Annotated in this window: 35 protein-coding genes; 5 read left to right on the top strand and 30 right to left on the bottom strand. The window is 37.5% G+C overall.

Features of this window, described 5'->3' with window-relative positions; translation table 11 throughout:
- Positions 1 to 199: 199 nt before the first annotated feature.
- The 15 genes from ACODST_RS24360 to ACODST_RS24290 all read right to left on the bottom strand — a co-directional run bounded on the left by ACODST_RS24360 (position 200) and on the right by ACODST_RS24290 (position 29,167).
- A complete protein-coding gene (locus ACODST_RS24360; RefSeq protein WP_488934697.1) occupies positions 200 to 1,249 on the bottom strand; it encodes a sialidase family protein in 1,050 nt (349 codons plus the stop codon).
- Between the two features lie 85 nt (positions 1,250 to 1,334).
- Positions 1,335 to 2,933, bottom strand: a complete 1,599-nt coding sequence (locus ACODST_RS24355) for a SusD/RagB family nutrient-binding outer membrane lipoprotein (RefSeq protein WP_488934696.1) — start codon at positions 2,931 to 2,933, stop codon at positions 1,335 to 1,337.
- 19 nt (positions 2,934 to 2,952) lie between these two features.
- Positions 2,953 to 6,039: a SusC/RagA family TonB-linked outer membrane protein gene (locus ACODST_RS24350; RefSeq protein ID WP_488934695.1), complete on the bottom strand. Its 3,087-nt coding sequence runs from the start codon at positions 6,037 to 6,039 to the stop codon at positions 2,953 to 2,955.
- Positions 6,040 to 6,302: 263 nt separating this feature from the next.
- On the bottom strand, positions 6,303 to 8,963 hold the full coding sequence (locus ACODST_RS24345; RefSeq protein WP_488934694.1) for a glycoside hydrolase family 3 protein: 2,661 nt from the start codon (positions 8,961 to 8,963) through the stop codon (positions 6,303 to 6,305).
- A 12-nt stretch (positions 8,964 to 8,975) separates the two neighbouring features.
- A complete protein-coding gene (locus ACODST_RS24340) occupies positions 8,976 to 11,216 on the bottom strand; it encodes a GH92 family glycosyl hydrolase (RefSeq protein ID WP_488934693.1) in 2,241 nt (746 codons plus the stop codon).
- Between the two features lie 11 nt (positions 11,217 to 11,227).
- Positions 11,228 to 12,712: an alpha-L-fucosidase gene (locus ACODST_RS24335; RefSeq protein ID WP_488934692.1), complete on the bottom strand. Its 1,485-nt coding sequence runs from the start codon at positions 12,710 to 12,712 to the stop codon at positions 11,228 to 11,230.
- 36 nt (positions 12,713 to 12,748) lie between these two features.
- Complete coding sequence (locus ACODST_RS24330) at positions 12,749 to 14,599, bottom strand: glycoside hydrolase family 35 protein (protein ID WP_488934691.1); 1,851 nt, start codon at positions 14,597 to 14,599, stop codon at positions 12,749 to 12,751.
- A 139-nt stretch (positions 14,600 to 14,738) separates the two neighbouring features.
- Positions 14,739 to 17,057, bottom strand: a complete 2,319-nt coding sequence (locus ACODST_RS24325; protein ID WP_488934690.1) for a glycoside hydrolase family 20 protein — start codon at positions 17,055 to 17,057, stop codon at positions 14,739 to 14,741.
- Positions 17,058 to 17,062: 5 nt separating this feature from the next.
- Entirely contained in the window at positions 17,063 to 20,203 is a 3,141-nt protein-coding gene (gene lacZ / locus ACODST_RS24320) for a beta-galactosidase, LacZ type (RefSeq protein WP_488934689.1), read from the bottom strand.
- Positions 20,204 to 20,341: 138 nt separating this feature from the next.
- Entirely contained in the window at positions 20,342 to 21,367 is a 1,026-nt protein-coding gene (locus ACODST_RS24315) for an isoaspartyl peptidase/L-asparaginase family protein (protein ID WP_488934688.1), read from the bottom strand.
- Between the two features lie 91 nt (positions 21,368 to 21,458).
- The gene (locus ACODST_RS24310) at positions 21,459 to 22,538 is read right to left on the bottom strand and encodes a putative glycoside hydrolase (RefSeq protein WP_488934687.1); all 1,080 of its coding nucleotides are present in this window, start codon (positions 22,536 to 22,538) and stop codon (positions 21,459 to 21,461) included.
- 6 nt (positions 22,539 to 22,544) lie between these two features.
- Entirely contained in the window at positions 22,545 to 23,615 is a 1,071-nt protein-coding gene (locus tag ACODST_RS24305; RefSeq protein ID WP_488934686.1) for a carbohydrate-binding family 9-like protein, read from the bottom strand.
- Positions 23,616 to 23,622: 7 nt separating this feature from the next.
- A complete protein-coding gene (locus tag ACODST_RS24300) occupies positions 23,623 to 24,588 on the bottom strand; it encodes a glycoside hydrolase family 130 protein (protein ID WP_488934685.1) in 966 nt (321 codons plus the stop codon).
- Positions 24,589 to 25,004: 416 nt separating this feature from the next.
- Positions 25,005 to 26,882 (bottom strand): sodium:solute symporter family protein, encoded by a 1,878-nt coding sequence (locus ACODST_RS24295; protein WP_488934684.1) that lies wholly within the window; start codon positions 26,880 to 26,882, stop codon positions 25,005 to 25,007.
- Positions 26,883 to 26,923: 41 nt separating this feature from the next.
- Entirely contained in the window at positions 26,924 to 29,167 is a 2,244-nt protein-coding gene (locus ACODST_RS24290) for a GH92 family glycosyl hydrolase (protein WP_488934683.1), read from the bottom strand.
- 121 nt (positions 29,168 to 29,288) lie between these two features.
- On the opposite strand from ACODST_RS24290, the gene ACODST_RS24285 reads away from it, so the two are divergent.
- Both ACODST_RS24285 and ACODST_RS24280 read left to right on the top strand, forming a co-directional pair.
- On the top strand, positions 29,289 to 30,347 hold the full coding sequence (locus ACODST_RS24285; protein ID WP_488934682.1) for a sensor histidine kinase: 1,059 nt from the start codon (positions 29,289 to 29,291) through the stop codon (positions 30,345 to 30,347).
- Between the two features lie 66 nt (positions 30,348 to 30,413).
- Positions 30,414 to 31,127, top strand: a complete 714-nt coding sequence (locus tag ACODST_RS24280; protein ID WP_488934681.1) for a LytR/AlgR family response regulator transcription factor — start codon at positions 30,414 to 30,416, stop codon at positions 31,125 to 31,127.
- Between the two features lie 300 nt (positions 31,128 to 31,427).
- Here ACODST_RS24280 and nagB read toward each other — a convergent pair whose 3' ends face one another.
- The 10 genes from nagB to ACODST_RS24230 form a co-directional block, all read right to left on the bottom strand.
- Positions 31,428 to 33,341: a glucosamine-6-phosphate deaminase gene (gene nagB, locus ACODST_RS24275; protein WP_488934680.1), complete on the bottom strand. Its 1,914-nt coding sequence runs from the start codon at positions 33,339 to 33,341 to the stop codon at positions 31,428 to 31,430.
- Between the two features lie 140 nt (positions 33,342 to 33,481).
- Entirely contained in the window at positions 33,482 to 35,581 is a 2,100-nt protein-coding gene (locus ACODST_RS24270) for an alpha-L-fucosidase (RefSeq protein ID WP_488934679.1), read from the bottom strand.
- A 199-nt stretch (positions 35,582 to 35,780) separates the two neighbouring features.
- On the bottom strand, positions 35,781 to 36,758 hold the full coding sequence (locus ACODST_RS24265) for a glycoside hydrolase family 43 protein (protein WP_488934678.1): 978 nt from the start codon (positions 36,756 to 36,758) through the stop codon (positions 35,781 to 35,783).
- Positions 36,759 to 36,837: 79 nt separating this feature from the next.
- Complete coding sequence (locus ACODST_RS24260; protein ID WP_488934677.1) at positions 36,838 to 38,016, bottom strand: aldose epimerase family protein; 1,179 nt, start codon at positions 38,014 to 38,016, stop codon at positions 36,838 to 36,840.
- A gap of 24 nt (positions 38,017 to 38,040) precedes the next feature.
- Entirely contained in the window at positions 38,041 to 39,063 is a 1,023-nt protein-coding gene (locus tag ACODST_RS24255) for a glycoside hydrolase family 43 protein (RefSeq protein ID WP_488934676.1), read from the bottom strand.
- Positions 39,064 to 39,199: 136 nt separating this feature from the next.
- Complete coding sequence (locus tag ACODST_RS24250) at positions 39,200 to 41,014, bottom strand: glycoside hydrolase family 2 protein (RefSeq protein ID WP_488934675.1); 1,815 nt, start codon at positions 41,012 to 41,014, stop codon at positions 39,200 to 39,202.
- 275 nt (positions 41,015 to 41,289) lie between these two features.
- Entirely contained in the window at positions 41,290 to 42,327 is a 1,038-nt protein-coding gene (locus tag ACODST_RS24245) for a glycoside hydrolase family 43 protein (RefSeq protein WP_488934674.1), read from the bottom strand.
- A 355-nt stretch (positions 42,328 to 42,682) separates the two neighbouring features.
- Entirely contained in the window at positions 42,683 to 43,858 is a 1,176-nt protein-coding gene (locus tag ACODST_RS24240) for a glycoside hydrolase 5 family protein (protein WP_488934673.1), read from the bottom strand.
- 83 nt (positions 43,859 to 43,941) lie between these two features.
- Positions 43,942 to 45,468 carry a RagB/SusD family nutrient uptake outer membrane protein gene (locus ACODST_RS24235; protein WP_488934672.1) on the bottom strand — a complete coding sequence of 509 codons (1,527 nt, stop codon included), beginning with the start codon at positions 45,466 to 45,468 and terminating at the stop codon, positions 43,942 to 43,944.
- Between the two features lie 18 nt (positions 45,469 to 45,486).
- Entirely contained in the window at positions 45,487 to 48,495 is a 3,009-nt protein-coding gene (locus ACODST_RS24230; RefSeq protein WP_488934671.1) for a SusC/RagA family TonB-linked outer membrane protein, read from the bottom strand.
- Between the two features lie 390 nt (positions 48,496 to 48,885).
- Between ACODST_RS24230 and ACODST_RS24225 the strand changes: the two genes are divergently transcribed.
- On the top strand, positions 48,886 to 52,836 hold the full coding sequence (locus tag ACODST_RS24225) for a hybrid sensor histidine kinase/response regulator transcription factor (protein WP_488934670.1): 3,951 nt from the start codon (positions 48,886 to 48,888) through the stop codon (positions 52,834 to 52,836).
- A gap of 155 nt (positions 52,837 to 52,991) precedes the next feature.
- Complete coding sequence (locus ACODST_RS24220) at positions 52,992 to 53,636, top strand: hypothetical protein (protein WP_488934669.1); 645 nt, start codon at positions 52,992 to 52,994, stop codon at positions 53,634 to 53,636.
- Positions 53,637 to 53,828: 192 nt separating this feature from the next.
- Here ACODST_RS24220 and ACODST_RS24215 read toward each other — a convergent pair whose 3' ends face one another.
- On the bottom strand, positions 53,829 to 54,299 hold the full coding sequence (locus ACODST_RS24215; protein WP_488934668.1) for a helix-turn-helix transcriptional regulator: 471 nt from the start codon (positions 54,297 to 54,299) through the stop codon (positions 53,829 to 53,831).
- Between the two features lie 5 nt (positions 54,300 to 54,304).
- Positions 54,305 to 54,823, bottom strand: coding sequence for a hypothetical protein (locus ACODST_RS24210; protein WP_488934667.1), 519 nt, complete (start codon positions 54,821 to 54,823; stop codon positions 54,305 to 54,307).
- A 181-nt stretch (positions 54,824 to 55,004) separates the two neighbouring features.
- Here ACODST_RS24210 and ACODST_RS24205 point away from each other — a divergent pair, with 181 nt between their 5' ends.
- Positions 55,005 to 55,754 (top strand): type 1 glutamine amidotransferase, encoded by a 750-nt coding sequence (locus tag ACODST_RS24205; protein WP_488934666.1) that lies wholly within the window; start codon positions 55,005 to 55,007, stop codon positions 55,752 to 55,754.
- Here the strand turns inward: ACODST_RS24205 and ACODST_RS24200 are convergent.
- The 3 genes from ACODST_RS24200 to ACODST_RS24190 all read right to left on the bottom strand — a co-directional run bounded on the left by ACODST_RS24200 (position 55,729) and on the right by ACODST_RS24190 (position 56,974).
- Positions 55,729 to 56,334: a hypothetical protein gene (locus ACODST_RS24200; protein ID WP_488934665.1), complete on the bottom strand. Its 606-nt coding sequence runs from the start codon at positions 56,332 to 56,334 to the stop codon at positions 55,729 to 55,731. The two genes, ACODST_RS24205 and ACODST_RS24200, sit on opposite strands and share 26 nt — an antisense overlap.
- Before the next feature lie 5 nt (positions 56,335 to 56,339).
- A complete protein-coding gene (locus tag ACODST_RS24195) occupies positions 56,340 to 56,540 on the bottom strand; it encodes a hypothetical protein (protein ID WP_488934664.1) in 201 nt (66 codons plus the stop codon).
- A gap of 134 nt (positions 56,541 to 56,674) precedes the next feature.
- Positions 56,675 to 56,974 (bottom strand): hypothetical protein, encoded by a 300-nt coding sequence (locus tag ACODST_RS24190; RefSeq protein WP_488934663.1) that lies wholly within the window; start codon positions 56,972 to 56,974, stop codon positions 56,675 to 56,677.
- Positions 56,975 to 57,268: the final 294 nt, after the last annotated feature.

Raw genomic sequence — 57,268 nt, 5'->3', positions numbered from 1 at the left:
ATCAAAAAAACAAAAACCAGACAAAGCTGAGGTCCTGTAAAAATTTCATATTAATCGTATTCCTGTATTCTAAAATGAGACACGGATTTTACGGATTCGCTTCGCGAAAACGCTGATGAACGCAGATTTATCAAAAATTAAAATCCGTTATAATCCGTGTCTTCGCATAGCGAATCTGTTATATCCGTGTTCGATACTCTTATTTTAATTCAAAGGTTGTATGCTTAATAAACTTTCGGTTATAGGTATACAAGATATGAACTTTTTTATCGGCAGTCTGAATAATGGCCGGATAACTGAATTCGCCTTCTTTCTGATTTTCAAGATCAAACAGCCTGATCCAGTTTACCCCGTCTTTGGAATATTCGACATCGAGAACATTTCTGCCGTTAAACCAGTCTTTTCCCATTTTCAGCGGGTTGTTTACCAATAAAAAGGAATTAGGCGATAAGGTCACCGCATCGACCCCGGAATTGGAGTTTACCACTTTACTACGATCAGTTTTCTGCCAGGTTTTTCCACCGTCTTCAGACCAGGACGAAATGAGTTTGTTATGACGGCTTCTGGATAAAATCTGAATCTCTTGATCAGAATGTACTAAAAATGTAGGCTGGATAATATCAAAATTTTTCTTATCGTTGATGTCGGCAATCGTCCAGCTGTCGGTATTTTCATTATAGGTTTCTATAAAAACCCTCCATTTATTATCGTCGATACTTTCGGTGCTGCTGCCGCATAAAATAATGCCCGGAGCAGTTTCAATGGGTTTGTTCCGGATAGGGCCTAAAATTCCTTTTGGCAGGTATTTAGATTCGCTCCAGGTATTTCCGTTATCTTTGGAAACCATCATAGCGCCAAACCATTCTCTTGGATTTTTACCCACTTTATAAAACAAATATAAATTCTGTTTTTTGCTTTTAAATAAAACAGGATTCCAGCAAGGCAGGGTATCGCCTTCTTTAATTAAAGGTTTGATTAATTCTTTTGGTGCAGACCATTTTTGGTTTTTATAGGAGGAAACATAAATCCCTACATCTTTTGCCCCTTCATACTTTCCGCCAAACCAGGCGGCCATAATGTTGTCCGGTTCCAGTTCGACTAATGTTGAAGCATGACTGGCAGCCGTAACCGGATTTTCGGCAATATAATTTTGTGTAATGTTTACCGCCTGTACTTCATTTTTTACTGATTTACAGGAAAAGAAAACAGAAACCAGCAAAATAGCCGAAACATATTTTTTTAAATTCATAATCTGATTTTTATATAAAAGAAAAGGAGAGTTACCTCTCCTTTTTCTCATTTATAAGTAACGAATCTCGTTTTCTTTACTTGTATTATTTAGTATCCCACCAAAGTTTTGTTCCTCCGGTATCAGGACCGCCTAATTTTGAAATACCATCTACAACTGCATCTCTGTTTGAAGAATACTCGTTTGTAGTATAGATAATTCTCTTCATTAAAGTTTTTCCAACTCCGGCGTCATTATTATCCGTGTTAAGCGGCGGATAAATCACTTTTGCATCACTTCTTCTTAAGTCAGCCCATGCTTCCCATGATTCCGGGAAAATAGCTAAATACTTTTGTACTGCAATTTGTGTACGCTGACTAGCCACTGTTGTAGACCAGGCTACTGGTAACTTAACCGGGATATCCTGTAAATCTAAAGTTGGATAAACTGTTAAGATGTTTGGCAGAGTAGGAAGAGTTGTTCCTGCAATATAAGCGTTAACTTCTGCTGCATCTGTGATTCCCCATTGTGCCAAAGATAATCTGATACCAGTTTCATACAAAGTCTGAGCAGTTCCTCCCATGTTCCATCCATTCAAAGCTCCTTCAGCTCTGCTTAAATAGTTTTCAGAAGCCATAAAGATTTCGATGTTTTTAGTTTCGCTAAGGTTGTTAGCAGCACCATTTCCTAAAACATCATTGTTAAAAGCAGAGAATTTAGTTGTTCCAAACTGATCTTCTAAACCTCCAACAGGGTTACCTCTGTATACTTTAGTTGCTGCTTCTGCATCAAGAGGGGCAAACCATTTTTCTAAACGAGGATCTTTATATCCAACTAAAATACTTTCCATAGAAGCGGTCATTACATAACCCCAGCTGTTTACGATCATATTTAAGTTGTTTGGCGTAATATTGCTCGCTTTGAAAAAAGCACTCTGATCATTAGTCTGCATTACTCCTGCCGCTACAGCTGCTTCTGCCTGAGTTTTTGCTTTTGCTGGTTCTTTATCAGAAATTCTTAAAGCCAGACGTAATCTCATACTGTTTCCAAAAATTCTCCATTTGTCTACACTTCCTGAGTATACTCTGTCATTTGGCTGCAAAGAAGCTACAGAAGTTACCGAAGTAGATTTTAAAGTAGCATTTGCTTCATCTAATAATTTGAAGAAATCTTCGTAGATAGATTCAACACTGTCATAAGCCACTTTTTCCTGACCGTTACCTGCTTCAGTGTAAGGAATTGGTCCGTAAGCATCAACCATTTGGTTGTACATGAACACTTTCCAGATTTTAAGAACTGCCAAAGCTTCGGCATTCCCTTCAGAAGCTTTAATCGCATTGTTTAAAGCCGGAACCGCAACGGTGTAAAACCTTGTCCATCCACGTCCTTCATAACCGTTTACGAAAGCATTTCTTTCTGTACCATAACCACAATTTAAATAGTGGATAAAAGTAGAAGATAAAATTCCGGTAGCAATACCCCAGGTTCCCTGATCATCAACTCCAGGTGATGAATAAGAACCGTTATGAATACCTGCATAAAGTGCCGACGCAAATGAAGGCCCTGCCAGAGTAGCATCTAACTGATCCTCTGTCAATGAATTAGGATCTTTGTTTATATCATTGAAGTCACTGGTGCAGCTTGATAAAATCGAAACCGCCATTAACGCAACTCCTAATGTTTTTATTTTAAAACTATATTTCATGATGTCTCTCTTTATTTAATTAAAATCCAAATTTAACATTTACCCCGTAATCTCTCGTTGAAGGAATGTTGAAAGATTCTATACCCTGAAGGTTTCCTGTACCTGCTCCTGCTTCCGGATCAAAGTATTTCGCTTTGTTCACGAAGAAGAATAAATTTCTTCCCACTAATGAGAAATCGATACTTGAAAATCCTGAACTGCCTAATAAACGTTTTGGTAATGAATAACCAAATACAAGCTCTCTTAATCTGATGTTTGTAGCATCATAGATAAATGGTTCTGCAATAGGAGTTCTTTGTCCGATAGCTGTCCAGTATTGTTCAGCTGTAATACTTGTTGTATTTGGAGAGTAAGTTCCGTTTCCGTTAGAAACCACACCATCAACAACAATTCCGCCTTCTCTTCCTGCTAAAGTAATGTCGCTAACCCCTAAACCAGCTTGTCTTGCCTGAGTGTATGAAATTACTTCACCACCAATTCTAAAGTCAACTAAGAAGCTTAAAGAGAAATCTTTGTATTTAAAGCTGTTTCTGAAACCACCTGTCCAGTCCGGGTTAAAGTTTCCGGCACGAACGTCAAAACCGTTTGTTGCTAAAGGAATACCTGCACTGCTTACAATGATGTTTCCGTTTGGATCTCTCTGGAATCCTTTGATATATAAATCTCCGTATTCTCCGCCTACTACTACTTTACTTCTTACTAAACGTCCTTCACCTAATACTAATTCTTCTCTTCCTCCATAAATAGATTTTACTTTAGATTTATAAGAAGCATAGTTCGCTGTAATATCCCAGCTAAAATTCTCTGTCTGGATAGGAGTTGCTGTAAGGGTAAGCTCGATACCTTTATTTTCAATATCTCCACCGTTTACGATAGCTCTTGAATAAGAAGAAGCTTCAGGAGTATTGATATAGAAAATCTGATTGTCAGTTAAAGTATTAAAGTATGTAAAATCTAAACCTAAACGGTTATTAAAGAATCTTACGTCAGCACCAAACTCTGTAGAAGAAGAAATCTCCGGTTTTAAGTTTGGATTTGCTTTTGTGCTTTGTCCGTATAACATACCGCCGTTTCCACCGATATATGAAAATCTCTGCTGAGTCTGATAAGGATCTGTATCGTTACCAACCTGTGCGTAAGAAGCTCTTACTTTAGCAAAACTGATTACCTCTGGTAATGTTACCATATCTGAAACCACTGCAGAAAGACCAAAAGACGGGTAGAAATAATCTGTTGGTAATGTAGAAGACCAGTCATTTCTAGCTGTTACATCTAAGAATAAGTAGTTTCTGAAACCAAGTTGTCCGAATGCATAAATAGAGTTAATTCTTTTTTCTGAAGCTGTAGAAGTAGACTGAACTGTCTGTACATTAGATAATGCAAAGTAGTTTCTTTTACTTAAAACACCGCCTGAATTTAAAGCTGAACTATTTTGCTGCAATACGTTTGCACCACCATTAAGTCCAACAGAGAAATCTCCAAATTTTTCGCTGTAAGAAAGCAATACGTCAGCATTAAATTCGCTTACTGTTTCATAAGATTCACTGTATGATCCCATGTTGCTGTTAAATGCATTGGTAGCATATCTGTTTCTTACGTTTTTATTAGTCATTTGGTCTAAACCAGCTCTACCTTGTAAGCTTAATGTTTTTGTAAACTCATATTTAAGGGAAGCTAAACCAATAAATCTGTTTCTTTTATCTGTACGGGCATCGTCTCTTAAAGCTGACCAGAATGGGTTTCCTCCAGGAGAACCTGTTTCGTCAAGGAAATAGTTTACCTGTCTTTGTCCTGCAGCATCAATATATTCGAAGTTTTTGTAATCGTTATAAGCGATACTACGAGGTAATAAATAAGCAGATGTACCAATAGACTCCTCACCTGTTCTTAATAAGTTATCGATATCCTGAACGATGTAGTTTGTTTTAACATCTAAAGATAATTTGTCAGAGATTTTACTGGTCAATCTTAAATTAAGATTGTGTCTGTCCATTGCGTTACCGCCAACAATACCTTCAGCACGTGTGTTAGTGTAAGAGAAATAACCCTGTGCTTTTTCGTTACCAGCTGTAACACTTAAAGTGTTTGCTAAGTTGTAACCTGTTTTGTAAAAATCAATTACGTTGTTTGGCTGTGGAGAATAACTTTGAGTAGCCGGTCCTGCATAATTAGGATTACGAACTAACTGCCAGTTTGAAACCTGTCTTCCGTCTAATCTTCCTCCCCAGCTTGAGCTTGAATTGGCTACATAATTTCCGTTTGTTCCCTGACCATACTCGTTTTGTAAGTTCATAAGGTTATAAGCAGAAGATGCCATGAAGTTTGAAGACAACGAAACAGATGTTTTTCCTGCTTTACCTGATTTTGTTGTAATTACGATAACACCATTCGAAGCTCTTGATCCGTAAAGAGCTGCTGCAGATGGTCCTTTAAGAACTGTCATCGAAGCAATATCTTCAGGGTTAATGTTTGAAATACCGTCTGGCTGTGTTGTACCTCCTGTGTCGATGTCCGGGTTAGTTGTCGTTGTACCATTACTAATTGGCACACCATCTACTACATATAATGGCTGGTTGTTCCCGTTAAGCGAACGGTTACCTCTTAAAGTAATTCTTGAAGATGAACCAACCCCGTTTGAAGTAGTAGAGAAGTTAAGACCTGCAACTTTTCCTGAAAGTGAGTTGGCAACGTTTAATGATCTTGCTTCTGAAAGTTCATCTACAGAAACGTTCTGAGCTGAATACGTAATGGCTTTTTTCTCTCTTTTAATACCAAGAGCAGTTACTACTACCTCTCCTAATTGTTGTGTAGCTGCCCCTAAAGCTGCATTAATAGTAGTCTGGGTTCCTACGGTTACTTCTTTTGAAGCTGAACCAACATAAGAGAAAACCAAAACTGCTGATTGATTTGGAACTGTAATCGTGTACTTACCATCAAAATCTGATGATGTACTTGTTTTTGTTCCTTTAACAATAACGTTTGCCCCCGGGATCGGAATTCCGCTTTGAGCATCTGTTATCGTTCCTTTTACTGTAGTTTGTGCCTGCATACTTTGGAATCCAAATAAGCAGATCACTAACAGTAATTTTAGTACGTCCTTGATCATATTTAGTTGTTTTTTGAGTTAATAACATGTTAAACTTAAGAATACATTTTGTTAACAGAATATAATTTCGACAAATGACAATTTTGAAAAGGTGTTCGTCATACATTTATCTTTTTAGGGTACGAAAACGTTTTAAATTGTAATCTTAATCCTCTTTATTTACTGGGCTCGCATTGAATAAATCGAAGCGTTTTACCGTTTCTTTAACAGCATTCTTTTTTAATCATGTTAATCGCTAAAAATAATGTTTGATTTTACCGAAATTAGTTCAGAACCTTAAAATTTGTTTTCAGTAAATCGGTCGAATTTCCGCCTACCATTACTTCAAAATCTCCCGGCTCCACTACACGCTTCATTTCTCTGTTCCAGATAGATAACTCATCCGGTGTAAGTGTAAATTCAACATTTTTAACTTCTCCCTTTTTGATGTTTAACCTTTTAAATCCTTTCAAGGTTTTTTCAGGAGTTGTAGTACTGCTGTATACATCATTAATATATAATTGTACCACTTCGTCTCCATCTCTGTCTCCTACGTTTTTAACATCAACCGAAACTTTTAGCTCACCATTCGGTTTTATCGACGAAGAGCTGATTTTAAGGTTTGAATAGGCAAATTTCGTATAGCTTAATCCGTAACCAAATGAATATAATGGATGCTCGCTTTCTGCAACATATTTATGGATTGCAGATGGCTTTTGGTTATAATATATAGGTAACTGCCCAACTGATTTTGGAACCGTGATTGGCAATCTTCCGCCTGGATTATAATCTCCAAATAAAACATCAGCCACTGCTCTACCTCCTAATTCACCTGGAAACCAACCTTCAAGAACCGCAGGAATGTTTTCTGCAATCCAGTTGGTAGAAAGCGGACGACCGTTTAATAATACACAAACTACCGGAGTTCCTGTTTTGTGAATCTCTTCGATTAATTGCTGCTGAATGCCAAATAAATCTAAAGAAGCCACATCTCTGTTTTCTTCTACCAATTCATTAGATTCTCCTAAAACTACAATCGCAACATCTGCTTTTTTGGCAGCATCGATTGCCGGCTGTAGGTTTACTTTTTCTAAATTCCAACGGAAATGAGCTCTGGCTCCCCAGCCTCCTTCCCACATTTCAATGCGGACTTTGTATTTTTTACCTTTTTCAATGTTTTTAGGAGTTGTAACCATGCTTGTTGCTCCTTTTGTCCAGTTGTCGATAACCAATTGATCATCAATATACATTCTGATTCCGTCGTCAGAACTTAAACCTAACCAGCCATCCAATGCTTGATCTGATTTTAAGAATCCTGTCCATCTGATAGAAAAATCATCCACATTCACACCATCTCCAGGAGCCCAAGGCCAGTCAAACTCTAATTGACTGTCAATACGGGTCAATGCCGGAGTTCCTTCCAGATTTCTGTTATTGAAATATTCTCCTTTTAATCCGTTTTGAGATTCGTCCGGAGTAAATAAATATTTAGATGGAATGATCTGTCCTTTTACGATCAGCGGAACTCCTTCTTCGTAAACTACATTAGCTGTTTTTCCAACTAACTCCTTAACTCCTTCGTAAACGGTCATCCCGACACTGTTTTTTGGAGCATAACCTCCCAGTCTTGAAGCATTTGCATTTGGTCCGATAACCGCAATATTTTTCAGGCTTTTACTTAAAGGCAAAGTATTGTTGTCATTTTTCAACAAAACCATCGATTTTTGAGCTGCTTCTAAAGCGACAGCTTGATTTTCCGGAGTATGAAAACGCTCTTTAATCAGATTTTTTTCTGTGTACGGATTTTCAAATAATCCTAATAGGAATTTCAAACGTAAAACTGCTCCCGCCGCACGGTCAATGTTTTCCATTGTCAGTTTCTTTTCATTTACCAATTCAATAACAGTACTCTGCCAGAACTCGTTTGAAAAATCATAGAATTGCATATCAACACCCGCTGAAACCGCTTCTCTGATAGCATCTTTTGGAGAATCAGCCACTTTGTGAGTGGTTTGGATATATTTAATAGCTCCTAAATCTGAAACTACAAGTCCTTTAAAACCCCATTCTTTTCTTAAAACATCTGTCAATAACCAGTGATTGGCAGCGCAAGGAATTCCGTCTAACTCAGAATAAGCACACATCGTTCCTAAAGCTCCTCCTTTTCTGAATGCTTTTTCGAATGATGGCAAATGATCTTCTCTAGCAGAACGTTCTCCAACCAAAATTGGCGAAGAGTTTCCTCCCGCCTGCGGAATACCGTGAACTGCGAAGTGCTTTGGCTCTGCAATAATGGAACGATCTGATTTTAAATCATCTCCCTGCATTCCTTTAATAAAAGCCAGACCAATTTCACTGTTCAAATAAGCATCCTCACCAAAAGTTTCAGCAACACGTCCCCATCTTGGTTCGCGTCCTAAATCTAAGTTGGGTCCAAAACCAAAATGAACTCCGTGTGCTCTGGCTTCCATACCAATAACTTTACCCACTTTGTCCATTGTAGCAATATCCCAGGTTGCACCAAGACCAATATTCATTGGGAACGCGGTACTTCCTTCGTCTAAATACCCGTGAAGCATTTCACACATAATCAAGGCAGGAATTCCCCAACGGTTTCCTTTGATTACGTTGGTCTGCAAATCATTGATCATTTTCGCCGAACGCGGATACAAATCATGAATGGCTCCGATTCCTAATTTTCCAATTTTTTCAGCTGATTTACCTTTAGCAAAATCTTCTTTCTCTTTAAAAAAATCGCCTCTGTACATATCCATCTGACGTACTTTTTCTTCAAGCGTCATACGGCTTAACAAGTCTTTTACTCTATCTTCTACAGGAACTTTCGGATCCTGATACGGATACTTTTTCTGGGCATGGGTCTGGTTAAAAAAACCAACAGCCATTACAAAAATAATGGCCGTTTTTCTCATTCTTAATTGTAACATAGTTGTGTGTGTTTAGTTTTGAATCACTTTAAGTTTAGTTCCATTCACAAAATCTTCGTGCGAAATAAAAAAAGTATTAAATGATTTTCCGTTTAGCTCAATCGAATTGATTTTTCCACCATTATTTTCTTGTCTTTCAATGATGATGCTTTCTTTTTTATAATATACAGGATCTAATTTGATCGTCACTCTGTGAAACATTGGCGTTGTAATGGTGTAAATTGGATCTCCCGGCGATATTGGGTAAATTCCCATCATCGAATACACTAACCAGGCCGACATTGTTCCGGTATCGTCATTGCCCGGTAATCCTTTTGGTTCATTTTTGAAATATTCCTGAACCAGTTTCTTTACCATATCCTGAGCTTTGTATTCTTCACCTTTCACATAATTGAATAAATACGGATTGGCAATATCTGGTTCGTTTGCCATATCAAATTGTTTACTGTCGAAAATTTTCTGCAGCTGCGCTGAAAATGCCTGATCTCCGCCCATTAATTTTTTCAAACCAACAATATCATGCGGAACCATGAAATTATACTGCCAGGCATTTCCTTCGATAAAACCAACGTTTTCTTCAAAATTGGCTCCTGAATTTGGATCAAAAGGCTCGTACCATTTTCCGTCAGCTGTTCTTGGACGAAGCAGATTTAAATTTTTATCGAATAACTTTCTGTAAGATAAAGAACGTTCTTTAAAGCGTTTTACATTGGCTTTATCCCCGAATTCGTTGGCCATAAGCGAAATAGAATAATCTGAAATATTGTATTCCTGTGTCGTCGAAACCGGACCTTTGTTATCGGTTGTTAAATATCCTTTTTTGATATAATCTTTCAATCCCGGGCGAAGCGGATTATTTTCAACCTGATCAGCGCCTTTCAACATCGCGTAATAGGCTTTACTAACATCAAAATCACGAATCCCTCTCATGTAAGTATCTGTAATTACTATACTTGCAGGATCCCCCACCATGGTAAAAGTCTCCGTCGAATTCAATTCCCATTTTGGTAACCAGCCGTTTTCATCGAACATATCCAGCATACTTTTTACCATATCCGATTGCTGTTTTGGATACACCAAAGACATTAACGGATGAACATTTCTGTACGTGTCCCACAAAGAAAATACGGTATAACGAGTATCTTTGGTTTTAGCAATTTTAGTTCTTTTGATTACCGGATATTCTCCGTTAATATCATTTAAAGTATTTGGGTGAATTAACGTATGGTATAAAGCCGTGTAGAAAATCGTATTGTCCTCTTTTGAACCGCCTTCAACCAAAATTTTAGAAAGTTCTTCGTTCCATTCGTTATAGGTTTCTTTGTAAATTGCGTCAAAAGATCTGTTCCCCACTTCTTTTGCCAGGTTTTCACGGGCATTTTCGATACTTACGTACGAAATTCCGATCTTCACTTCAACCGTTTCCTGTTTATCGAATTTATAGGTAAAATAACTTCCAATACTATCCCCCACAACGGTTTTGATGGTATTATCCATCATTCTGGCTTTTCCGTTGTAGCCCATCCATTGTGCTTCGACACCGTTGTATTTCGCCGTTTTTTTCCAAACTCCGAATTTATTGGCAGGTTTAGAAAACTGAGCCACAAAATAAACCGGGTAAGCATCTTCCGGACTGTTGTAACAAAAGGATCCAACTGAGCGCATTCCTTCAATTTCTGTAGGCGACACGACTTTTATCATCGCGCCTTCTTCATTCGTTAATCCAACTCCAAGATTCAATAAAACATTGGATTGCCCTTTCGGGAAAGTGAATCTGCTAATCCCAACTCGTTTTGAAGCTGTAAACTCGCCTTTTACTTTGTACTTATCGATGTTTACGCTGTAATACGCTGCTTTTGCCACTTCGTTAGAATAAGTGGAACCGTATTTTAAATGATCGATTTCTACATTTCCGGTTGTTGGCATTAATAAAATAACGCCCAATTCCGGACAGCCCACTCCGCTTAAATTTACCTGACTAAATCCTGTCAAAAATTTGTTCTCATTGACATACGGATTCGAAAGCCACTGGCTGTCTTTTTCCATTGGAGTATTTTTTACTCCCGCCACATTAAACGGACTGATACTTGCCATGCCGCGCGGCGCAATTGGTCCCGGAAAAGCTGCACCATAATTGGAAGTTCCAATAAACGGATTTACAAAATCGGCAGGTTCCTGTGCAAAAATGGTAATGCTAAAAAACAGCATGTAAAAAATACATGCTGTTTTAAATTTATTTGTATTTAAAACCATAGGTTTCATTTTTATCTGTTGATCGCTTCGATTTTTAAAGTCCAGGCTTCTTTAGCCGGAAGATTGTTTCTTAAGCTTTCCGGAATTACTACTTTAAATCCGTTTCCTTCTTTGGTCCATTTTAAAGAAGTTTTAGAACCTAACATTGTAATTTTTGTTCCTTTTTTAGGGCTGATCGCTTTTACGGTAACTTCAGCAGGAATTTTATCTTCTCCTTCTTTAGCTAAATAAAAAGCAAATACATTTCCTGCCTTATTTTGTGTAAAACAAATATTTTCTTCTTTGTAAGGTTCAATTGGTTTTGTATTGTAAATCGCTGTGCTGTTTACTTTCATCCAGTCGCCGTAAGCCTGCAATAAATCGTAAGCCCCTTTATCCCATTCTCCTTCCGGGCTTGGTGCAACGTTTAATAATAAGTTTCCACCTTTAGCCACAATATCAACTAACATGTGAATACCTTGTCTGCCCGTCATATATTCAGCACCTGGAGAATAAGACCATCCGCCGCCGGCAGGAATACAGGATTCCCAAGGATAAGGCAGGGTTTTAGCAGGAACACGTCCTTCCGGAGTTAAGTAGTTTTGGTTTTTACCGTGAACCGCTCTGTCAACCACAATTAAACCTGGTTGTTTTTGACGGGCTTTGATTACCAATTCATCCATTTTTGGATCCTGATCTACTACTCTGTGTTTGATGAAACCGTTTTTGGATTCGTTTTCTGTAAATTTCTCGTCGTAGTTTTCTTTGATGTTCACCTGGTCTCTTTTTCTAACCCATCCACCATCTAACCATAAAATATCAACTTTACCGTAGTTCGTTAAGATTTCTAAGATTTGGTTGTGCGTGAAATCAACATATTTCTGCCATTTTTCCGGATATAATGACGGATCGTAGTTTACGTTTCTGTCGAATGGAGGAAAATAAGGATCCCAGTAGTTTTCGTTATGCCAGTCCGGTTTAGAGAAATACGCTCCGGTTGAAATACCTTCTCCTCTGAAAGAGTTGAAAATTTCTTTTAAAACATCAGCTTTAGGATTAGTATGAAAAGGAACATCTTTGCTGGTGATCTTATAATCAGAATATTTAGTATCATACATATTGAAACCGTCATGGTGTTTGGTGGTAAAAACCATGTATTTCATTCCCGCATATTTAGCCGCTTTAGCCCATTTTGCAGGATCAAATTTTACCGGATTAAATGTTTTTCTTAATCCTTCGTAGTCTTTTATATAATCATTATAATTAGACGGGTTACTTCCTTTTTTACGTTCGCACCATCCATAATCTTCCGGACAGATTGACCAGGATTCTACAATTCCCCATTGGCTGTAGGTTCCCCAGTGCATAAGCAGACCAAATTTTTTGCCTTGCCATTCGTCTAAGTTTTTTAATACTGCCGGGTCTGTTTCTGGTACATATCTTTCATCTTCGTAAATGGCCTGAGAGAACATTTGTACTGAAAATAAAAGGGCGATCATGAATATTCCTTTTTTCATCTTTACTCTAATTTATAATTTATTATTCTTTGTTTTTTAGTTTAGTTTATCCAATATCGGCTGATCTGTAAAAGTTAATTCTGTTTGGGCATTTTCATTAAGCTGCTCCAATACAACAATTTTGTTTACACCTTTGTTCAGCCAGCAGCCAGGTACATACAGCGTTTGCTGAGGTCCTTTTTTCCAGTAACGGCCCAAATTGTGTCCGTTAACAAATACAATTCCTTTTCCCCAATTGGTCATATCCAGAAAAGTATCAGCTGGTTTATCGATGTTTACTGTCGATTCATATAAAACTGGGCGTCCCGGTTTTACCGTTTCATTTTTAACAGCCGGAACTTCACTCATAGGCATTTTATACATTTCCCATCCGCCGCTAATTTCATATTCATTAATGAATACCGGAGAAATAATTCCTTTTGTATTATGCACTATTTCGGCTCCGTAATTAATACGACCCATGTTTTCAACCAGAATTTCTAAAATACCGTTAAAGGGAATAGAAACTTCCAACTCATAATTTTTGAAAACTCTGTTCAGTTCACCCGCCTTAACTCCATTTACATAAACAACAGCGAAGTCTCTCAATCCTTCTATTTTTAATTTGCCTGAAATGGGCTGTGTAAATCGTTTACGATATAAAACATATCCATTTCCCTGACCTAATTTTTCAAATGTTAAGGGCTGGTCATTAACAACCGCTTTTTCTTTTTTGATCCAGCTTAAAACATCCATACTTGCCTGAACAGGCTGATTAGGGTATTTTGTAACTGGTATTTTCTCCGGAATTGCTGCTAATTTTGTTTTCGAATACTTTTGCATTACGTCACGAATAGCCATGAATTTTGGTGTTGCCCAGCCTGCTTCGCTAATCGGTGCATCATAATCATAACTTGTAATATCCGGCTGAATATCACTTTCTTCATTGTAATTTGCTCCGGAGGTAAATCCAAAATTAGTACCACCGTGTACCATATAATAATTGAAAGAAACACCTGCATCCAGGTACTTTTTAGTCTGACCTGCTATCTCCTCAGATCCGATTTTAATAAATGGTTCTGCCCAATGATCCAGCCAGCCAGAATAAAACTCTGCTACCATGTAAGGTCCCTGCCCTTTATGGAATTTATCAACCTGCTTTTTTAAATTGTCTATATTGGATTCTCCATTTGCAGTTGGTAACACGCCTTCAACACTTCCGCCTTCAAAAAGCCAGGTACCGTCAGAAGTGAAAAAAGGTTCCGGGAACCCCGTTTCTTTAAGCATATTGTAAATGGCTGTTTTGTATGCTTTATGATCTTCAGCACTAATATCGGTTCTTTGAGAAACATAAGAACCAAATTCATTCTCCGCCTGAACCATAATAATTGGCCCGCCCTGATTAGCAAAATTTCCTTTTACCACTGCATACAAATGTTCGAGATACGTTTTGCAGGCTTCTAAAAATGCTTTGTTATTGGTACGAATTACCAAGTCTTTATTGTTTTGCAGCCACCAAGGGTAGCCTCCAAATTCCCATTCTCCACATGCATACGGACCTGGCCTGAGAATTACATACAATCCTTCACTTTTGGCAATACGTAAAAACTCTGCCAAATCTCTGTTTCCCGTTTTAAAATCCCATACACCCGGCTCTGTTTCGTGATAATTCCAAAACACATAAGTGGCCACGGTATTCAATCCCATAGCTTTCAGCATCTGAAGCCTATGTCTCCAATATTCTTTGGGAATACGCTCATAGTGCATTTCTCCCGAATGTATTTTTATAATTTTCCCGTCTTGTTTAAATTCTCCATTAGATATAGAAAATCCTTTGGTTTGTGCCCTGTTAAAAAATGGCATCAAACAAATCAACAATATCCCGAGCTTAAATAGTATCTTATTCATTTTTTTAATTCAAGATTATACATTTATAAACTTAAAAATTGCAATCTTAAAGTAATAACTGACTTAGATATTCAAATACTACAAAGACGTACTCTTTAATAATTCTGTTTTATAAAAGTTTTGAGTTAACAGCTAATAATTAATCGATTAAAATTTCATCTACAAACAACCAGGAACTTTCGCCTTTAGGGCTTTTCTTTAAGTTACCGGCGATTACTTTTACAAATCGTGCGTTTTGTTTCTGGAAACTGATTTTAAAGTCTTTTAATTCCGGAACTGCATTTACAGCATACGGACGTGTTATTTTACCAACCTGTTTGTATTTAATTCCGTCATTAGAAACCAGTACTTTTACTTCAACCGGAAAATTAACCCCGGCTCCCTGGCTTTCCAAAGCTCCCACGGTTACCTGTTCGACACTTTCCTGTTTTTCAAAATCAATAACCAGTTCCATATCGTTTACCAGCCAGGCCTGCCACTGTCCGTCATGAAAGTTTTTACTTCCTCTGATCGTATTGACCATCGTATTGGCATCTCCTTTATAACTCTGGTTATACGGTGTTAAATATTTTACTTTGTGTGCTACGGCTTTATGAAAAATGATGGTATCCGTAAATACTTTTCCAACGGGTTTATCATCCTGAAATAAAGAAGCTTTTAAAATGGTAGTTTCTTTAAATTCAATTGGAGCTGTATATTTTACAGCATGATGATCGATATTTTTATCTCCCAGAACATAACGGATATCTGGGTTTGGGAATTCATTTTTCAGTTCAACTTTTACCTGCTTATTTGCTAAATCTGCTGTAGAAGAAGCCGTTACCAGATAAGCACTTTTGGCATAATTGATTCCTAAATAATCATAGCGTTTAAACAAGGTAAACAATCTTGTGGTAAAATCGTTCCAGTTACGGCTTTCTTTTGGACTCCATAAGGTTTCGGATAAGGCTGCAAGTCTTGGAAAAATCATATACTCAGAATCTTTTGGCAATGCCAGATGTTCTGCCCACAAATTGGCCTGTCCGCCTAATATATGTGCCGCTTCCTGAGGGGACATTGTGGAAACCACAGGATCAAATTTGTACACTTCGCTCAACGGGTTGTAAGCGTCAAACGCTAAAGGTTCTTCGTTTTGAGGCCCCTGATAAAAGTTAAAATAACAAGGTGATTCCGGGGTCATAATAACATCATGTCCCTGATCTGCTGCTTCGATACCGCCTTTTGTTCCTCTCCAGCTCATTACTGTCGCATCCGGAGCCAATCCGCCTTCTAAAATTTCATCCCAGCCAATTACTCTTTTCCCTTTTGAATTGATGTATTTTTCAATTCGTTTTACAAAATAACTTTGTAACTCTTCAACATTCTTTAAGCCCTGGTCTTTGATTCTTTTTTGACAGTGCGGACATTTTGCCCAATTGGTTTTCGTGGCTTCGTCTCCTCCAATATGGATGTATTTTGAAGGAAATATGGCCATCACCTCGTCTAACACATTCTGCAGAAACTCAAACGTTGTTTCTTTTCCTGCACAATAAATATCGGTAATGGGCCATAATCCTCCTGATGGCACTCCAATACGCTGATCAAAACAAGCCAGTTCCGGATAAGATGCAATGGCACTGCTTACGTGTGCCGGCATTTCTATTTCGGGAATGACCTCAATGTTTTTAGATGCGGCGTATTGTACAATTTCTTTTAGTTCTTCCTGGGTAAAAAATCCTCCATAAGTTCCCTTCTGATCCGGACTTGTCGTAAGTCTTGCGTTCCAGGATACATTTTCCTGATCTACTCTCCAGGCGCCAATTTCGGTTAATTTAGGATATTTCTTAATTTCAATTCTCCAGCCCTGATCGTCTACTAAATGCAGATGCAACACATTCATTTTATGCATCGCCAGACGGTCGATAGTGGCCAGGATATAATTTTTGTCGAAAAAATGACGGGACAAATCCAGCATTAAACCTCTCCATTTAAAACGGGGTTCATCGTTGATGGTAACATTTGGAATCTGCCATTTTGCCGATGAAACGGCATAATTACTTTCTATCGCTGTTGGAAGCAGCTGTCTTACTGTTTCTAACGCATAAATAAAACCAGCATTTCCTTTGGCTGTAATGGTCACCGAATTGTTAATTACCTCTAGTTTATAAGCTTCTTTAGAAAGGTTCGTATCTGTTTTAAACTGAACAAAATTGTTTTGCGGTGCTTTAGTTCCCAATACGGGACGCCAGCCTGCCGCTGTTTCAAACTTGCTTAATAAAGCGTTTGAAATTTCTTTTTGAAAATCAGTATTGGCAACGAAAACGGTATTTTTAGAAAACTCAAAAGAACCCGGCAGTACAGCCAGCTGTTTTGGTTTTGGTATAATCTGTATGTCTTTTTCGGTAAAGAGTTTCTGACTGTACCCTGAACTTAAAACAGTAAAGAAGATTAAGACGAATAAGGGTTTTAATGTTCTCATAATTATTATTTTAAAGAGGGTGTTATTTTAAATTGATATTGATAATTTTTGTCTTTCAAAAGGTATTTTTCCATCGGCCATGCCTGCCAGCTGTCAATTCCTCCTACTCCCATTTGTTTGGAATCGATTTTTAAACTGGTTAAATCTCTTTCTTTCAGTTCGGCTGCATGACGCTGGTCTTTCTGTAATCCGTCGTCTAAATCTTCATTTAAGAAATGCAGGGCCGTAATAGCCACCAATTCGTCTGATGTTACCGTTAATTTTAGTTTATCTCCTGATAATTCAAGGAAACGCACATCGGTTTTATTTCCGGTTTCCTGCGGACGGATATACGGATAATATTGTTCTGAAACTGTCTGGGTATAAAGCCCCACTTTGGAACTGTAGTTTCTGTCGATGTAATTTTCGTGAGGACCTTTTCCGTAATACGTCATATTACTAAACTCTGCGGGAACAATTACTTCCATTCCAAATCTTGGCAGCATAGGCTGCTCTTTGGTTTTATCAATATTTAAAACTTCTTTTACCACTAATTCCCCGTTTCCGTTGAATTCATAATTCAGTTCTAAAGTCGATGCTGTCTGCGGCAGACTGTAGGCTGCTTTTACCAAAACTTTATTGTCTTTTGCCGGTACAAATGTCCAGTTTAACAAAGTTGGATTTTCTGTCGCCTCTTTCCATGCTTTTAAATTCACCTGAAAATTAGCTCCAAAATCATTGTCGTTTGGTGCTCTCCAGAAATTGGGACGCAATTGATATCCTTCTTTTACAATTGGAAGATTATTGAATGTATAACCGCTGATAAATCCTGTTTTTTTATCGAACGTAATTTCGGCTTTATCGCTTTTAAATACAGTAGTGTTTGCTTTTTTCTCTACTGTAATTTTAGAAGTTCCTTCAATTTTAATATCATTTTTCCAGGTTCCTTTATACGCCAGCTGCTCTGCCGCTATTTCAAACCCTTTTGGTAAAAAGGGTTCTTCTGATTTTAAAGTGTACGAAATATTAATAAATGCTTCTTTAAACTCTTTATCGCCTAATTTAATTGGCAAAGTATACGTTTTAGACTGTCCCGGATCGATTGCTAAATAATCAATAGATCCTGAACCCTGAACAACACCGTCTAAAACTACTTTCCAGTTCAAAGTGACATTGCTTAAATCTTTAAATGAAAATTCGTTGTATACTTTAATCGCTGCCGTTTCCTGATTTTCCCATGACGTCAGGATATTCTGCATGACATTTTTTACTTCAAAAGCATGCGGATTTGGTTTTCTGTCTACGGTAAAAACCCCGTTGTTTACAAAGTTATTATCGCTTTTTACCTCTTTTGGTCCAAAGTCTCCTCCGTATGCCAGAATGGTAATTCCGTTGTCCAGTTTTTTATAAACCGACTGATCGATCATATCCCAGATAAAACCTCCCTGGAAGTTTGGATATTTACGAATCACATCCCAGTAATCTTTAAAATTCCCCATAGAATTCCCCATAGCATGGGCATATTCGCACTGAATGTAAGGTCTTGACGGATTTGGGTTGGCCAGGATATATTCTTCCATTTTATTAGGCGAACTGTACATAGGATCAATGATATCTGAATCCCATTCGAATTTTAGATCTTTTCCGTCCCAGGCACCAGCAGTAGCTCTTTCGTACTGAATTGGTCTTGATTTATCGCGGTTTTTGATCCATAAATACCCTCTGTAAAAGTTGTAACCGTTTCCGGCTTCATTACCCATACTCCAGATAATGATTGAAGTGTGATTTTTATCTCTTTCAATCATACGCTGCATGCGTTCAATATGTGCCTGTTCCCAGCTTGGTCTGTTACCCAGGGTTTTGGTAATATCGTACCCCATTCCGTGCGATTCGATGTTGGCTTCGTCCACTACATAAATTCCGTATTTATCACATAACTCGTAGAAATATTCGTCGTTTGGATAGTGGGACATTCTTACGGCATTGATATTATACTCTTTCATTAGTTTAATATCCTGCTCCATACGTTCTCTCGAAATGGTTTGTCCTGTAACAGGATCCACTTCGTGACGGTTTACTCCTTTTATGTAAATCGCTTTTCCGTTTACTAAAAGCTGTCCGCCTTTAATCTCTACTTTTCTAAATCCAATATTATGATTGATCACTTCGACTACTGCTCCCTTTTTATCTTTCAGAATAAAATTTACCTGATACAAATTCGGAATCTCAGCACTCCATTTTTTTGGGTTTTCAACCGCAAAATCGAATGTTTGTTTGTCGCTTAAAGCGTTAATGGTTTTTGAGGTTATAATTTTACTGCCGTCTTTTAGCTGAACGTCTAAAGTATAACTGTCTTTTTTATCTAAATTGGAGAACTGTGTCGAAATTTTCAGGCTTCCGTTTGCATATTTCGCATCCAGATCCGGAATAATTTCAAAGTCATTTAAATGGGCTTTGTTTCTGGCAACCAGATAAGAATCGCGGGTAATTCCGCTCATTCTCCACATATCCTGACATTCTAAATACGAACCGTCATTCCATTTCATGACCTGAAGTACAATGGTATTTTTTCCGGTTTTAACGTATTGGTTTAGTTTGAATTCCGAAGGCAGTTTTCCGTCTTCACCATATCCTACATACGCACCATTTACCCAAACAGTTAGATTGGATTTTGCGGTACCAATATGAAGAAAAATATCTTTTCCTTCCCATGATTTATCAATCGTAACTTCTTTTCGGTAAACTCCCGTTGGATTGTATTTTGTGGGTACAAACGGCGGATTTGGCGCCATTAAATAATCAAAATCGTAAGTGGTATTTACATAAACTGGATAGCCGTACCCATTTACATCCCAGCTTGCCGGAATTTTAAAATTGTCCCAGGCTTTATCGTTAAAACTGTTTTTTTCAAAGTCTTTTGGCAGTGCCGCCGGATTATCAACATATTTAAATTTCCAAGCTCCGTTAATATCCAGATAATTTTTAGATTGTCTCCATTCGTTTTTAGCAGCTAATGCTTCATTTTCAAAAACATAATAGGCAGCGTGCATGGGCTCTCTATTATCTTCATTGATTTTTTCATTCTGCCAGAACGGAACTTTTTCCTGTGCATTAACAGACAGGACTGCTGTAAGTAATAAGGTTAATATGGATATTGTTTTGTTCATTCTTTGTTTTTGCTTGAACACATAGCCCCGATTATTATCGGAATAGATTGTGAGAGAAAAATCTATCCCGAAGCTTCGGGACCTGTGTTTAAAATTTATTTGCAATCTTTTTAACGGACCTTAATCCTTCGATCGCAATTATTTATCCCAGGACATTTTAAATTTGGCATCTTCCATTCGGTGTCCTTTTTCGTCATCGGAAACGGCATAGTTAAACCCTGATCTTAAACTGTATCCTGCATGCTCACCATTTTTATTTAAAGCAATAAAACCAACCTGTAAATACTCCATGTCTTTATGGTTTTTATGCTTATTATAGATTCGTTCTGTAATTTCTTTACAGGCATCATAAGGCGATTTTCCCTGACGCATTAATTCTACGACCATAGCGCTTCCGGCTGTTCTGATTACAGCTTCTCCTAATCCGGTTGCCGCCGCAGCACCTACTTCGTTGTCCAGAAAAAGACCCGCGCCGATTATTGGGGAATCACCGACGCGGCCGTGCATCTTCCAGGCAGCACCACTAGTAGTGCACCCTCCCGAAAGGTTACCGTCTTGATCCAACATTAGCATGCTTATGGTATCGTGATTTTCTATATTAATAACGGGTTTGTATTTCGAATCTTCCAGCCATTTTTTCCAGTCTTTTTCTGATTCCGGGGTCAGCAGATTTTCTTCTTTAAATCCTTCTGATAAGGCAAACTGTAAGGCGCCCTGTCCGGCCAGCATTACGTGAGGCGTATTTTCCAATACTCTTTTGGCCACAGAAATAGGGTGTTTGATCCCTTGTAAAAAACAAACAGAACCACAGTTGCTGTTGTGATCCATGATACAGGCATCAAGGGTTACTTTTCCTTCGCGATCCGGATATCCTCCATAACCAACACTGCGGACATTCGGATCTGCTTCAGGAATTTTCATACCGGCTTCTATCGCCTCTAATGGTGATTTTCCGGCTTTTAACTGTTTCCAGGTTTCCTGATTGGCAGGTAAACCATGATTCCATGTTGAAATAACAACCGGTTTTTTTACTTTTTTCGAAGGAAATTCCAATGCGCCTTCCTTTTCATCTTCTTTCTCCACAAATCCGCTCAAACCTACAACAGAAGTTACTGCTGCTGCACCCAAGGCTGCTTTTTTGATAAAATCTCTTCTATTTGACATGCTCTAAATTTTTTAAATGAAATTCTGAGATATTTTTTCTTTGGCTTAATTTGTTTAAAGACATAGAAACATAACTATGTGTTAAAAAAAATTACTTTAAACTTGCTTTTGTTTCCTTGATAGTTTTTAAATTGCTTTCAGACAATGCATTTCCGTCAAAAAATGAAACGCCAACTGCTCCATTTTCTTTTGCTTCCAAAATAGCCTGTTTTAATTCTTTATCGTTTTTCAGGCCCGGAATATAAATTCCGGTATTGATTTTTGTTTTCTTATCTTCTAAATCGTCAACACCCTGTTTGGTTGCGTAACCTACCCAGTCAATTTCTTCGTTATAAAAACTGTGGTAAATCATTGGGTATACTTCGTCGATATTCCATTTGTCCCAGCGCTGGCGAACCATATGATCTGCCATTTCAGGATAAGGAAAAACAGCTGCCGTTAATTGTTTGTTGTATTTATGAGCAATAGCATAAGCATCATTAACTACAGCTTTAATAGCATTCAACCTGAAGTTTTTCCACTCCATATCGATAGACGTATTGTGACTTTCTTTTGGATTTTTATGGTGGATTTTTTCAAATGCTTTAACACATTCGTCGCAGTAACAAAAATCGAACTGCGGTAATTCTGTATCCTGTACTAAGTTGTATTTTGGAAGTAAACTGATTGGTAAAAAGATGTCCGGGAAACGGATATAATCTAAGTGAACACTTTCGATTCCGTCTACTTTTGCCAGTTCTTCAACCAGGTGTAAAACGTGTTCTCTTGATTCTTTTCGGGTTGGGCATAACCATTGGTAGTAATCTACGTACGGACGGTTATCAAAACAGGACTTTCCTTCTTTGCTTACCTGATACCAGTCCGGGTGCTGTAAGGCAACAGAATCATTTGGACGGTTCATCGCCATAATCCAGGCGTGTACTTTCAGTCCTTCTTTAGTCGCCAGCGGCACTAGTCTTTTTAACAGTTCAGGATCTGTTGTAGTATTAATTAAGACTTCGTCTATACCGCCGTCTTTGTATTTTTTAAATTCTTTGGTGTAATCTGCATCTGATTTTTTAGCATCAGCCGTGGTCCAGACACCAAATTTAAATGCAGTGGTTTCTTCTTTTTTGGCACACGAAAAGATGCTCAGGGCCAGTAAAAAGACTAATAGTTTTGGTAGTTTCATAGTGGTTTATTTTGTTGTTATTTTCCCGTCCTGCCTTATAATATAGGTCTGATTAGAGAAAGGGCTCTTTACCAGAATGTTATAACCGCCGGAATGGTTTTCTAAGATAGGCTTTAAAATTTTATTATCAATGCTGATGGCGTCTTTTGTTAAAGCTGTGAGTGATTTTGCCCAGGAATTATTTTTTGCATAATACTCTTTCTGGGCTCTGTATAAATTATAAAGCTCCCATTTTACTTTTTCATCCTGCGGAATGGTAAAGCTGTCGCCGCTGTCTTTGGTAGAAAAATAAACATATCCCCATTTTTCAGGTTCATGCATATTGATTACTCCCATTGGCGACCAGACCCAGTTATATTCCGGCAGAAATTTTCCGTCAGCGCCTTTTTTGCGTTCGTATTTTCCATCGACTATAGCATGCTGCCAGTTGACTCTGGAGAAATTAACCCTCCAGAATTTATCAGCAGGCACGTTCTGATCAAAATAAGAGGTTTTGTAAGCGGCCCACGGAATAGCCATTTCCAGTACCCAGCCCTGATCAATATCGTCAGGGTTGTTTAATGTTCCGTGAATTTTTACTGCTGATTGTAAGCCTGTAATATTCCAGTCGTTTAAAACCACAAGATCATTTTCTCTGTATGGTTTTGATAAAAATAGATCCCAAGCAGTGTTCAAGGCGTTTATTTCTAATTCGTAATAGTTAAAAGTATCGCTGTCGGGATCTATAAAAACTTCAAAGTCGTTATTGTAAAAAATAATGGTATCACGTTGTTTCAAATTAGCCCATACATGCGGTTCTTCAATCTTTGCTAAAATATAAAAATTGGTTTCATCCCAGAGCATTTTAACTTTTGTTGCATATTTGGGCTTTACATCATTTTCGATATCTTCAAAAAGATCTGTCCAATTTACCTTACTCCATGAAGGATCTGTATCCTCTCCGTCGATCACAATCGGATTTGTTGTTTTGGCGGCTGTATAGGTTTTAGGAATAATCGTATTTTTCTTTGACTGCGCAAAAACTGCCGCCGAAAGAAAAACTAAAACAACTGTTAACCATTGAAATTTTAAACGCATGCTTTTTTTATAAACTGTTATCTTTTGTAAACTGAATTACTTCACTTAATTTACCAAATGCTATTGCTACAGCAGTATCGGCAGCACCATAATAAACCGCCAGTTTATCTTCTTCTGTATCGTGTAAAGCCGCACATGGGAAAACAACATTTGGCACATCTCCTACCATTTCATAAATTTCTGCAGGTCCTAATAAGTAAGGCTGTGTTCTGTATTTTACCTGATCTGGTGAATCAACGTCTAAAAGCGCAGATCCCATTGCATAACGGAAACCATTGCAGGTATTGATTACTCCGTGATAGATCATTAACCAGCCTTCGTCTGTTAAGATTGGAATTGGTCCTGCTCCTACTTTGGTACACTGCCAGGCGCTCTGCTCAAACGGACTTGGTTTCATAACCAGTCTGTGCTCGCCCCAGTATTTCATATCCGGGCTGTAGCTGATCCAGATATCACCAAAAGGCGTATGTCCGTTATCACTTGGACGGCTTAACATAGCGTATTTTCCGTTTATTTTCTGAGGGAATAAAACCCCGTTTCGGTTGAAGGGTAAAAAGGCATTTTCGCACTGAAAAAATTCTTTAAAATCAAAAGTATATCCAATACCAATAGTAGGTCCGTTATATCCGTTACACCAGGTAATCCAGTAACGGTCTTCGATAAAAACCACACGAGGATCATATTTATAAGCAGATTCAATCATATCTGTGTTACCAGACTGCATTACAATTGGTTCGTGATTGATGTCCCAATTGATACCATCTTTACTGAAACCAGCAAAAATATTCATCTGAACCGCTTTATTATCACATCTGAAAACTCCTGCATAACCATCTCCAAAAGGAACTACAGCACTGTTAAAAATACTGTTTGAGGATGGAATTGCATATCTGTCGATAATTGGATTTTCAGAATATCTCCACATTACATCTTTACTGTTTTCGGGTCTGTCTTGCCAAGGAATACTGCTCATTTTCTTTATTTTTTGTTTATTGTTTTATTATTTGTTTAAACACATAGAAACATAGTATTTTTAAAACCGGATAAAGGTGTTTCACTTTCATCAGCACACATAGTTTTTCCTGATAACTGTCTGAACTATGTGTTAGAAACTAGTTTCTTTTTGTATTCTTTTTTTTCACACACTAAAACCTATGTTTCTATGTGTTTAAAATATTAAAAAAGTATCATTTTTTTTTCAGAACACACAGAAACATAGTTTTTAAAATTTTAAAAAAGGTGTTTCAGTTATCATTCAGAAGGCATGGCTATGTGTGGGAACCTGTTTCTTCTGAATTTACTTTTCTAAACATAAAAAGCTATGTTTCTATGTGTTCTTTATATTTTTGAAGCTCTCCCAAAATTGAAAACTTTGAGAAAGCTTTTGATTTAGTCTATAATTTTTCTGACTTTGTCCAGCCAGGTAAACTTCAATATGGCTGTAGTCACTAAAAAGACGATTAAGGCCGCAATTGCTTTTGGATAATCTCTTATAATAAAGAATATCGGAAGCAGGATCATACTCGACTGCCAGATAATTCCAATAGCACAGTTCATCATATCTCTCCAGAAATCATTGTTTTTTTCAAAAGACTGATCTTCGGCTTTTAAGGCTTTATAAACCGGATTCCAGAATCCCCATGGTCTTACATTGGAATAGAACGATTTTAAAACTTCCATTTCAGTCGGCTGGCTTAAGTAAGTTCCCAGCAGACATCCTAAAATAGAGAAACCAAATATTAACGGGAAAAGATAAATAGCCTGAACCTGTGACAAGTCATATAAGAAAGAACCTTCGGTTAAATGAGCTTTGTTCATCCCCAGAATAAACTGTAAAGAGGCAATAATCAATCCGGCAAACATTCCCCAGAAATAGCCCCAGCCATTAAAACGCCACCAGATCCATTTCAGGAAATTGGCCGCCACATAACCGCCATATAACGCACTTGTAATCCAAAGCGTTAAAGAGTTAATAGAATCTGCAAAGAATCCCATAAAAACTCCTAATCCCACTACAAGGAAAGAAGAAATCTGACTTACCTTAATATAATGAGCATTGGACGCAACCGGTTTAAAGTACTTTTTATAAATATCATTTACGATATAAGCAGGACCAGCATTTACGAATGCTGAAAAACCGGACATAAAAGCGGCTAATAAACCTGCCAGTAAAATTCCTTTAATTCCAACCGGGATGTATAAATTCACCACTTTTGGCATCAGTAATTCTAAATCGGCTCCGGTTAATCCCGTATTGGCATTTAATTCAGGTGCTAAGTTTACCAAGGCAATAACCACAATTCCGGTAATTAATAAATATCTTGGAATGAATAAAATCAAATTGGTGAAACCGCTCATATACGCAGCTTCTTTTACAGACTTGGTTGAAAGAACACGCTGTAAATCATAACTTGGTGTAGGCCCGGCCACACTGGCAAAGAAACCTTTGAACAACGTCATTCCGATAAAAGCACCAAACATTTTATAACCCTCAGTATCAATTAAATTATTGAACGTCTGGAACTTTTCGCTCCATTGGGTTTCAAACTGCCAGCCGAAGAAAACATTTTTCCATTCGGGCGTAATAATTGAATTGATCTGAATATCGGTATAATTGATAAAAGCATATCCGGCAATTAAAACTCCGGCCACAATCATAATTAAATATTGCACCACCTCTGTGGCTACTACCGAGAACATCCCTCCTTTTACGGTATAAATGGTCGTTAAGAAAATGATTAACAAAGCATAAGAACGCTCTGATGTTAACAGAATCATATCACCGTAGTGAAGCGTTAAATCCCATGGCAGAATAATGGTGACAAATTTTCCGATTCCTTCAAAGAAATAAGCGATAAAACCAATAGTAGAAATGATGGCAAAAACAGCCACAATAATATGAGATGCTTTTCCGGCTTTGTCACTTCCAAAGCGGGTTAAAATCCATTCAGAACCCGTCATTACTTTTGATCTCCTGATCCAGACTGCCAGGAACATCATCACAAAAATCTGGTTCCAGATTGGCCAGAGCCACATGAACATAAAACTTTTTACGCCGTACAGAAACAGTACCCCAATCATCCAGGAAGTTCCGGAAACATCAAACATTCCGGACCCGTTACTCAGTCCTAAAAAATACCATTTGATTGTTTTTCCGCCAAGAAAATAGTCATCCAGTCCTTGTTTGGCTTTTCTTGAAATCCAAATTCCTATACTCACCGAGAGCAGGATGTAAGCTACGATTATCGATACGTCAATAATATCCATTAAATTATTTGTTTGTTAGGTTAGTTTTGTTTTTGTTTTGATTATTTTTTTGCACCCCAGTTTTTATTTGGCTGAGGTCCCATTACAAAATGTAAAACCCCGCCTTTTAAAATCTGCTGATGTGTGATTGCTGTCTGATTGAATTCGACACCGTTTAAGGTCGCCGACTGTATGTAATAGTTTTTGTCTGAAACATTCTCTGCTTCAATTACAAACGTTTTTCCTTTCTCAAGATTGATTGTTGCTTTTTCGAAAATCGGGCTTCCAATTTCGTATTCTCCCGAAGCCGGATTCATTGGGTATAATCCCATAGAACTAAAAACATACCAGGCCGACATTTGTCCGCAGTCTTCGTTTCCGCTTAATCCGTTTGGTGTGGTATTGTATTGTGTATCTAAAATGTGACGTACCCAGTATTGTGTTCTCCATGGCTGTCCGGCATGGTTAAACATATACGCAATATGGTGGCTCGGTTCATTTCCGTGCGCATACTGCCCTATTAATCCTGAAATATCGGCCGAAACATTGTTTCCTGTAATTTCTGAACTTTCGGTAAATAACTGTTCTAAACGCTTCGTAAATACTTCGTTACTACCGTGAAGTTTGATAAAATCGTCTACATTATGAGGTACAAACCAGCTGTGCTGCCATGCATTTCCTTCGGTATAATCAGTATGTTCTCTGTGGTTGGAATGCTTTGGATCAAAAGGTTCGTTCCAGGATTTCCCGTCTTCTGATTTTCCTCTCATAAATCCGCTTTTCGGATCAAATAAATACTGATAAGCCTGAGAACGTTTTAAGAAAAACGCATAATCGTCTTTTTTCCCTAACGCTTTTGCCATTTGTGCCACGCACCAGTCGTCATAAGCATATTCTAAAGTAATGGTTACCGATTCGTCTAATAAATTATAAGGTATATAACCGTATTCTTTATAGAAATTCAAACCACGCTCGTCCTGCATCATGGTCGTTTTCATGGCTTCGAATGCTTTTTCGGCATCAAAACCTTTTATACCTTTTAAATAAGCATCTACAATTACCGGAATGGAATGGTATCCTGTCATGGTATTCGTTTCGTTGGCGTATAAAGTCCAGACCGGTAATATTTTTTTGGTATCGTAATACGCTAACATTGAGTTTACAATGTCCGAAGCTTTGTCCGGAGCTAATAAAGTCAGCAAAGGATTTTCGGCTCTAAAAGTATCCCATAGTGATAAGGTCGAGTAAGCGGTATAGTCTTTTGCCGTAGCAATCTGATCATCCTCTTTTCTAAACTGACCGTTTTTATCACTATAGGTTACAGGGGCAACTTGTGCGTGATACATCGCAGTGTAAAAGATCGTTTTTAATGAATCTACTGGTGTTTCAACTTTAATTTTACTTAATGCGTTATTCCAAATCGAAGCCGCTTCTGATTTTATGCTCTCAAAGGTATTTTTTTCTGCGTCTAAATTGTCTTTGGCATTAGCGACACTAACAGACGAAAGGGCCACTTTTACCTGTAATTCTTCTGAATTTTTAGGATCAAAAAACAATTGGGCTGCCGTATTTTCGGCTTCTGCTTTCTTTCCGGTAACAATTTGTTTATCACCCGTTAAAACCGATTCGGTAATTGGTTTTGAAAACTTAGCCACAAAAAACACTTTCTGATTTAAAGCCCAGCCTTTACTGTATCGGTAACCGCTTACAGTATAATCGTCTTCAATGGTAATGGCCGTTTTTAAGGCTTTGTCCCAGTTAATGGCAAATCCTAAATCGATAACCACAGACTGCTGGTCGTTTTTGGTAAATGTATATTTATGGTAAGCTGTTCTTTGTGAAGAGGTAAGCTCTACATTGATCTTAGGATCCTTAAGAAAAACCTGGTAAGAACCCGGTGCTGCTTTTTCGTTAACATGACTGTAAAATGATTTATAAGGTAACTGATCTCTTGAAGTTGTTTTTAAAGTTAAGTCGACTTTTTTGTTGACCGGCATGAATAAAATGTCTGCCAAATCCCCGATTCCGGTTCCGCTTAAGTGTAAATGACTGAAACCAGATACGATAGAATCTGAATAATGGTAACCGGAACACCAGTCCCAGCTTGAGATTCCGTTATCCGGGCTTACCTGTAACATGCCAAAAGGAACCGTGGCTCCCGGGTACGTATGACCATGTCCGCCAGTCCCGATAAAAGGATCAACATGGTTTACAAAAATATTTTCTTTATTAGTATTTTTGTACGACTTTATTTTACAACTTGTAGCCAGAATTACAAATAAAGCAGGCACGAGAATTTTCTTCATATAAAACAACCTTAATTTAACTTTAAATTTAAATAAACCGTCTTTTTATTAAAACTTATTTAGACGGACAACATATAAACTTAGATAAACATCAAAAAAAGTCACAAAACGTACTCATATTATGAATTTCAATTCTAACAAATTATACCGGATACCTTTGCACTATCATGTGATCTTCTGGCTGACTTATTTCTTATTTAATACTTTTAGATGGGGAAGCTATTTTAACGATTACTGGTATTCTATTAAGACCAATTTACTGGGATTCCCTATTCACATGACCTTGTGTTATCTGAACATTTTAATTTATATGCCGTATCTGGTATACCGCAAAAAATATGTACTGTATGTACTGGCGGTTTTGTCTGCCATATTCCTGATGGTGGTTGTAAAATTTAATCTGACCTATCTTTTAATTACTCATGACGTATGGCCTGAAGGTCCGCAGACGATCGACAAACTCACACTCAATTACACCATTGATATGATGATGGGAGAATTGTATGTAATGACTTTTGTTACCGCAATTAAAATCACACTGGATTTCCTGAAGGAACAAAAAAGGGTGACCGATCTTGAAAAATCGCAGCTGGAAACGGAACTGCTTTTCCTGAAGTCGCAGATCTCTCCGCATTTTTTCTTTAATACTTTAAACAATATCTATTCTTTATCGGTTGAGAAATCAAATAAAACACCCAAGATTGTTTTAAAACTTTCGGAACTAATGCGTTATATGCTTTATGATACTCAGGGTAAAAAACAAAGTCTTGAAAATGAGATTTTATGTATTCAGAATTACCTGGATCTCGAACGAATCCGAAACGATGACCGCCTGGAAGTAAACATGGAAGTATCCGGCGATATTCATGACAAGGAGATTTCTCCGGTGATTTTACTGACTTTTATCGAAAATGCTTTTAAACACGGCGTCAATAAAAACACCGGAAAGGTAAAAATCGATATTAAGTTTATTGTAAAAGACGATTACCTGCATTTTAGCATTTCAAATCCAACGCCAGAAATTACGCCACATCTGGATAATTTTAACAAGTCAAGTGGTATAGGGATTGAAAATGTCAAAAAAAGACTGGAACTGGGTTATAATAAAAGCGACTATAAGCTTTCATTTAAAAATAAAAAGAATATTTTTGTCGTAAAGCTGGTGATTAAAGTCACCTAAACAAAACATCCCCCTGCTTACATTTACCTGCTGAATTATTTCGCTCAAATAACTAAGACTATAGAAATGAAGATAAATTGTTTGATTATTGATGACGAGCCATTGGCAATCAATGTTATAAAAAACTACTTAGAGCCGCTGGAAAATTTTGAGGTGATAAATACTTTCAGTAATCCTATTGAGGGCTTAAACTTTTTGAAAAACAATACGGTTGATGTTATTTTTCTGGATATCAATATGCCTGTTTTAGACGGAATTAATTTTATCAAAAGTCTGGAAAATCCGCCCTTACTGGTAATTACGAGTGCCTACAGCCAGTTTGCACTGGAAACCTACGAGCTGGACGTTCTGGATTATCTGGTAAAACCAATTGAATTTCCGAGATTAATGAAAACGCTGAATAAAATCAGTAAAAGACTGGAAAACAAAACCAGCTCTCCGCAGGAAAACAATCCGGACAGCCCTTTCATTTTTGTGAAGATTGACAAAAAAAGAATGAAGAAAATCTTTTTCAACGAGATTTTGGTTATCGAAAGCCTGAAAGACTATTTAAAAATAAACACTACTACTGGTAAATACATAATTCACAGCACGCTATCTGATTTTACGGATTTATTACCGGAAAAAAACTTCCTGAGAATCCACAGATCCTATACCATTGCCATTGACAAAATCGATGCAGTTGAAGGAAACAGTATTGAAATCGAAGGACTTCGTTACGTAATAGGAAGGTCGTATATCGATCATGTTAAGCAGCGAATTTTGAATTTACCTATATAAGAGTATTTAACCGCAAAGAACGCAAAGATTTACGCAAAGTTCGCAAAGTTTATTCACAAAGCTTTGCGAACTTTTTTATACAAAGAGACCTTTGTCAAAGCTTGAAACTTTGACAAAGGCCTTTTCGTTTTTAGTTTAAAACTTAGCACTCCTGGCGGTAAAAAAAATCAATAAAAAACTTTGCAGTTAAACCCCACATATAAAAACAAAAAAAATGCAGCCAACCACGGCTGCATTTCAAAACTTGGTAACTAACCAAATAAACCACATGAAATAGTTTATTATATTGTAAAGATTTCTTTAGAAAAAGTATCTCTTGAAAGCTTCTATTGCTGAGTAATCAGCTAAACCTAAAGCGTGATATTTTTCTGCAGTTAATCTGTTTCTGTCTTCTGCTCGGATCCAGAACTCTCTGCTGTCATCGCCCTGGAACATTACACCGTCTTTTTGTGACTGGTGGAAGAAAATCGCGTGACGTTTTTTCAATACCTGATCCGGACTCATTGGAACTGCCATTTCAATCTGGTAGGATTCCCATTCGTGCCACGCACCTCTGTATAACCAAACCCAGCAGTCATCCATAAAACTTTTGTGTTTTAATCTTTTTAAAGCTTCAAACAAACTGTCCAGACATACTTTGTGTGTTCCGTGCGGATCGGCTAAATCTCCTGCAGCATAAATCTGATGAGGTTTGATTCTTTCGATAATATCACACATAATTTCGATATCGGCTTCACCAAGATTGTTTTTCTTTACCGTTCCTGTTTCGTAAAATGGCAGGTCAAGGAAATTCACATTAGAATCCGGTAAACCTAAATATCGGGTTGCTGCTACAGATTCGCTTCTTCTGATCAAACCTTTCAGCTTTCTCACTTCTAACGAATCAATATCGTTGCTTTTTTTGTTTTTCAGGAAGCTGATGATATTTTCAGCTGCAGCAGAATCAGGATTTAATGCTTTTGTGATTTCAGCAAATTTCAAAGCCTCCTGATTGGAAACGGCAATATTTCCTGAAGTCTGATACGCAATATGCACATCATGACCCTGCTCTACTAATCGGTCAAAAGTTCCTCCCATGGAGATTACATCGTCATCCGGGTGCGGACTGAAAATGATAATTCTCTTTTTCTCCGGTGTTGAACGTTCCGGTCTGTAAGTATCATCTGCATTTGGTTTTCCTCCAGGCCATCCCGTAATAGTCTGCTGCATCTTGTTGAACATTTTAATATTCAGGTCGTATGCAGTTCCTTCCTCCGTTAAAAGACTTGACATTCCGTTATCATTATAATCTTTATCAGTCAGTTTCAGGAAAGGTTTTTTAGTCAGTTCACTTAACCAGACTACCGCTTTCAGTTTTAACTCATCTGTCCAGATTACTGATTTTACTAACCATGGAGTTTTAACTCTCGTTAATTCTGATGAAGCTTCGGTATCTAAAACAAATGTTGTGTTGTTATGCTGCTGTAAATACGTCGCCGGAACACGAGATGAAATCTCTCCCTCGATTGTTTTCTTTATAATTTCGGCTTTGCTGATTCCCCATCCCAGAAGTACAATTCTCTTGGCATTTTTTACCGTACCAATTCCCATTGTAATCGCTTTTCTTGGTACATTATCAATACCTAAAAAAGAGGAAGCTGCATCGCCTCGTGTTAAATGATCTAATGTAATGCTTCTGGTTCCTGAATTTACGTGAGATCCCGGCTCATTGAAACCGATATGCCCTGTTCTTCCAATTCCTAAAAGCTGAAAATCCAGTCCGCCATAAGCTTTGATTTTCATTTCATAATCGATACAATACTGCTGAAGATCTTCATTACTGATGCTTCCGTCAGGAATATTGATATTTTGAGGCGGAATATTAACATGATTAAAAAGATGCTCATGCATGAAATACCAATAACTCTGAATATCATTTTTATCCATTGGATAATATTCATCTAAGTTAAAAGTGATCACATTTGCAAAACTCAAACCTTCCTCTTTATGAAGTCTTACTAATTCTTCATATACTTTTATAGGAGAAGATCCTGTTGCCAGACCCAGAACACAAGGTTCGTTTAACTCTTCTTTTCTCTGAATGATATTGGCTATTTCCTGAGCTACTAAAATTGAAGCTTCTTTAGACGAATCAAAAATTACATTATGTATCTTTTCAAAACGGGTTTCTTCAAACTTTCCTGCTTCTTTGAAATTTATACTTTCTTTAATCATTTGCCTGTTGTTCTAATTATTTAGTATAAAATTAATTATTACATAATGTAAATAATCAAAAATTCGACTAATAACCTGTTACCTTCGCTATAGGACAAAATTGGAAACTTTAAGCAAAAAGATTACAATTCAAATGACCGCTATAAGGTTTCGATAACATTTATTTCGGCAATAGAAACCGTCTGCCCCTTTGCTACTGCTGACGTTGCCACAAAACGGATATATCTCGCTTTTGCTTTTTTGAAAGTTTTAACCTGTTCGATCGGATTGTGTTTGATATTCGAAAATTCACCTTCCGACTGCAGCGTCCAGTTGACATTATCTGCACTGGTATAAAACTGGTAATTCGATATTAAATTCAGGTTATTGCCTACCTGCTGCGGTACATAAGTAAAGCCGTTCAGCGTTAAAAGACTTCCCATATCAATAATTACTTCCTGCGGCAGTTTGTTCTGGTCATTACCAAAACTCCAGTCTGTTTCCGGATTTCCGTCGATAATTCGGTCAGCCGATTTTAAATCACCGCCCGAAGCCGAAACAATTTTCCAGTTTTCTTTTGAAGCACCGTATTTAGCTGTTTTTACAGCACTCCTGATATTTTCCTCTTTATCAAAAGCAGCCGCTTTTAGGGTAACGGCTTTATTATATCGGAACACTCCTTTATATAAGGTACTTTTTTTCGTTGGATTTTTTCCGTCCAGTGTATAATAAACCGGATTTCCGTCTTCTGATTTTATCGTTACATCACCATTTTTATCACGGCTGATTTCCGGCATACGTACAAAAGTCGGTGCATTGTAAGCCTGAATATTCGAAATAACGATATTCGCTTTAGCATCTGTAATATTAATTCTTACTGCCGATGCTTTAACCCTGTCGATTCTTAGAATTCTTTTGTAGCCAATAGTAGTTTCAGACGCTGCTGTTTTCCAGTTTCCATCTACTTTTACCTCAACATTAAATGCCTTTACACGCTGCCCGAGCGCGATATACTCCTGAAGTAAAATTCGGTTTATGTCTGTAGGTTTATCAAATTCAAAAGTAACCGAAGCGGTTTTAACAGTATCGTCTGTCGCCCAGTAGGTATTTTTATTTCCGTCAGAAACATTTTTTGCAGCAAATGCAGGGTTGTTTCCTCTGACATTATCAGCAGAAATTTTGGTTTTGGATAATAATTCGGTTTTAAAATCGGCTTTTATGGTCGCCACCAGTTCTTTTAACCGGGTTTCGTCGTTTTCATGAACCAGTCCTCTTTTATCCACCGGAAGGTTTAATAATAAAGTAGCGTTTCGTCCGATCGATTCATAATAAATATCGACCATTTCATCCAGCGGACGTACTTTATCATCTTCAACGGAATGATAAAACCATCCCGGTCTGATCGAGACATCGGCTTCTCCCGGAACCCATTTTTCACCGTCTTCATGACCCGACATGAATTCGGTATAATGTACCTTTCCGGCCAGTTCATCTTTCTGGCGTAAAAGAGACCAGTTTGTTTTTCCGGCACGGCCTTCTTCGTTCCCGATCCATCTGGCTTCAGAAGGGCCTACTCCCCAAACCAACGTTTTAGGCGCCAGCTGGTAAATTAATTTATAGGTTTCATCCCAATTGTAGTATTCCAGTGTATTGATTTTTCGGGTTTCATTGGCTCCGCCATAATAACCGTCGCCGCCGTTTGCACCATCAAACCACATTTCGAAAACATCTCCGTAATTCGTTAATAATTCTTTCAGCTGGTTTCTGAAATACGTTATGTATTCAGGCTTTCCGTATTGAGCATGGTTTCTGTCCCATGGCGAAAGGTACAAACCTAACTTTAAATTGTATTCTTTACAGGCTTCGGCCAGTTCTTTTACCAAATCGCCTTTTCCGTTTTTCCATGGAGAATTCTTTACAGAACGTTCTGTATAAGCCGACGGCCATAAACAAAATCCGTCATGGTGTTTGGCAACCAGAATGATTCCCTTCATTCCTGCCGCTTTTACAATACGGACCCACTGACGTACATCTAAATTTGTCGGATTGAACAAAGCAGGAGATTCATCGCCATAGCCCCACTCTTTATTAGTAAACGTATTTAATGAAAAATGCACAAAGGCATAAAATTCCATTTCTTGCCAGTCCAGTTGTTTTTGTGTGGGAAGCGGACCAAAAGGCTTTGGAGCGTTCGCCAATTCCTGAGCAGAACTGTTACACATTATCCCAAAAAAGCATAAGGAAAGAAAGATATTTTTCATTGCTGGTTTACTTTAAAATAGTCTATAAAGCATAAATGTACTATAAATAGCGATTTACCGTTACAGAATTTCGACCAACAACAAATTTGAATTGTTAAGTGCAGGTTATAAAAAAGTTTCCCGTTTCAGTTTCCGGTTTTTTACCAGAAGCTGAAACGGGAAACGAGCCTTTAACTGAATTGGCGAAGCAGACCAAAAACTATTTCACATTCAAAAACTGAAAACTTGCCGGATCGGCTGTAATTTTTCCGTCTCTGAATTCGATAGCAATAATTCCGGCTTTTCTTGGCGAAACGGCACTTTCGTTAAAATGGGTATGCAGTACATAATACATTTTGTTGTTTTTATCCCAAAATACATCACCGTGGCCTATTCCGTTTTGTTTGGTATTCTGCCTGCTGATGATTGGGCTTTCAGCTGCTTTTTCCCAGGGACCAAGCGGACTTTTACTGACAGCATATCCTACGGCATAATCCGGGTTTCTGAAATCGTTGGCTGAATAAATCATATAATACAAACCGTTGTGTTTTAAAACCGTTGGCCCTTCTGTGACCGGCCAGCTTACATTTTGTGTGTTTTCCCAAGGCAGAACTCCCGAAATACATTCGGTCAGCGTTTCCGGTTTGATGCTTTGAAGATCGTCGTTGATTTCTGCGGCAAAAATTCGGTTTCCATTTGTTAAACGTACATGATACAGGTATTTTTTTCCATCATCGTCTATAAACACAAACGGATCAATCTGATTTCCGGTTTTAATAACAGGTTCTTTTGATTCGTTTCGAAACGGCCCCAGCGGACTGTTACTTGTCGCAACCGCTATGTTTTCATTGGCCGTATAAATCATATAAAATTTATTATGATAGGAAAGAATCTGTGGTGCCCAGAATCCTGTATCGCCAAAAGCCTCTCCTTTTTTTAGAGCAAGTCCGTTTTGTGTTCCCGACGGTCCTTTCCAGTCTTTTAAATCAGTTGAGGTATACACCTGAAAACCTTCACCGTTTGGAATATTTCCTGTTGTGGTTCCGTATAAATAATAAGTTCCTTTGTCATAAAAAATTGTAGGATCGGCCAGTAAAATAGTACTGGACTTTACTTCCTTTGGTTTGTCTGTGCCTTTTTCCTGCGAACAGGCTGATAAAACACAGAATGCTGAAAATAAGGTGAGAAGTTTTTTCATTTTTTGATTGGTTTTATATTTTTAAACCGCAGAAAACGCTGAGTTTTTTTTAAGTTTCTTTGCGCTCTTTGTGGTTAAACTACTTTTTCGCAGAAAACTGATAATAAGAAACCGTATGATATTTTTGTCCCGGTTTTAAAACTATCGGCGCAAATTTAGGCTGGTTGGGTGCATCCGGAAAGTGCTGTGTTTCTAAAGCAAATGCCGTTCTGAAATCGTCTTTTGAACCATTTTTAAAAGTGTTTTTTGACTGCATAAAATTACCGCTGTAAAACTGCAGTCCCGGTTCTTCTGTAAAAATATCCAGAGTAATTCCTGATACATCGCCGGAAATTGTGGCAGCATGATTAAGTCCGTTTTTCTTTGTTCCGTTTAAAACATAATTATGATCGTAGCCTTTCCCGAATTTCAGCTGCTCGTCTTTGGTTTCAATTCTCTCTCCAATAGTATGTTTTGAAGTAAAATCAAAAGGAGTGTTTTTAACCGCTCTTAATTCGCCGCCTGGAATCAGACCTTCATCTACCGGAGTAAATGCATCAGCATAAATCTGCAATTCATGATTTAAAATGCTTCCGCTTCCTTCTCCGTTTAAATTAAAAAAAGCATGATTGGTTAAATTAACAAGAGTCGTTTTGTCTGTTGCAGCCTCATACTCCATTTTAACGGAATTATCATCGGTAATTGTGTAGGTCACTTTTACATTTAAATTTCCGGGAAAACCCTGTTCTCCATCTGGTGAGACATAGGTAAAAACTAAAGTATTTTCGCTTGTTTTTTCGGCATTCCAAACCACATCCTGAAAACCTTTTACACCGCCATGCAAAGCATTTTTACCATTGTTTAACGGAACCTGATATTGTTTCCCTTCTAAGGTAAATTTCCCTTTCCCGATTCGGTTTCCTACTCTTCCGATCGTGGCACCAAAATAAGGTTCTGTAGAAGTTTTAAAGCCTTTTGCACTGTTCATCCCTACTACAACATCGGTAGGTTTACCGTTTTTATCGTTAACCCAGAGTCCGGTCAGTCTTCCGCCGTAATTGGTAAAAGCGGCTTTGATTCCTTTGTTTTCAATCCAGTACAACCCTACTTTTTTACCATCGATTATGGTATCAAAATTTTTAGTTTCTAAAACTGTTTTTACTGAATCTGTAGTTTTTTCAGCGGTTTCTTTTGATGTTGTATTTTCCTTTTTATTGTCTTTACAATTGAACTGAAAAAGTGCCAGCAGAACAACTGCAGCTATTTGAATATTTTTCATTTTATAAATTTTAAAATGTTCGTATTATTTCGAAGGAATTGCCAGTTTAGTGTCTTCGCTTACCGGTTCTCCTAAAACCGGAAACCCATTCGCATCCCAGTCAATTTTCTGCATTCTTGGCGATCTTTTGTTTCCGCAGCCTTCTCCCGGATTCGAATTGGCGTGATATAAAATCCAGTCTTCTTTTCCGTCAGGGGATTTAAAGAATGAATTGTGTCCCGGAGCATATACTTTGTTTTTATCCGATTGTTTGAAAATAGATTCCGGAGATTTTTTCCATGCCGAAGCCTCTAATAAATTATCTCCGCCGTTAAATATCAATAATCCTAAAGAATAGAAGTCTGTCCAACAGCCGCTGGCCGAAAAAACAATAAAGATTTTCCCGTTTCTTTCTAAAAACTGTGGTCCTTCATTTACGTTTACCTGCGGCGGATTTACATCGTCATGTAAAGCTCCGTGAGTTTCCCAATCGTTAGTTGGTGATGAAATCATAACACGGTCGCCGTCAATTTCCAGCGGGTTTTTCATTTTGGCAATGTAAATATTCTGCTGCCCGTTGGTATCGCCTTCCCAGCCGGCCCAAATCATATACAGTCGTTTTTTATATTCAAAAACATTTCCGTCGATAGCCCATTTATCGGTTTTGGCAGCGATTTTTCCTTTAAATTCAAAACGGCCTTTAAACGGATCCGAAGATTTATTTTCCAGAACATACATTCTGTGATTGTTGTTATCGCCGTTATCTGCAGCAAAATAGCAGTACCATTTTCCGTTTATAATATGAAACTCGGGTGCCCAGATTTCCGAAGAATAATTTGTGTTCTGAGGAGGTGTCCAGATTACTTTGCTTTCTGCATTTTTAATATCTGACAAGTCTTTTGTTTTCCATAAAACCAGTTTATTTCCCAGTGTATTGGTATAATAGTAATATCCTTTATAATAGGTGCTGTAAGGATCTGCTCCCGATGGCAGAATGGGATTCGTAAAGGTTTTCTGCTGAGCAAAACCTATCGTGGTGAGCAGCAGAAGAATTAGATAGTTTTTCATTTTTATTTTTTATTGTTGGGCGCTGTTTTTAAACACAGGATTTTACTTTACACCTGAAATTTATAATCCGCAATGTTCCCGGGGTTTTATTCTCTTTTTCAATACTAAAGAATCTATCCCGAGGCTTCGGGAAAAACTATTTAGCATTCAAAGCATTTATCACCTCCGTATTGATTTTATTTACCGCTTTAAAATCCATTTTATCTACTTTTCTGTCGTAGGTCATGAAACCGTTTACTTCGCCTTCCACATCGGTTGTCTGGGTGTAAACAGCTGCTGAAAAACCGGTTTTAACATAGTTCCTGAGGATTTGAGCATATTTGATATATTCGGCTGTTACTTCGGCCTCATTTTTAAATTTGATATACCCCCAGTTATCATTTGCCCGCCATAAATGTCCTTCCAGAGGCAGACCAATTCCGCCGTACTCTCCTAAAACAGTCACTCTTCTGGCATCATACAAATACATTTCCGGTCCCGGATAATTATGTAAATCTAAAATATCTCCGGTCTGGAAATGATTTCCGCCGCTCGCCGAATTAATTAATCGGCTTGGGTCATGATTTTTAGTCCATTCCGTAATTTCAACGGTTTTAAATTGTCCCCAGGCTTCGTTAAACGGCACCCATACTACAATACTCGGATAGGAATACAAATGGTCCATAATCTCTCTCCATTCTTTTCTGTAAATTTCTTCTGATTTTGGCGAACGCTGTAATTCGGTTCCTTCAAAATATTTTCTGTTCTGCCAGACCGGCTGATCGTCTCCGCTCGGCATGTCCTGCCAAACCAGAATTCCTAACTGATCACAGTGTGTGTACCAGCGTTCCGGTTCTACTTTTACGTGTTTGCGAATCATATTAAATCCCAGTTCTTTGGTTTTAACAATATCGTATTTTAAAGCTTCATCGGTTGGTGCTGTGTACAGTCCGTCCGGCCACCAGCCCTGGTCTAAAGGCCCAAACTGAAAATAATCTTTGTTGTTTAACTGCATTCTCAGGATTCCGTTTTCATCTCTTTTGGATGAAATTTTTCGCATGGCAAAATAGCTTTTTACTTCATCTGTCACTTTATTTTTGCTGATCAAACGAATTTTAGTCTGATACAAAAACGGACTTTCCGGTGACCATAATTTCGGGTTACTCAGTACAATATCATTGCTTTCACCAATTATGGCTTTTTGTTTTGCGATTTCTTTTCCGTTATCCAAAACGGTTATTTCTACTAAATCGCCTTGTTCTGCTCCGTTTACCTCTGCTTTAATACTGATGGTATTCTGATCGATATCAGGAGTTGTTCTCAGCCCTGTGATATTTTTAGCATTAACCGGTTCGATCCAGACAGTCTGCCAGATTCCGGTAACAGGCGTGTACCAGATTCCTTCGGGATTTTTAACCTGTTTCCCTCTCGGCTGAGGCCCGTCGTTGGATGGATCCCAGACTTTTACTACGAGTTTCTGATTTTTTCCTTTTTGGATAAACGGGGTAATATCAAATGAAAACAGCGTATAACCTCCTGTATGGGAACCTACTTTGATATCGTTTATAAAAACTTCTGTTTTCCAGTCTGCAGCGCCAAAATGCAGCAGGATGTTTTTGCCGTTCCAGCCGGAGTCTATTGAAAAACTGGTCTGGTACCAAAGTTCATTTTTAGCCCCAACCTCTTTCATTACTCCGGACAAACTGGATTCAGCCGCAAACGGCACCAGAATCTGCCCGTCGTATTTTGAAGGTGCTGCTTTGCCCAGTTCCTGAATGGCATAATTCCATAAACCGTTCAGGTTTTTCCATTGGCTGCGTTCCATAACAGGACGGGGATATTCGGGTAAAGGTTTAACCGGATCGACTTGTTCTGCCCATTTGGTTTTGATTTTGTCTCCCTGTGGTTTCCATTGGGCATGGGCAGCCATTAAGGAAAATAAGGCTAAAAAAAGGATACTCTTTCTTTTCATACTATTTCTATTTTAGGCACTTTCTGTATTGCTGAAAATGCCGTGATTTTCTTCTAAATCAAAATTGAATTACCAGGCCCATTTCCACGTAAGCCTGGTAATTACTCAAACACTTAAACTAACTTAACTAACCCTATTTTTTTAGTTATGAGTTTTGAGTTATGAATTAGGAGCTGGATTAATGATTATTTTATTTCCGATTAAATAATCTGTTTTATTAACTCAAAAAACGTTCGACCGCAGCTCATAACTCATAATTCAAAACTTATAATCTATTACTTTTTAGTGATCCCGAATTTCTTCACCAGGCTGTCATACTCTTTTTTAGAGATGGTAATCATACAGCCGTGGCGCACTTTTTCAGGTAAACTATACTTATCCCAGTCAGAGAAAAAAGTATAACCTGAGGCCTGAAACCAGGGACCGTTAAGGTTATCTGCAATAGATAATCCGTAAGAAACACCCGGATATTGTTCGTAATACATATACCATATTTTATCGTCTGGAGAAGGAATCAGCATTGGGGCTTCTCTGAAGTTGGGGCTGATAGACTGCTGGGGCAGAGAATAAGGTCCTAAAAGATTTTTTGATTTGGCAATGCGGATGGTTTTTCCGGTGGTCCAGTACAAAGTAGGGTACGTTTCGTCTTTAATCACGGCGTAGTAGGAATCGCCGACTTTACGAATAAAAACATCAATAGTTCCCATATCCCAGTCGAATAAGCGGTTGGGAGTTCCTTCAAAAGTTTTTAAATCTTTAGACAAAACATACAAGGTCCGCTGACTTGCCCAATACCGTTCGCCATCTTCTTTTGTTCCTTCAAGATGCGGCGTGTGCCAGGTCATGATAAACTTTTCAGAATCTTTGTCGTAATACAGTTTTGGGGCACCAATTCGCTGTAAAGCATTGGAATAATCCGGTGTGCTTTTTAAATCAGGCGTATAATCGGAGTGTTTTTTCCAGGTAATTAAATCATCCGAAACCCAGATGTTGATGCTTTTGGCATCGTCTCCGGTGTTTCCGGCAATATAATATTTCCCGTCAGGACCTTTACAGATATCAGGATGTCCTTTGTATTCTTCAAAAACCCGTTTTCCGTTGTTGAGGTTCTCCCAATGAAGCCCGTCCAAACTTACCGAATAGTACAATCGGCCGTAATCGTTATGCGTCATATGCGCAAACAAATAGGCTTCGTTTTTTGGTTTTTCATTTCCTTTTACCTGTCCCGGCGGATCGGGCTGCTGCGCATTCGCAGAAAATCCAACAACGACTGCCATCGCCAGGAAAAACTTTTTTATTTTATTTTTTTTCATGTTGCTTAAGAATTGTTTTTTGCCACTAATTCACACTAATTCTTTTTTTTGCCACAGATTAAAAGGATTAAAATGATTTTTTTTAAACACATAGAAACATAGTTTTACTTTGCCTATAAAGGCGTTTCACCTGCATTAATAAACATGGTTTACACAATCTTGTCATTCCTCTTTCCTCAGGAATGACAAACTACGAGAGAACTATGTGTAGAGACTAGTTTCTTTTACATCGCTTTTTAATAGTTTTAAAATCTATGTTTTATGTGTTTAATTTTTTCAGCCACAGATTTAATCCTTTTAATCTGTGAAATCTGTGGCTGAAAACAATTATCTAATTATCAAATTGACACATTATCTAATTCTTCTTATTCGCCTCGGCGGTCATTTTTTTGATTAAATCCGTTTCGGCTTTTATGTATGGCGTTCCGTCTGTATGAAGTACTTCGTGAAACCATAATTTTGGTTCTGCAGTATATGTTTTGGTCCAGCTGTCCCAGGCATATTTAGTTTGTGTTTTTCCGTCAACAAATCCCCAGTTGATCATTCCTACATTGTATTTTCTGGCAATTGGTAAAAAGCCTTCAAAAGTACTGCCGTTTGGTCGGGCCATATATTCGGTACACAATAAAGGTTTCCCGTAACGCTGTAATTGTTTGATCACTTTTTCGAAATCCTGAGGGGTATTGTAATTATGGAAAGAAACAATATCTGATTGTTCGATCTGCATTTTGTGCATTGGTTTCATTTTGGCTTCATCGCTCCAGTCGCCTACCCAGACCCCGGAAGTTAAGGGCTGAGACGGATTACTTTCTCTGGCCCATGCAAAAACATCTTTTAAAAGCGGCAGAACCAAATCGACTTTGTTTTTAATTTCTACTTTTTCGTAAGACGGTCCGGTCATATTATCCGGTTCGTTCCAGACATCCCAGCCTAAAATACGCTGGTCATCTTTAAATTGCCCTACGGTTTCTTTTACATATTTCTCTAAACGAGGATATTGTGTTTTGTCCTGAAGTGCTTTCTGTCCCGGACTCTGCATCCAGCCTGAATTGTGTGTATGCGGTTTTGGGGCACGCTGTTTTCCTAAAACCGGAAACGGATCCCAGCAGGAATCAAACAGCACAAAAAGGGTTTTGATATGATGTTTATCTGCAATTTCAAGAAACTCGTTCATACGTTTGTAAAGTCCTTTGGCATCCTGCTGATGCAGTAAATCATGCAGATATACACGCATTACGTTCATGCCTAAATTTTCTGCCCAGCCTAATTCCTGGTCAATTCTTTTAGGGTCAAAAGTATCTTCCTGCCACATCTCAAACTGATTTATAGCTGTGGCAGGAGCATAATTTGCGCCCACTAACCAGGGCTGTTCTGCATACCAGTTATTGGCCTGATCTTTTGTCCAGATTTCCCTTTTTTCAACCGCAGCGGTTTCCTTGTTATTCTCTTCAGAAGTACTCTTTTTGTTGTTGCAGCTCAGCAATACTAAGCCTGCCAACATTACTGTCAGACGCAATTTTACTTTTTTCATTACCATTTTTTAGTATTATGAACAATCGTTCTTTTTATAAGGGAACCGGGGTATGATAAACCGGGTTCCCTTTATCATTTTTTCTAATATTCAGGGTGTTGTTTTAAGTTTGGATTATTTTCTACTTCCACCTGCGGAATTGGCAATCTCTGATTTTTACCTACTGTAAAGTTTTTAAAATCAGGATCACGAAGGGCTATTTTATCAACAGAAGCCTGTGAATCTAAATCTCCCCAGCGTTTTAAATCTTCCCAGCGAACACTCTCTCCGGCCAGCTCTAAAACTCTTTCCATTTTTAACCTTTCTAAAAACTTATCATGGTTGTTTCCTATTTCAGGATGGGCTGCCGCCAGCGTATTCATGTTTACACGGGCTCTTACTAAATCTACATATTGGTAAGCTTCGGCAGTACTTCCTAATTCGTTTAAAACTTCGGCATAACGCAGTAAGATATCGGCATAACGAACCAGTCTGTAATTTACCTGGCTGTAGTAATCTTCGTTGTTACGGTAGTAATCACGGCTTCCTTTTCTCCACCAGGCTTCGTCCTGGCTCCATTCCCAGGTTTTACCATAAGTTTTGTCGCCAAAATCGGCCTCTAACTGCGGATAGAATAACGTATATCGCAATCTGGTATCTAAACCTCCTGCTTTATTTTTTTCTTCTTTAAAAGCATTTACTAACCAGAAACGGGCTTGTCCGTCTGACCATCCAATGCTTCTTGGGGCAAAAAACTGTGCACGGTTACTCGATACAGCGGCACTCTGGCTTTCATCTGTTCCTCCTTTTCTCTGATCTCCAAACTGGATTTCAAAAACAGATTCGCTGTTGTTTTCATTTACATCTGTAAAATTGTCTCTGTAATTTGAAACCAGGCTGTATCTTGCTCCCGGTCCAGAAATAAGATATTCTAAAGCTCCTTTGGCTTCGTTCCATTTTCTTTGCTGCATATATAATTTGGCCAGAAAGGCTTTGGCAGCTCCTTTGTCCGGTCTTCCGGTCTGATCTGCTGACCATTGTGCAGGTAAGTCAGCGAATGCCTCATTCAGATCGGTTTCAATCTGAGCCCATACTTCGGTTACATTTCTTTGTTCCGGAAGGTCACTTGGTTCTGACGGTTCTAAAACAACTGGAATATTTTCCCAAAGAACAGCAGCGTAATAGTAGTGCAGTGCTCTTAAAAACTTAGCCTGCGCTATAATCTGTTTTTTATTGTTCTCATTCTGAAAAGGAATATCCGGAACATTGGCAATTACCTGATTACATCTGAAAATGGCTTTGTAAGTATCTCTCCAGGTTACCACATTGCCTTCCCAGAAATTATAGTTGATATAATTAAAACGTGTCCAGTCAGCCAGCTCGATCCACGGACTCACACTATATCCTTCGTCTGAAGTAAGGTCCAGACGGAAATAAATCCATCTTGCCCATAATCCGTCTTTATAAAACATGGCATAAATGGAGTTTACTCCTGCCTGTGCATCACTTTCTGTTTTCCAGTACTGATCTGTTGTCAGCGCATTTGGATTGGTCAGATCTAATTCATTTTCACATGATGAGGTGAAGAAAAGACCCGAAAAAACTGCTATTATTAATACTATTTTTTTCATTACGTGATTTTTTAAAAATTAGAAGCTAAACTCAACACCAAATGAATAGGTTTTCAGATTCGGGAACGAACCGTTATCTACTCCTCTTTCAAAAATATTCCCGTTGGTAAACTCAGGATCTAAACCTTTGTATTTTGTAATCGTAAGGATATTTTGGGCAGAAAGCGTTAATCTTGCTCTGGTGATTCCGGATTTTTCTAAAACACTGGCCGGAAGATTGTAACCAAACCCTATGTATTTTAATCTTGCAAAATTTCCTTTTTCTAAAAATCGATCTGTATCTCCTCTTGAATTCAGAGTTGTTCCTTTTACAATTCTTGGGAAATCAGTATTAGGATCTTCAGGAGTCCATGGTTTAATACCTCTTCTGTAGTTACTGTCGTCATCAAAACGATCTACCACACTTCTGAATCCGTTATACACCATAGCACCGTTTGAAGCAATCCAGTTCATCGAGAAATCGAAGTTTTTGTAGCTGGCCCCTGCATTGAAACCCATTTCAAATTCCGGCCACGGACTTCCTACAATGTCTTTGTCTTCGTTTGTAATTTCACCATCTCCGTTGATATCTTTAAAACGGATATCTCCCGGCTGTGCATTTGGCATAATCACCTTGCCATCGACATTTTTGTAGTTTTGAATTTCTTCCATACTCTGGAACAATCCGTCTGTCTGCAGTACATACCACATCCCTACCGGATTTCCGGCACGTGTAATGGTATTCCCCTGAATACTTTGGTTTTGTCCGTTTCCTAACGAAACCAGTTTGTTGTTTACTTTCGTGAAGTTTACCGAAGCATTGAATGAAAAATCATTGATTTTTTTAGCATACGACAATTCGATCTCAAAACCTTTGTTTTCAACTGTCGCAGCATTAGAAATTGGGTTTCCTCCGTCGTTACCTGTCGTATATAAAATTGGGAAACCAAATAAAACATCTTCGGTGCGGGCAATAAAGTAGTCGGCAGTTAAGCGTAAATCATTGTTTAAAACTCCCAGATCAATCCCAAGATTGGTTTGTTTTAATTTTTCCCAGCGCAGCTGCGAATTCGCTAATCTTACCTGAGAAGCAGAAGGGTACAATGTTTGTCCGTTACCTAAAACAATCGCTCCAAACGTATTGATGAATCCCTGATATTCGTAGTTTCCAATATTTCCTGACCCCAATTCACCATAACTGGCTCTCAGTTTTAAGTCTTTTACAAATTCTGATTTAAAGAACGATTCGTTGCTTACTCTCCAGCCCGCTGAAAGAGAAGGGAAATTCCCCCATTTGTTGGCATCACTGAATTTTGAAGAACCGTCACGTCTGAAAACAGCATTGAATAAATAGCGGTTATCATAATTGTACTCTAATCTTCCTAAGTAAGATGTTAAAGCGGCTTCGTTTCTGAATCCGCCTACTTCCGGTGAATCCCCTAAATCCAGAACATCAAAATACTCGCCTGTTGTAGGGTTTACCAAAAGGTTTCTTTTGGTTCCGTTGATCTGGTTGTAATTGTCTTTCTGAAACGTCTGACCTACTAAAACGGTTAAATCATGTTTTCCGAATTCTTTTTTGAAAGTCAATGTATTTTCAAAAAGCTTGGTTTCAGATCTTCCTTTATTCTGGTTTATAAACGACTGCTCATAAGGCTGGTTTAAAGTCCAGTTTCCAAGTTTTCTCATGAATTTATAGCTGTCAAAACTGGTTTCATATCCAAAATTGAAACGGTATTTTAACCAGGGTGTAAATTTTAGTTCCGACCAGATGTTTCCTCTAATTCTGAAATTTTCATTGGTTCGGTCAGAAAAATCAGCCAGTGCCAGAGGGTTGGTTCCAAAAGTATTGGCCACACCTGCTTTACCGTAACCGTATCCGCCCGGATTGCTTTCGTCGTAAACCGGAATCGTTGGCAGTAAACGGTAAACGTCTATGATTGGTTCACCTGACATTTCATCGGTTTTGGAATTACTAATTGCCAGGTTTTCCCCGATACTGAAAATTCCTTTTGTTCCGCTGGAGTTTACCCTGAATGAAATTCTGTCGAAATCTGTTGAAACCACTGTTCCTTCATTTCCGAAATAGTTAGCCGACATGAAAAAAGTAGAATTTTCACTTCCTCCGGCAAAACTGGCATTGTAATCCTGAATCATCCCGGTTCTGAATACTTCATCCTGCCAGTCTGTATTTACTGCCATGTTTAAGTTTTGTCTTGGAATTCCGGCATTATCATAAGCCTGATTGTTGAATTTGGCGAATTCTTCTGTTCCCATTAAATCATAACGGGGCATAACAGTAAAGCTTGATTTGGCCGAAACTTCAACCTGAAGCGGTCCTTTTTTTCCTTTTTTAGTGGTAATAATGATTACTCCGTTTGCCGCTCTTGAACCGTAAATAGCCGCCGCCGATGCATCTTTTAAAACCTGGATACTTTCGATATCATTTGGGTTAAAATCACGATTGGCAGTGGTTACGATACCGTCAATTACATATAACGGATTGGCACTCTGAAGGTTTTTTAAACCACGAATCTCAATATTGGCTTCCTGTCCCGGACGTCCGCCGCCGCGAACCTTAACTCCGGTTACCAGTCCCTGAAGACCATCGGCAATTGTGGTTACCTGACGTTTCTGGATTTCTTCGGCCTTTACTAATGAAACGGCTCCGGTAAGGTCTTTTTTCTGTTGGGAACCATACCCTACCACTACAATTTCATCCAGTTTCATGGCATCTTCTTCCAAAGAAGCATTTATAGTTGTTTTGCTGTTAATAGCAATTTCGGCTGTTTTAAATCCCTGTGAGCTAAAAATCAGTGTCTGATTTGGAGCCGCTGTAATTTTATACGTCCCGTCAAAATCGGTTACGGCACCGTTTTTTGTGTTTTTGATGACCACGTTAGCAAACGGAATAGGTTCTCCTGTTACAGAAACCACTTTTCCCGTTATGGTTATTTGCTGTTGTGCATACGTTTGTTGTACTAATAAACTAAAGAAAAACAAGAGGTAATATCTCTGCTTTAAAATTTGAGTGAACTTTGTTTTCATTGATTTGTCATTTAGATAGTTTTCATTTTTTGGTTGGTTTTACAATTGTTTTTTACAAATTCTAATCATCCCTGATACGGGCAAAAAAGGAAATAAATTTTCCTGATGCTAATAATTGGTTCATTTTGTTTCAAAATTGTTAATGAGTTATTTTTTCAAACTTTATTTTATAGACAATGTATTTTTTAAGCCTAAAAATTGTAAATATGATTTATTTGAAAATCCAAAGTAGATGATTTTAATTCAAAATAAAATGCTTCATTTGTGTCAATTTCTATCTCAAATGATTCAAATTGTATAAAAAAGACCAGAAAAATCGAGACTTGCAACATTTTGTAGAATATTGACACGATTTGTTTAAATCCCGGTTTTTAACTAAAAAGCTGTAGTATGCGTAAATTCTTTCTTTTTGTATTTTTTTCGGTTACATCCTTAAATTTTATTCACGCACAGGAATATTATTTTAAACATTTTCAGGTGGAAGAAGGACTTTCCAATAACACCGTTTTGACCTCTTTACAGGACGAAGACGGTTTTATGTGGTTCGGAACCAAGGACGGTTTAAACCGATTTGACGGCTATCGTTTTAAAACGTACCGAAGCAATACCGACCCTGTTCACAGCCTCGGAAGTAATTATATTCAGTCTCTGCACGAATATAAAGGCGTAATATGGGTAGGAACAGATAAAGGTTTGTACCAATATGATAAAAAAACAGATCAGTTTACGGTTTTAAATGAAGCCATCAACGATCGTATCAACGATATCAACCATGATAAATACGGTAATATCTGGTTTATTTCGGGTAATATTCTTTATAAATATTCAACCACTAAAAAAGAAACCAAAACTTTTAACCCTAATAAGTACTTTATTGCCACTTCAATTTCAAGGGATGCCGGCGGCAATATCTGGGCTTCTTCCCTAAATAAAGTATACCGTTATTCTGAAGAAAACCTTTCCTTTGAAAATATTCCGGTGACACCTCCGGCCTCTTCCTCCAATTTCAGGATAACCACCATTTATGCCCTCGATAAAAACAATATTGTAATTGGCACACAGGACGATGGTGTACTGACGTATAACATTACAGACAAAGCAACTTCCAGCTTAGCATTTTCGACCAAAAGACCGGTATATGTACGACAGTTTAAAAAGAGAGGCAGTGACGAACTCTGGATTGCCAGCGAATCCGGAATTTACGTCTATAACCTAAAAACCAAAGCAAACGTTAACCTCAGAAAAAATTACAACGATCCGTATGCCGTTTCAGACAATGCAGCCTATTCGATTACGATTGATAAGGAAAACGGAATCTGGATAGGAACTTATTTTGGCGGGATCAATTACCATCAAAAACAATATACCCAGTTTAAGAAATATTTCCCGCAAAAAGGCCAGAATTCCATCAGCGGAAGCGCCGTAAGGGAAATCCACAAAGATGATAAAGGTGATTTGTGGATTGGTACCGAAGATGCCGGACTAAACCGGTTCAACCCAAAAACACAGCAATTCACTTCCTATTTACCTAACGGAAACAGCAGCAGTGTTTCGTATTACAACATTCACGCCCTGATGCCGAGAAAAGATAAAATCTGGGTTGGGACATTTGAGCACGGACTCGATGTTTTAGACCGGAATTCGGGAGCTGTTATCAAACACTACAGCGCCAATAATCCGGCTACAGGATTGCGCAGTAATTTTATTTTTTCTTTTTATGTAACCCAAAAGAATGAGTTGATCGTAATTACTACAATGGGACTTTATGTCTATAATGAACAGAATGATACTTTTGATACTTTAAAAACTTTCCCCGAAACAACCCATTACACTACTTACAAAGAAGACAGCGACGGAAATCTCTGGGCCGGAAGCTATCGTGACGGTTTGTTTTATTACAATCCCAAAACCAAAAAGAAAGAGGTTTTTATTTACGATTACAAAAATCCAAACGGAATTAGTAATAACTCGATCAATTATATTTTTGAAGACAGTTTTAAAAACTTATGGTTTGCTACTGAAAACGGACTGGATTTATTTGATAAAAAAACAAGAACGTTCCGAAAATTCACGACCAAAAACGGATTCCCGAGCAATGTGGTGTATTCTATTTTAGAAGATGATTCGAAAAACTTATGGCTTACAACTTCTAAAGGCCTGGTAAAATTTGGTCCGGACCATAAAAGCATTAAAATTTATACAACAGCAAACGGTTTACTGAGCGATCAGTTTAATTATGCTTCGGCTTTTAAAGACACCAACGGCGATATGTATTTTGGGAACTTAAACGGCATGATTAGTTTCAACCCTAAGAATTTTACCAAAAACAAATACACACCTTCGACTTTTATTACCAATCTCCAGATTAACAATAAGGATATTGATGTTAACGGAAAAGATTCGCCACTGCAATATTCCATCTCACATCTTGACGAGCTGGAACTCGACAACAGCCAGACCTCATTCAACCTGGAATTTGCTTCTTTAAATTATACCGCACCGGAACTGACTGAATACTGGTACAAACTCGAAAACGTCAATAACGACTGGGTTTATCTGGAACGCAACAACAAAGTTTTCTTTACGGAACTGGCTCCCGGCGATTATGTTTTTAAAGTAAAATCACTCAACAGTTTTGGTGTCTGGAGCAAAGAAGTTGAATTAAAAATCAGAATCCTGCCACCGTTCTGGGCGAGTTCCTATGCGTATTTTTTCTATTTCCTGCTTATCTGCGGCTCATTGTATTATATCATTCGTTATTCGCAGAACCTAACGCAGATCAAACACAACCGAAAAATAAAACATCTGAACGACGAAAAAGAAAAAGAAATCTATCAGGCCAAAATTGACTTTTTTACCAATGTGGCACACGAAATCAGAACGCCTCTTACACTCATAAAAGGACCTTTGGAAAAACTGCTGGTTATGGAACACCAATCGGCTGAGGTACCGCAGAATCTTTCGATCATGAAAAAAAACACGTCCCGACTATTAAAGCTGGTAAACGAATTACTGGATTTTAGAAAATCGGAAATTGGCGGTTTAAAGCTCACTTTTGTCGAAGCGAATATTTCGTCTATGGTTCGGAATTTACATTTGAGATTCAGTCAGCTTATTGAAGAACGCGAAATTGAATTTGAACTGGAACTGGGCGATAAAGACATTTTTGCTTTTGTGGATAAAGAAGCCTTCAAAAAAATCCTGAGCAATTTAATGAACAATGCCATTAAATATTCCAAAGACAAAGTTTCGATTACGCTTTTCAGGGATGAAAAGAAACTGACATTAATTGTGAAAAACGACGGAAATTTGATTCCGTTTCATTTAAAAGAGAAAATTTTCGAGCCTTTTTTCAGGGTTGATAATATGGATACGACATCGGGAACCGGAATCGGACTTTCGCTCGCACATTCGCTCGCACAATTGCATAACGGAAACCTACAGCTGCTGGAAGATGCAAAACTGAATGTTTTTGAACTGGTGGTGCCGCTTCGTCAGGAAGAAGAATTTATGTTTTATAACGAAACGGAAAAAGAAGAAACCGAAACGGAAAAAGAAACCGTAGAAATCGAAAACAAACACGAAAAAACACAGCTTTTAGTGGTTGAAGACAATGAAGATTTACTGAATTTTATTACCGCCGAACTGGCTCCGTTTTACTCCATCTTAAAAGCCGATAATGGCGAAAGCGCCCTGAAAATCATTCATAACGAAAATATTCAGCTTGTAATAAGCGATGTTTCGATGCCTGTTATGGACGGAATTACCTTGTGTAAAGAAATTAAAACGAATCTGGAAACCAGCCATATTCCGGTGATTCTGCTTACCGCCAAAAACTCCCTGAAATCGCAGATTGACGGTCTGGAAGTAGGTGCCGATGCTTATATTGCGAAACCTTTCTCGATGGATTATTTAAAGGTTCAGGCCAATAATCTGATCGAAAACCGAAAACAAATCATGAACTATTATGCGAGTTCGCCGCTGTCGCACATTAAAAGCATCGCCCACAATAAAACGGATGAAAAATTCCTGAAAAAACTCGATGACGAAATCCTGAAAAACATCACCGATTCTGATTTAAGTGTAGAATCATTAGCCGAAATCATGAACATGAGCCGTTCGACTTTGTACCGAAAAATCAAAGACATTTCGAATCTGAGTCCGAATGAACTGATTAATATCGTACGCTTAAAACGGGCTGCCGAACTGCTTTTAAACGAAAATTATAAAATGTATGAAATCGCCGAAATGGTGGGTTATAAATCGCAGACGAGCTTTGGTCGCAATTTCCAGAAACATTTTGGCATGACGCCTTCGGAGTATATTACGATGAATAAGTGAGTTTTTAGTCGCAGGTTTCCGTTTTACAGAGAATCAAACTTCTCAGAGTTTATTACTTATTTTATTTTTTTTAATGTGGTTTTCCGTATTACTTATAGGACAAAAAAGACAATATTTGTAAAACGGAAAGCCCCCAAACATTACAATATTAAGATATGACAACAAAAAGAATTGTAACGGTACTTTTATCTGGTTTTATAGTATTCATAGCCTATAAAATTATTTCTTATTTTATATACGATTTTAAAATCACATATGATAAGAATCTGCCGGAAATCAAATTAAATCAATTGGTGAATATTGGTGAAAACAGGGTAAAATATATCCAAACTTATTATCTTGAAGAAAAATTTGCGGGTTTTAATGCTATAGTTGACAATAAGTATTATATAACTGTTACCAGATTAGGTAAAATAGATAATTCTTTAAAATTTGAAAGGGATACGAAAAAACCTGAAGAAAATTATAATATGAATTCTTTTTCAATTTCAGATATGAATGACCATAATGGTCGATTTATTAACTTACACGATTATCCTTATAAAACAAAAACAATCTACTATAGTGTGAGAGGGAAAATTACTAATATTTACAAAACTACTTTAACAGAAATTGAAGGTGTATTTTCACATTTTAACATTTCAATTAATGAGCAGGGCAAGACGAACCTTACTTTTATTGGGAATAAAGCCAAACAATCTATGAGTTTTATAACATACAATCAGGATCTGTATATTATAAACCTATTTCCAATAAACAATAACGTCTATCAGAGTTTACATAATCTTAGTAAAATGTGATGTGTGAAATGCAACAAGAGTTAACTTCTGGACCACCTTTCAATAATTAAAAGTGGACTATTAGAACTTTTTATAATAGAGATAAATTTGCTTTAATTTTTGATTTTTCTTTCCATAAAAATGCCCCAAAAAATAGTGTCTCTCTTTTTGGGGCAGTTCAATAATTTGTGTATTTCTAAATTAAGTTAAAGTCTAAACTGCTTCAAGCAGATTGCGATAATCATATTTTTTATACTTCTCTGCGTTTTTCTTCTCTTTATTTAATTCGATCAATTCATTCTTTATCTGGACACGATACCAATACTCTGGCTTAGTATGCGAAAAGGAACTTAGTTTTAAAACTAATTCTGCATTAAGTTTTCTGGCTCCTGTTAAATATTTATGCAGATTGCTATCTTCCATTCCAAAATATGCGGCTAACTCTTTTTTAGTCAAATTAAGAACTTTTAGGTACATTTTCACAAAATCAAGTACTTTTAAAACTTCAGTATCTTCCGTTTCGCTTTGAATATAATCTTCTAATTTATATTGTATAGAAAGTAACTGATTTGTTAATAATCGTTCTTTAGATTGTTTAGAGGAATGCGACAAAATGGCTTTCTTAACCTCTTCTTTCTTTTTGTCATTCCAGATATCTTCAAATTTAATTTCTTTACTTTTCATTTCCATTAATTTAAAAATTCAGTTATTAATTTTTGTCCTCCTTCCGGGGGTATAAGCATAGTGGTACTCTCTCCCAATCTTAAAGCATTATATTTTGCTGAATAAACGGTCATCAGTTTAGCTTCGTCTTTTTTAGTTTCTTCTAAAACATCAAAGGCCAGCCATCCCTGAAAATGATCCTTTCCGTTTATAAAACTCAAACGACAGGCAAAGGCAATTAAACAGCCTGCAACATTTTCATATTCTTTCACTGTACCTTTATTATGAGGCGCTATTTCAACAAAGGCCATATAAGGTTCAACTTTGTCTTTCATTTCAAATATTAGACATCCTTCTATTCTTTCTGAATTCTCTTCAGAAACTAAAATATACGTATCAAAATTCTTTTTTTTCGAATGTTTTTTAAAATCAAATCTCCAGCCGTCAACTACAGACGGAAGATTTATTTTCAATGTTTTTATATTTGAAATTTTAGCATCAACTAAAGTATTTCCCTCAATCTTCACTATTTTTACATTCATCATTTGGGCTGATTCACAAGTAGCAAATGTACAAAAAAAATATACAAAATGTACAATTTTAAACAGCTCGTTTTTTAGAATTGTAATTTTTAATCCGGTTAAATCTGGACCATCTTTTAATTAAAAAAGTGGACTATTGGAACTTTTTATAATAGAGATAAATTTGCTGTAAATTTTGAATCTCATGAGCATACATTTTATACAACACGAAATATTTGAAGCGCCGGGAGCGTATTTAAACTGGGCAAAAGAGCGAAATTATCAAATTTCTTTTTCTAAAGTTTATGAAAACGAGCCTCTTCCCGACTCTTCAGACTCCATTGATCTGCTCATTGTGATGGGCGGACCTCAAAGTCCGAATACGACTCTGGAAGAATGTCCGCATTTTGATGCCGCTGCTGAAATAGATTTGATTCAAAAATGCATTACTGCCGGAAAAGCTGTTGTAGGTGTTTGCCTGGGTTCACAGTTAATTGGTGAAGCACTTGGTGCAAAAGTCGATCAGAGTCCTGAAAAAGAAATTGGAGTTTTTCCTGTTACACTGACAAAATTGGGTGCCGAAGATGAAAAAATCAACCATTTTGGACCTTCTTTAAATGTGGGTCACTGGCACAACGATATGCCCGGCCTGACTCCCGAAAGTAAGGTTTTGGCTTTCAGCGAAGGCTGTCCGGTTCAGATTGTTTCGTATTCTAATCTGGTTTATGGTTTTCAATGTCATATGGAATTGACTACCCAAGTTGTATCGCTTTTAATTGAAAGTGAAAATGACTTAACCGCAGCAAGCAGAAAACATAAATTTGTTCAGGATCCCGAAACCATATTGGCTTACAATTACATCGAAATGAATGCGAAACTTTTTGAGTTTCTGGATAAACTTATGGCTGAATATAAAAACTGTAAAACTATTATTCATTCAGATCACGAGGTATAAAGACCCCCTTAATACAGTTTTGATTTCTGACCGCTATCTGAATATGATTCTTTTCCCTAAATCCAGCATTCTCATATAAACTATCTCCTTCAAAAAATACTCCCCGCACAGAATCATACGGAGTTCTGTTTAGATCATTATTCATCTGATGTACGGTTTGAATTACGGCACAATCTAAATTACGTCTAAGTAATTCACCTTTTTCATTGACTATATTTAAGGGTAATTTTGATCCGAATTTTTTATGAGATGCACAAAGAAGGTCATATCCAATTTTAAGTACATCAAGATATTTTGAGTCTAACAAATCTAAACAATAACCTAAATCAATTATGACTCCTAAAACAGCTGGTTCTTTAATAAGGTTTTCTTTTCCCTTTGGAGGATTATTTTTTAAATCGATTGCAAATTGTAGAGCCCTTTCATGATTATTTTCCCAAAAATAAATACCATGCCCCAGCCAATCCCAAACATTTTCACTTGGTTTAAGGATTTCTCCTTTTTTACAAACGATTTTATCCCTGACAGCTTTATCACAACCGTGAAAGCCTAAAATTAAACCAGACCTTCTAGAGTACATTAATTTTACTTCGTTTTATGTTCTTTAGAATTTTGAATTTTATATCCAATAGGTTCAGATGAAGAATATGCTTTTGTAAGTCGTCCCGTCAGGGTATGAATACCCGCATCTACAAAAAAAACTTTAATATTCTCCTCAGATTTTAGCAAATCTGTAGAATATTGCTTCAATGCTGTAAGATATTCTTTATGTTCTTTTGATGTCATAGTATTGTCATATTAAGATTACAAATATAATACTTCTTTATTATAAACAACTGTTTGTTCAATACTTTAAGTTTTTTAGATAATTAATTATAGTACAGACACAATTCTATATGCTTTATATGTAAAGAAACGTATTATTTCAATTCATTAATTCTGTCTAAAAACTCCAATTCATTTATTGGAAATAACTGAAGTGCCGTTTCCAGAAGTAAAACCACATTTATAGAATCGTAATTACTGTCTTTTGCAGTGTTTTCCTCTAATGCCAGAATACCGGATTTTAGCATATTGGTAATAATACAACCCAGTTCGTAATAACTTCCCACTTTAATTTGGGCGTTGTAAATATCTTTTTCATTCTCAACAGGTTGCAAGGTATTGAAATATTGGGTAGTTAAAGTTTTAAGGCCTTCCAAATTATTGATGGCTTTCATTGTATTGTCTTTTTAGCAAACTTATAAATAAAAAAACTAAAAAATGGGAACGTAAATATCCCGTCATATTTGACTGTTTTATGTTTTTTATATTGTTTAAAAACAAATGTCTGCCCGAAAAACAAATTATGGGAATTGATAAAATTATCCGTGTTAGTAAAGCTTTGGATGTTAATGTTTCGGGAAATAATCGAGATTAATGCAAAATAAGAAGAGGCTGTTTCAAAATGCACTGCTCATTTTTTGTAAGCTTCGGAGATTCTGTGTTGATTTACAAGTTAAAATTGAAATTTT

This window comes from Flavobacterium sp. FG19 (assembly GCF_057809475.1).
Note: the sequence above shows the minus strand (reverse complement) of the source record. Positions and strands in the feature narration are given on the sequence as shown.

Excerpts from the sequence above, each read along its gene's own strand:
- ACODST_RS24360 (WP_488934697.1), bottom strand. The coding sequence starts at position 1,249 with ATGAATTTAAAAAAATATGTTTCGGCTATTTTGCTGGTTTCTGTTTTC.
- ACODST_RS24355 (WP_488934696.1), bottom strand. The coding sequence starts at position 2,933 with ATGAAATATAGTTTTAAAATAAAAACATTAGGAGTTGCGTTAATGGCG.
- ACODST_RS24350 (WP_488934695.1), bottom strand. The coding sequence starts at position 6,039 with ATGATCAAGGACGTACTAAAATTACTGTTAGTGATCTGCTTATTTGGA.
- ACODST_RS24345 (WP_488934694.1), bottom strand. The coding sequence starts at position 8,963 with ATGTTACAATTAAGAATGAGAAAAACGGCCATTATTTTTGTAATGGCT.
- ACODST_RS24340 (WP_488934693.1), bottom strand. The coding sequence starts at position 11,216 with ATGGTTTTAAATACAAATAAATTTAAAACAGCATGTATTTTTTACATG.
- ACODST_RS24335 (WP_488934692.1), bottom strand. The coding sequence starts at position 12,712 with ATGAAAAAAGGAATATTCATGATCGCCCTTTTATTTTCAGTACAAATG.
- ACODST_RS24330 (WP_488934691.1), bottom strand. The coding sequence starts at position 14,599 with ATGAATAAGATACTATTTAAGCTCGGGATATTGTTGATTTGTTTGATG.
- ACODST_RS24325 (WP_488934690.1), bottom strand. The coding sequence starts at position 17,057 with ATGAGAACATTAAAACCCTTATTCGTCTTAATCTTCTTTACTGTTTTA.
- lacZ (WP_488934689.1), bottom strand. The coding sequence starts at position 20,203 with ATGAACAAAACAATATCCATATTAACCTTATTACTTACAGCAGTCCTG.
- ACODST_RS24315 (WP_488934688.1), bottom strand. The coding sequence starts at position 21,367 with ATGTCAAATAGAAGAGATTTTATCAAAAAAGCAGCCTTGGGTGCAGCA.
- ACODST_RS24310 (WP_488934687.1), bottom strand. The coding sequence starts at position 22,538 with ATGAAACTACCAAAACTATTAGTCTTTTTACTGGCCCTGAGCATCTTT.
- ACODST_RS24305 (WP_488934686.1), bottom strand. The coding sequence starts at position 23,615 with ATGCGTTTAAAATTTCAATGGTTAACAGTTGTTTTAGTTTTTCTTTCG.
- ACODST_RS24300 (WP_488934685.1), bottom strand. The coding sequence starts at position 24,588 with ATGAGCAGTATTCCTTGGCAAGACAGACCCGAAAACAGTAAAGATGTA.
- ACODST_RS24295 (WP_488934684.1), bottom strand. The coding sequence starts at position 26,882 with ATGGATATTATTGACGTATCGATAATCGTAGCTTACATCCTGCTCTCG.
- ACODST_RS24290 (WP_488934683.1), bottom strand. The coding sequence starts at position 29,167 with ATGAAGAAAATTCTCGTGCCTGCTTTATTTGTAATTCTGGCTACAAGT.
- ACODST_RS24285 (WP_488934682.1), top strand. The coding sequence starts at position 29,289 with ATGAATTTCAATTCTAACAAATTATACCGGATACCTTTGCACTATCAT.
- ACODST_RS24280 (WP_488934681.1), top strand. The coding sequence starts at position 30,414 with ATGAAGATAAATTGTTTGATTATTGATGACGAGCCATTGGCAATCAAT.
- nagB (WP_488934680.1), bottom strand. The coding sequence starts at position 33,341 with ATGATTAAAGAAAGTATAAATTTCAAAGAAGCAGGAAAGTTTGAAGAA.
- ACODST_RS24270 (WP_488934679.1), bottom strand. The coding sequence starts at position 35,581 with ATGAAAAATATCTTTCTTTCCTTATGCTTTTTTGGGATAATGTGTAAC.
- ACODST_RS24265 (WP_488934678.1), bottom strand. The coding sequence starts at position 36,758 with ATGAAAAAACTTCTCACCTTATTTTCAGCATTCTGTGTTTTATCAGCC.
- ACODST_RS24260 (WP_488934677.1), bottom strand. The coding sequence starts at position 38,016 with ATGAAAAATATTCAAATAGCTGCAGTTGTTCTGCTGGCACTTTTTCAG.
- ACODST_RS24255 (WP_488934676.1), bottom strand. The coding sequence starts at position 39,063 with ATGAAAAACTATCTAATTCTTCTGCTGCTCACCACGATAGGTTTTGCT.
- ACODST_RS24250 (WP_488934675.1), bottom strand. The coding sequence starts at position 41,014 with ATGAAAAGAAAGAGTATCCTTTTTTTAGCCTTATTTTCCTTAATGGCT.
- ACODST_RS24245 (WP_488934674.1), bottom strand. The coding sequence starts at position 42,327 with ATGAAAAAAAATAAAATAAAAAAGTTTTTCCTGGCGATGGCAGTCGTT.
- ACODST_RS24240 (WP_488934673.1), bottom strand. The coding sequence starts at position 43,858 with ATGAAAAAAGTAAAATTGCGTCTGACAGTAATGTTGGCAGGCTTAGTA.
- ACODST_RS24235 (WP_488934672.1), bottom strand. The coding sequence starts at position 45,468 with ATGAAAAAAATAGTATTAATAATAGCAGTTTTTTCGGGTCTTTTCTTC.
- ACODST_RS24230 (WP_488934671.1), bottom strand. The coding sequence starts at position 48,495 with ATGAAAACAAAGTTCACTCAAATTTTAAAGCAGAGATATTACCTCTTG.
- ACODST_RS24225 (WP_488934670.1), top strand. The coding sequence starts at position 48,886 with ATGCGTAAATTCTTTCTTTTTGTATTTTTTTCGGTTACATCCTTAAAT.
- ACODST_RS24220 (WP_488934669.1), top strand. The coding sequence starts at position 52,992 with ATGACAACAAAAAGAATTGTAACGGTACTTTTATCTGGTTTTATAGTA.
- ACODST_RS24215 (WP_488934668.1), bottom strand. The coding sequence starts at position 54,299 with ATGAAAAGTAAAGAAATTAAATTTGAAGATATCTGGAATGACAAAAAG.
- ACODST_RS24210 (WP_488934667.1), bottom strand. The coding sequence starts at position 54,823 with ATGATGAATGTAAAAATAGTGAAGATTGAGGGAAATACTTTAGTTGAT.
- ACODST_RS24205 (WP_488934666.1), top strand. The coding sequence starts at position 55,005 with ATGAGCATACATTTTATACAACACGAAATATTTGAAGCGCCGGGAGCG.
- ACODST_RS24200 (WP_488934665.1), bottom strand. The coding sequence starts at position 56,334 with ATGTACTCTAGAAGGTCTGGTTTAATTTTAGGCTTTCACGGTTGTGAT.
- ACODST_RS24195 (WP_488934664.1), bottom strand. The coding sequence starts at position 56,540 with ATGACATCAAAAGAACATAAAGAATATCTTACAGCATTGAAGCAATAT.
- ACODST_RS24190 (WP_488934663.1), bottom strand. The coding sequence starts at position 56,974 with ATGAAAGCCATCAATAATTTGGAAGGCCTTAAAACTTTAACTACCCAA.